Origin of the sequence: Megasphaera hominis, assembly GCF_014269395.1 — a bacterium.
Taxonomy (GTDB): Bacteria; Bacillota; Negativicutes; order Veillonellales; family Megasphaeraceae; genus Megasphaera; species Megasphaera hominis.
In genome coordinates this window covers 1-46,533 of record NZ_JACOGK010000023.1, presented here as the reverse complement: position 1 = coordinate 46,533, position 46,533 = coordinate 1, and the positions used below count along the sequence as shown (strand labels likewise).

Genomic DNA, 46,533 nt, shown 5'->3' with positions numbered 1-46,533 from the left:
TACTTCTCCAAGTTGATTCCCTCCATGAATCTGTTGAAAACCAACACCGGATCGCAAATATCCAGAAAATCTGAAATATATAGTGGCAAAATTGCCTGTTTTGGTTTAGAATAATTAGTGGTTGAATTTTTCATTGGTTATGTAAATTTTACCACAAAAGGAGGTCCGCTGACTCGAAAGAGTCGGTGGACCTCCTTTGTTATTTGGGTCTGTGTTATTTCACAGCCCCTTTTTATGTTTTAGTGATTACTCAGTTGTTTAGAAAAATCTGTCATAATTTCTTCAATATAAGGCCGCGGATCGGTTTGGGCCGGGAAATCACGGACAATATTTTCCAGCATGGAACGCAGCATGATGTTGACGCCCTGGGCATAGACGTAGTAATAGTAGCGCAGGTGATCACTGCCTTTTAAAATGAGCGGGGCCAGGTCGTCGTTGACGGCAAAGGCCGTTTCATAGAAATCGAGGATGTTTTCCTTAAAGCGGTGCATATCGATCGTTGCCTTTTCGTAATCCGCTGTCAGGTCTTCGCCTATGTGTGCCAAAAGGGGCGGCAGAGAAGCCACTTTTTCTGGGACCTCCAGCTTTTCATCTTCCATGAGATGAACCAGCGTGTGCAGTGCGGAAACGATAGATTCACAAAAGAAGTTAAAGGTAAAATAACCGTCCGAACCGGTCAGGTCCGTAATGATATAAGTATCCATGGAAAATCTCCTTCCTATTAATTTCCTCATTATATCATAATATGAGCAAAAATATTTGAGTAAGGGGAAATTATATGATACCATTTAGAAGAAACAATTTGCAAACCGTTTTTATCTACTTATCCATGTTGGAGGAAATTGGTATGGCTCATAATAAAAAGATGAAACTGCAAAAGCGGTCCCGTCAGTCCGCCCGTATCCACCGGGGCTTTGAAATGCCCGTTGGTATGGGCTCTGAAGACAGTATCCTGGGCTTTCGTACGTCGAAGGAATTAAAAGAAAAATATTTTTATTTTCACGGCCGTGTGGCCCGCCGTCCTTTTCTCATGCGGACGATTTTGCTGATGATCGCGCAATTTATGTTTACCTTTATTTTGTATCTCAAACTGGCAGAAGCGATTACCATTGGCCGCTCGGATTTTGCTGCCCTCTTTGGCCTGCTTCTCGTCGTCCTGACCATTCCGACGGTCTGGTCAGAGCTTTCTCTGGGCTGGCGCCGTTGCCACGATATTAATAAGAGCGGGGCTCTTTTCATCATCCCGTATCTTTGCTATTTGGGCAGCTTTCTCGGACCGATTCTGGGCCTTGACTCCACGGTAGCCATGGCTGTGCAATCGATTATGGCAGTGACCTATTTGGGTCTCTTTTATGTCCGCGGGACAGAAGGAGACAACGCCTATGGTCCGGCCCGGTCCCGTTAGGAGGCAGTATAGATGACATTAGCGCAAGGTGAAGAAGGGAAGACCTATCTCGTTGAGAAGCTATCCCTGGCACAAAAGACAGAAAAACGGCTGCAGGCCTTAGGCATGACGTGCGGCACGAAGATAGAAGTAATGAAAAATAAAAATGGTGGTACCATGATCATTAAAATGCGCAATACCCGTCTGGCCATTGGCAGAGGCATTTCCACGCATATTGAAGTGAGGAGCTGAGACGATGCCCGATTTAGGAAAGGCGGAACGTGAAAAACATATTCCTCAGGGGATAGAAGATAGTAATGCCGTACCTACAGAGGGGATGACCGTAGCCTTTATCGGTAACCCTAACTGTGGCAAGACGACACTGTTTAATGCTTATACAGGGGCGAATCTGAAGGTAGCTAACTGGCCCGGTGTTACTGTAGAAAAAGTAGAAGGGGCTATCGACAGCCACGGTGTACATATTCACCTCGTCGATCTGCCGGGGACGTACAGCCTGACGTCGTATACGATGGAAGAACAGGTTTCCCGCAATTTTATCCTCAGTGACGATGTCGATGTCATCATCGATGTTGTCGATGCGTCAGCCTTGGAACGGAACCTGTATTTGACTTTACAGCTATTGGAACTGGGCCGTCCTGTCGTCGTCGCCCTGAATATGATGGATATTGTAGAAAAACGCGGTATGGAAATCGATTTGCACCGTCTGCCGGAAATGCTCGGCGTACCTGTCGTCCCCGTATCGGCTTTGAAGCGCCGCGGTCTGAGTGTACTCCTGCACGCAGCTATTCATCATAAGGATCGCACCCATCCGGATCAGCTGATTCACGATCATCCGGAAATCACCCATCACAAGCATAATCATCATCATGATTTTGCCATGGTGTATAGTGATGTCCTGGAAGATAAGATCGATCAGCTGCGCGTCCTGTTGCAGGCCCAGTATCCGGATTTGCAGAATTATCGCTGGCATGCCCTGAAGCTTCTGGAAATGGACCAGGAAATTACGGCCAAGTATCCCCTTCAAGGCATAGAAGCCGTCGTTGACCGCAGCTATGAAACGGATATTATCAATGAAAAGTATGCGTTTATTGAGGAAATTATTCAGGAAGTCGTCGTCAACCGGGAAGAACGGGTCGCAGCGACAGACTATGCCGACCGTCTGCTGACCAACCGCTGGCTGGGCATTCCCATTTTTCTGGCTGTCATGGCTGTCGTCTTTTTCCTGACCTTTTTTATTGGCGATATGCTGCGCGATTACTTCGAGTCGGCTATCGATTCGTTTTCCGCTTTGGCAACGAGCGGCCTTACGGCTGTGGGCGCCGGAGAGATGCTCATTTCCCTCATTTGTGACGGCATTATTGCCGGTGTTGGCGGCATTCTGACCTTCTTGCCCAATATTTGTATCCTCTTCCTGACCCTGGCTGTCCTTGAAGACAGTGGCTACATGTCACGCGTGGCTTATATCATGAACGATGTCATGAACCGGCTGGGCCTGTCAGGACGGGCGTTTATTCCTATGATTCTCGGCTTTGGCTGTTCCGTACCGGCTATCATGGCCTCACGGGCCCTGGAAAATAAGACGGACCGTTACCGGACTATGCTGGTTACGCCTTTTATGTCGTGCAGTGCCCGCCTGCCTATTTATATTCTCTTTTCCGGCATGTTCTTTCCGGAAAATGCCATGATCGTCGCCTATTCCATGTATCTCATCGGTATCGTCGTCGCCCTGGTCTGTCTCCTCGTCCTGCATCTGTTTCAGCGGCAGGAAACGGAGAATATACTCCTCATTGAACTGCCGGAATATAAGCAGCCCAGCCTGCGGACGGTCTGGATTTCCGTTTGGAATAAGGTCAAGGATTATTTGAACCGTGCCGGCACGATTATCTTTGCGGCTTCTATTCTCATGTGGTTTATTCTGAATTTTGGCCCATCCGGCTACGGTGCTATGAACGATAGCTTTGGTGCCATGCTGGGCAAGATTCTCGTACCTTTCTTTGCGCCTCTGGGACTTGGCTATTGGCAGATCTCCCTGTCTCTCCTGGCCGGGATCTCAGCGAAGGAAGTTGTCGTTTCGAGCTTTGCCGTTCTCTTTGACGGAGTCAATATTAATTCTGCAGCAGCTTTGGCTACCCTGGCTGCCAGTATGGGGCAAATGGGGTTTACGCAGCTCAATGCCTATTGCATGATGCTCTTTTCTCTCTTGTACGTTCCCTGTGCGGCTACGATTGCTACGATTCACACTGAATCGCACAGCTGGAAGTGGACGGCCTTTTCTGTCGTGTTCCAGATTTCTGTTGCCTGGGTGATCACCTGTGCGGTTTACCAGATTGGCAGCCGCCTGTTTTAAGTAAGTACTAGCTATGTATGCCGGCAAGGGGCCCTCGCAGAGGGCCTCTCTGTGCATCTGAACTTTTTATTTTACAAGGTATGGCAAAACCTGTATAATAGTTGCGAATCTATTCACGTGTAAGGAGACGCGCATGAGTACACCTATGATAAAATTGGAGCATATGAGTCATGCCTATACAGATGAAAATGGCAAGACCGTATATGCTGTAAAAGATATATCTCTGGAAATACAGCCAGGGGAATTTGTAGCCATTATCGGCACTAATGGTTCGGGAAAGTCGACGCTGGCCAAGCATTTCAACGTCCTTCTCGTACCGACAGAAGGCACGTGTGAAGTTTGTGGCCTGCGGACCGATGACCCCCAGCATGTCTGGGATATCCGCCAACAGGTGGGCATGGTCTTCCAAAATCCCGATAACCAAATCGTTGCAGCCGTCGTAGAAGAGGACGTGGCCTTTGGTCCGGAGAATCTCGGCGTGCCGCCGGAAGAAATCCGTCAACGCGTAGCCGATGCCCTGGAACGGGTACAGATGACGATTTATGCTAAACACGGACCGCACCTTTTAAGCGGCGGCCAGAAGCAGCGTATTGCTATTGCCGGCATCCTGGCCATGCAGTCCCGCTGTATCGTCCTGGACGAACCGACGGCTATGCTCGATCCGAAAGGGCGGCAGGAAGTGATGGAAACGCTGCATCAGCTGCACCGCGAAGGGATCACGGTCATCCTCATTACTCATTTCATGGAAGAAGCTGTTCAGGCTGACCGGGTTATGGTCGTACATCACGGCGAACTGAAGATGGATGGTACGCCCCGGTCGGTCTTTACGCACGTCGACGAGCTGAAGCAAATGGGCCTCGACGTGCCCGTACCGGCAGAGCTGGCTGTACGCTTGCGCGAAAAAGGCGTACCCCTGCCGGAAGGAATTATTACGAAAGAAGAACTGGGAGACGCGTTATGTCAATAAAACTGGAACATGTTACGTATACGTACGGTACAGGCTCACCCTTTGAAAAGACAGCCCTGCAGGATGTCAGCTTGGAAATCAAAGAAGGGGAGTTCATCGGTATTATCGGCCATACGGGCTCTGGCAAGTCGACGCTGGTCCAGCTGCTCAATGGCCTTCTGCAGCCGACGAGCGGTACGGTTACCGTCAATGGCCAGGATATCAGCCAGAAATCAAAAGCGGCCATGGAAATGCGCCATGCTGTAGGCATGGTATTCCAATATCCGGAATACCAGCTCTTTGAAGAAACCATTGCCAAGGATATTGCCTTTGGGCCGCGTAATTTTGGCCTGAATGCAGAGGACGTGGCAAAACGGGTGCGGGAGGCCATGGAATTTGTAGGCCTCGATTACGATACGTATGCTGATCGTTCACCTTTTCGCCTCAGCGGCGGCCAGATGCGCCGTGTCGCTATTGCCGGCGTGATTGCCATTCATCCGCAATACTTGATTCTCGATGAACCTTCGGCCGGTCTGGACCCTGTCGGGCGCCGTGAAATTTTTGCGGAAATTCAGCGCTGGCATAAGGAAAAGAATATTACGGTCATCCTCGTGTCCCATAATATGGACGATATTTCCCGTATGGCAAACCGTCTCATCGTCCTTTCGGAGGGGCAGATTCTCATTGACGGCGAACCGCTTGATGTCTTTGCTACGCAGCAGGATAAACTCCACAGTGCCGGCGTAGCCGTGCCGCCTGTGACGGAGGTATTGCAATACTTAAAAGGCCGGGGCCTGGCCGTAGAAGACCGGGTGCATACAGTGGATGAAGCCGTTGCTTCTATTTATCACAGTCTGGGAGGAAACAAACATGCTTAAAGATATTACGCTTGGACAGTATTTTCCTGGCGAATCTTTTCTGCACCGCCTGGATCCCCGCTGCAAGATCATAGCGACACTGATCGTCATCGTGGCTATCTTTTTGGCTGAATCCCTGACGGCCTATGGCCTGCTGACTGTCTTTGTGGCTTTTTGTTTTGGTATTTCTCATTTGCCCATGAAGCTGGTTCTGAAATCGATCAAGCCTTTATGGGTCATTATTGTCCTCACCATGGGAATTCATATCTTTACGACGCCTGGCGAGGCAATCTGGCAGTGGGGGTTTCTCCATATTACCTGGGAAGGGCTGCGTCAAGGGGCACTCATGACGGCTCGTCTGGTGTATTTGATCGTCTTTTCTTCCCTTTTGACGTATACGACGTCGCCGATCTTGCTGACTGATGGGATTGAGCACCTGCTCAATCCGTTCCGCCGCATCGGCGTACCGGCCCATGAGCTGGCTATGATGATGACCATTGCTTTACGCTTTATTCCGACACTGCTCGAAGAAACAGACCGCATTATGAAGGCCCAGACTGCACGGGGCGCCAATTTTACAAGTGGCAGCCTCATACAGCGTGGCAAGAATATGATTCCCCTTTTAGTGCCTCTTTTTGTCAGTGCCTTTCGTCGCGCTGATGATCTGGCCGTGGCTATGGAATCGCGCTGCTACCGCGGCGGCATGGGCCGTACGCGCATGCACGAGCTGGCCTACACCTTCCGTGACAGTATTGCCATGACAGTTGTCATCCTCTTCACAGTGATCCTGGGCGTGATGCGGTGGCTGGTATGAGCATAAAAAAGAATATCTGTCTGACCGTGGCCTATGACGGCACGGATTTTCACGGCTTTCAGAAACAGAAAAATGCGCCGTCTGTTCAGCAGTTTTTGGAAGAAGGACTGGCTAAGATTTTTGCCAGTCCGATTACGATTTATGGTGCTGCCAGGACGGATGCAGGTGTACATGCCCGCGGCCAGGTCGTCAACTTCTATGGCGCCGGGACGATTCCAACGGAAAAGATTCCCTATGCCATGAAGGGCTATCTGCCCTTGGAAATTGCCGTCCTCTCGGCCCGGGAAATGCCGGAGCATTTTAGTGTGCGCCACGATAATAAGGGCAAGCACTATCGGTATACGATAGTCAACAGCCGGATTCACGATCCGTTCCGCCTGCGCTACGCCTGGTTTATCCGTCACCCCCTCGATATTGAGGCTATGCGGGACGCTGCCGGGCGTCTGTTGGGGACACATGATTTCTCGGCCTTTGAAGGGCAGAATACGACACCTATGAATCCTGTAAAGACCATGTATCATATAGGCGTTCATACAGCAGGACCGATTGTGACGATCGATGTCGTAGGCGATGGCTTTTTGTACCACATGGTGCGTAATATTGCCGGTGGTCTCGTCGATGCGGGCTTGCACCGCGTCACACCGGTCCGTTTAGAGGCTGTATTGGCCAGCCGTGACCGGAAACAGTTAGGTGCGACGGCACCGGCCCAAGGCCTGTGTCTGGAAGAAGTCTTTTACGAGGACGTACGGCTGCAAGAAAGACTCTTGCAGCTGCAGCAACAATGACAAACAAAAAGTTATAGGGCGCTCTCTATCTCAAACGGTAAAATTATGGTATAATATTGGACAAACTGTATTCACATATGGACTTACACACGGTATTTCTGCCCCCTGTCATATATGTATACAGCAACAGGGCTGGTCTATAAGCCCTGTACAGGTGGTATTTTTGTATTATCGCAGTGGCGAAAGAGGATATTATCCATATGACTGATAAGACATTAGGCTGGACTGTGCGGCTAGGCGGCGTACTTGCTGTATTGCTGTTCCTCTGGTCTATCCAATGGTTTCTGCCGGATTTCTATTCGACCATGTGGCACCTTACTGTAGAAGGAGATATAGATGGGCTGACAGACTATATTGCATCCTTTGGCTATGCAGCTATTCTGGTCAGTGTATTTATGATTATCTTTGCCAATGCTATCGGCATTCCCTCCATCCCGTTTCTTACGGTAAATGGTGTGATCTTTGGCCTGGTACCGGGGATTATTATTTCCTGGGCCGGGGAAGTAATCGGGATTGAAATTAGTTTTCGCCTGACGCGGACACTCTTACGAAATCAGGCAAAAAAAGTTATCCAGCGTAGTAATATGCTGGAAAAGCTGGACTCGTACAGCTGTATTCGTACGATTATGATGGGGCGGGCTATTCCCTATTCTCCCAATGTCGTAGTTACGGCCTTTAGTGCGTTAAGCCATATTTCGTATAAGGATCATTTTATTGCCAATGCGCTTGGTAAGATCCCTGCCGTTGTCGTAGAAGTATGGTTTGGCCATGATTTATTACGGATTAATGAGCATTGGGAACGGCTTCTCGGCTTGACCATTCTGGTAGTAGCAATTTACGGTTTTTTATGGTGGCGTAAAAAACAAACACAACGAAATAAATCCTGATATCTGCGGGAGAAATGAGTTCGCTCTTTGGGCGGACTTATTTTTTTTCTTCTTTGCATGCAAAAACCCCGGTACCAGAGGAGGGTACCGGGGTGCAGAGGATTGTATTATTTTGCGAAGTAACGAGCGAGCAAGCCGTCGAAGACACGGCCATGGCGGGCTTCGTCTTTGCACATTTCATGAACCGTGTCATGAATAGCGTCGAGGTTCAGCTGTTTAGCGAGGGTGGCCAGTTCTTTTTTACCAGCGCAGGCACCCTGTTCAGCAGCAGCGCGCATTTCGAGGTTTTTCTTTGTATCGTCTGTTACTACTTCACCAAGCAGTTCAGCGAATTTTGCGGCATGTTCCGATTCTTCGTAAGCAATACGTTTGTATGCTTCGGCTACTTCCGGATAGCCTTGGCGGTCGGCCACACGGCTCATAGCCAGATACATACCAACTTCAGAGCATTCCCCAGTGAAGTTCTGGCGCAGGCCTTCGATGATTCGTTCATCAACGCCTTTGGCAACGCCGACGCGATGTTCGTCAGCATATTCTTTTACGCCTTCAACGAGTTCCGAGAATTTTTCTTTCGGAGCACCGCACTGGGGACACTTTTCAGGAGCTTCATTGCCTTCAAATACAAAACCGCAAATACCGCAAACAAATTTTTTCATGATTGTTACCTCCCAAGAGTATGTACTAATATTGATTTCTATAATTTGTATTAACAAATAACGTGTATTTGTTATGCTGTTATTATAGCAGGGCATATTGAGAATTGCAAGGCCTTTTTCTAAAAAAATAGCAGAATTTTTTTCTTTTGTACAGGTTCCCAGGTGTTGTGATGCAGGGCAGGTTTTGCCCGTTCAGAATCGGCATGGCGTATGAGTTGCTTTTTAAGCATGAAATCGATATAATTAAATAGTATGGAAATATAATGGAAAGTATAACCTGATGACCGGCTTATAGCATATAACGAACAGATATGGAGGGATGCAACATGTGGAAAGGAAAAGTTGCCTGCGTTCTGGCGGTGATTGCCCTGTGCGGGGCTATGACGGCTGGCGCAGCGGACTATACAATTCTGGAGAAAGCAGAAAAAGTAGAAACGACTGTATATGGAGCACCGCAGAGCGGTTCATTGAATACCCGTATTGATGCACTGGATCGGACCTTAAACGGTCAGGAACTGTTAACGGGGAGTATTCAAAATCAGACGGACGCCTTATATACAGATGTATATGGCAACTCCGGTTCTGATTTGTCCCTGCTGGCAGCTGTGAATATGATGCAGTGGCAGTATTCCGGTAAAATCACAGATGCGCCTTTGCTCGATCGCGTAGCTGCCTTAGAAGAAGGCATAAACGGCAAGGCAGCCACAGGATCTCTCATCGGCCGCGTGCGCTCCTTGCGTACGGCGATGCTGGGCAATACGGCGTTTACGTCGCAAGATGTAGTCATCCCGGCCGGTACGATTGTCACTATGAAAAATCTGGATCCCCTTGACTCGGAAACGCTTCAGAAAGGGGATATAGTCCGCTTCAGCGTTGCTGAAGTCGTCATGGTAGGTAATGTGATTGCCATTCCCCGGGGCATGGAAGCTGATGGCACGGCAACGACGGTCCGCAAGGCCGGACGCTTTGGCCGTGATGGTAAGATCGAAATTACGTACAGCACCGTACGGGCTGCTGACGGGACGCCTGTACCTTTGACAGTCGGCGAAAAGACGAAGGAACAATATAAGCGGACAGCCGGAGCCGTAGGTGCTTCTGCAGCGGGTGCTATTATTCTCGGCCCGGTAGGGCTTGTAGGCGGCCTTTTTGTAAAAGGCAATGACGTCAATATTCCGGCCGGGACTACCATGTACGCGGAAGTAAAGATGGCAACAGAAGTGATCGGCTTTATTGAAAAACAACAGCCTGTTTCAACGATGGCCTCTGCCAATATGGCTGCCAGCGGCGTAGCCGTGCCGGCTTCGGAACCGGTCGTAGCGGCGGCTACGACGACTGCAACGGTCACGCCGGACACAGGTGATGGAGGAAACGTAACAATCCCTGAACAGGACAAGACAGAACACGTGACGCCCGTCTCTCTGGATACGACAGGCGTGCCCGCTCATGACGATGTTCAGGCAACGGTGACGATTACGCCAGCGAATAACAATTAATTGACAGGTGACGATAATGAATAAAAAAATGACAGCTGCCGTTTTGGCCGCCGTCCTGCCCCTTTCCCTGCAGATTTATGCACAGGATACGGCAGCTGACAAGGAAAAGCTTGTACAAGTGCATACAGAAGAAACGCTGCCTGTCCCAGCGGCACAGGATACGGGGCTGACACCGGTAAATCTGGATCAGGCTGCAGCCAGTTATGATGTCGTACTGCCCCAGCAGCCCGTTAAGATGACAGCCGATAAGCTGCTCATGCGTAATTCCGACAATTATGTCGCTGCCCGGGGAAATGTCGATATTGCCCAGGGAATGGATGAAATGCATGCGAACGTCGTAGAGGGCAACGCCAAATCGCAGGTATATCATGCGACAGGGCCGGTCATATATATGAATAGTACGACGGCCCTCGATGGTACAGATGTGACGTACAATGCAGCTAATCAGAGTGCACTCATGGGAACTATGAGCGGCTTCATGGATGCGACGACGTACGTTCGTGGTACAGATGCAGAAATGTATAATGGCCAGGGCTATATCAAGCACGGTCTGATTACGACACCTCATGCAGTAGCTAAGACGCCGGACTATTATTTGACCGGCGATGATATCCGTATTTATCCCGGTGAAAAATTTACGGCTGAAAATACGAAGCTGTGGTTTAAGCACGTCTGCCTCTTTACGTATGGCCATTATGAAGGAAAATTAGGCGATAAAAAGGAAAAACCTTGGATTTTTACGCTGCTGCCACGGCCGACGTATAATAACGACAATGGTATCGGCCTGCGCGGGGATGGCAAATTCCCGCTGAATCAAGCGGGCGATCTCTCTTTAAATCTGAGCTATTATATCTATTCGAAGGAAGGCTTCAAGCCTTCGGCGACGATCGCGAAGAACACCCGCGTCGGTACCTTCTCCTTCGGTTACAGCAAGGAAGAAAGTACGGATAATGATGATCATATCTGGGCGACACGCTGGCCGGAGCTGCGGTACTATATGCCGCGTATATACGTCGGTGATTCCGGTATTTACGTAGATGGCAGTGCCAGCTGGGGACGCTGGGAAGAAGGCGACAAGAAAGGGGAACACAAAGGCTATCGTACAGAAGTGTCCCACCGGCCGATTCCCTTGTGGACCCGGGCTAATCTGCGCTTCTTTACGGGCTACCGTAAGGACCTGTATGCCTACCACGATGCCGAACGGAGCGATCCGTACTGGGGCGCAATCCTCAATCAGGGCATCAATAATCGTCTTTGGACCAGCTTCTGGTACAAGAAGCACAACGTCAGCGGCTATACACCGTATCGCTTCGATAATATCGATGACCCGCGTCAGAAAGGCTTCTCTGTAGGCTATGTCCTGACGCCGCTGGATACGATTATTTTCTCTATGAATAAAAACCTCGACAATGGCAACATTGACGATCGTAATTTCACATGGGTCCGTGACCTGCATTCCTTTATTGCGACTATTACGTATAAACAGGTCGATAAAGAATGGGATATTCAGCTCATTTCCAAGGACCTTGATTTCTAAAATAAAAACAGCCGTGTTCGTCACGGCTGTTTTTTTACCGATTTTTTACGGGTTTCATATTTATTTGTCGGAGAATCGCATGTTATACTAGTACTAAGTATAGGTAAAATTGATACTGTAGGCACATACAAGAGAGGATGAATTATAGTGGCTTTAATTTATTGTGTAGAAGATGACGCTAGTATCCGCGAGTTAATAGGCTATGCCTTGGAAAGTCAGCATTTTGCTGTTAAGACCATGGCCGACGGCAAGGAATTCTGGCAGGCCTTAGAAGAAGAAAAGCCGGACCTGCTCTTGCTGGATATCATGCTTCCCGGTGAAAGCGGTATGGATATTTTACAGAAATTACGCAGTCAGACAGCTTATAAATCCTTGCCCATCATTATTCTCACGGCAAAAACCAGTGAATTTGATATTGCCAAGGGACTCAATAAGGGGGCCGATGATTATGTCAAAAAGCCTTTTGGGATTGTTGAACTGACATCGCGTATTCACGCCGTATTGCGGCGCTGCGGCCAACAGGAGGAAGAGGAAGATACGCTCAATTGCGGCCCGATCAGCTTAAATGAAAAACGCCATGAAGTAACGGTCGACGGAGAACCGTGCCAGCTTACAGTGAAAGAATTTGAACTGTTGCGCTATATGCTGATTAATCAGAATATCGTCCTCACGCGGGAACGCATTATGGAAGCCGTCTGGGGCTTTTCCTATGAAGGGGAAACGCGGACCATCGATATGCATATCCGCAGCTTGCGGCAGAAATTAGGTGATGCCAGCCGCTTCATCCTCACTGTCCGCGGCCTGGGCTATGTCATGAAGGGCGAATAGGTATGAAACGACGTATTTATCTCAGCCTGCTGGCTATGGGCTTTGCCTGTATGGCCGTGACGATTTTGATTTACAGCTGGGTCGTCTGGCATTCGGCACAAGAACAGGCAATGACAGAGCTGAACAATGCCGTTACGATCATGACGACCAGCATCAAGCAGGTAGATGATCCGCTCCGTTATTTGCAGCAAACGGGTCAGAATGAAAAGGGCAATATGCGCATTACCTGGATTGGCTCGACGGGACATATTTTGTATGAATCGGACTATGACCAGGAGGCCATGGAAAATCATTTGGAACGGCCGGAAGTGCAGGAAGCCATCAAAGAAGGGAAGGGCTCTTCTGTGCGTATGTCCAGCACGCTGGAAAAGACACTGTACTACAAGGCTGTCCGTTTGGATAACGGCACGATTTTGCGCCTCAGTCTGGAACGGCGCTCGTTGTATATGCACTTCCTTTCCCTCTTGCCGCTCTTGCTCTTGCTGCTGGCATTAACCTCCCTGGCTTGTATCAAAGCATCGCGGATGTTGACGACCAGCCTTTTGGCACCCTTGCGCCGGACGGCACTGATCATGGAAAATATCGGCTCGCCTGAAGATATACGCGGCAAAGTACCGCCTGTCTATTCGGAGCTGCGGCCGCTCGTGCAAAAGATTCTCGATCAAAGTGAAGTCATCAACCATACGATCCAGACCCTGGAACAGCAGCGGAATGTAATCCGCCTGATGATGGAAAATTTGCAGGAAGGTGTCATTCTGACCGATCCGTCCTATAAAATTCTCGTCATTAACCAGTGTGCCAAGTCCGTCCTTGATCTGCGTCAAAATCTGACTGTATCGGGCCTCGATTTGCCGTCCCTATTTACGGCAATTGACTGGGAGCTGATCCGGCAGGCCGGTACGTCTGAGGCGGCATCGGAGCAGCGCTTTGCCCTGGAAGATTCCCTTTATCAGCTGACCGTACAGCCGGTCTATAAAGATCATACCTTTTATGGCGTGCTCTTTATCTTGGATGATATTACGGAACGGGAACGGCGGGAACAGCTGCGCCGGGAATTTACATCCAATGTGTCTCACGAGCTGAAAACACCCCTTACGTCTATCCGGGGCTTTGCCGAAGTGCTGGCGGCGGGGATGTTCAAAAGTCATGAAGATGCACAGCATTTCGGAACGCGGATTTATGAACAGGCTAACCGTCTCCTGGGAATGATTGAAGAAATTTTGCATCTCACGCGGATTGAAGAAAAAAAACAAAGCAAACCTATGGAAGCGGTTCATTTGAAACCCATCGTCCAGGATGTAGCCAGCTTTATGGAGCCGGTCTTATTGGAGAAACAGATTACTGTACACTGCACCTTAGCAGATGTCACCGTATGGGGAGATGAAGGACGTTTGCGGGAAGTCGTCGTCAATCTCGTTGACAACGCCGTGAAATATAATCGTCCCGGCGGCCATGTGTACGTATCCCTGCGCGAAGAAGAGCAGCGCGTGTTGCTCCAGGTAACCGACACGGGAATCGGCATTCCTGAAGACAAGCAAAAACGCGTGTTTGAACGGTTCTACCGTGCCGACGTGAGCCATTCGGACAAAATCGAAGGCAGTGGTCTGGGACTTTCTATTGTCAAACACATTGTCGATCAGCATCAAGGCCGGATTTCCTTAACCAGCAAGGAAAATTCAGGCACCCGGATTACCGTGTCCTTCCCGGCTTACCGCGAGCAGAACGGGTAAAAAAGCAGCAAGGGGGAGAGAAAGTTGAAGACCTATACATTTCCATATGGCACGACAAACCAACATCTCAGCCTGGACGAGGAGCATGTGCTCTTGTATCTCGATAGTCCCCAGGCGAAGGCCGTGCGCGATGAAGAGGAAGCCATCCGCAAGTCCCTGTATAAGCCTGTATCCGGCCGGCCCTTACGGGAATGCGTGAAGACAGGTGGTACAGTGGTCATCGTCGTCAGTGATATTACGCGGCCTGTCCATACAGACCGCATGCTGCGTATTCTCGTAGGAGAACTGAATCTCATGGGCGTACAGGATGAACAGATTACGGTGCTCATCGCGTTAGGCACCCACCGGCAGCAAACACGGGAAGAAACGGAAGCAGTCTGTGGCGCCGATATGGTACGGCGTCTCTATATTGTGCAGCATGATTGTCATGACGAGTCACAGCTCCTTAGCGTAGGGGTCACGTCCAGGGGAAACCAGGTACGCATTAACCGGCTGGCTGTCGAAGCAGATACGCTCATTGTTACGGGCGGTATTTCCTTTCATGATATGGCCGGCTTTGGCGGCGGCCGCAAGGCAATCCTGCCGGGCATTGCCGGCTATGATACGATTATGGCTAACCATGCCCTGGCCTTGAGCGATGATGAGGCCGATGGTATGAACCATAACTGCGATGCCGGCAAATTGCAAGGCAATCCCATCCATGAGGATATGATGGAAGGCGCTGCCTTCGTACCGCCTCATTTTCTGCTCAATCTGGTTTTTACAGCATCGGGCAGCTTATATGATGTCGTCAGCGGCACCTGGGATACGGCCTGGCAGAAAGGCTGTGAAAAGCTCTTAGCCCTCGATGGCGTGCCCATACCCACGCAGGCCGATGTGGTCATCGGTTCAGCTGGCGGCTATCCTAAGGATATCAATATGTACCAGGCGACGAAGGCTCATATGAATGCCGTCTTTGCCGTTAAACCCGGCGGTATCATGATTCTGGCTATGGCCTGCGAAGATATGTATGAACCGGCGTCCTTTGCGGATTGGTTTTTCCGCGACGACCTGTCCCAGGTTTTGACAGAAGTGAAGCAGCATTTTACGATTCCTGCCTTTTCTGCTTACAAGACACGCTGCATTATCAGGCAGCTGAAGGCCGTCATTATCGTTACGGAACCGCAGTACTTCCACGTTATCCGCAAGAGCGGACAGATTCCGGCCCTCAGTATGGACGAGGCCTGGGGAATCGCCAGAGGGCTGCTTACGGAAGACGGAAAAGAAGCCTCCTATACGGTTACAGTCATGCCCTATGCGGCGTCGACACTGCCCTTGTATACGGGCAAATAAGGCGGCACGGCTGAAATAGCCTTTGGGAGGAATAGCACCCGGTAGCGGTTTTAGGCACGATCGCTATTTCCGTAGCGGAGAGAATAGCGGTGGATTTTGCTTGCAGTAAGTATTGCTAATCTATAGATTTCTGTGTACTTTGGCAAAAACAGCCTGTATATGGGGATGCAACCAGGATTAAACCTGGCTGCATCCTCTTTTTTTTGACGCAATCTTTACTTTGGCCACATAGACTCCTTACATTGCCTTGTTACGATAGGTATGCAATTAAACATACACATACGATTCCACTAAAGGAAAAGGAGACGATTTACGATGAATTTGAAGAAATTAGTTTTGATGGGTCTGGCTGCCATGATGGTATTTGGTGCTGCCGGTTGTGGCAGTTCCAACGATGCAAACAAGTCTGATGCCAAGACGCAGGCCGTATCCGGCAGCATTACCGGTTCCGGTTCATCGGCTCTGCTGCCCTTAGTGAAAGATGCAGCAGAAAAATATAAAGCTGAACATAAAGACGTATCGATCAGCCTCAATGCCGGCGGTTCCGGCACAGGCCTGAAACAGGTATCTGACGGCTCTGTCGATATGGGTAACTCCGATGTACCGGCTGATACGAAGCTGAGCAAAGATCAGGCTGATAAACTGGAAGACCACAAGGTCTGCGTTATGACCGTTGCTACGATTGCTAACAAAGACGTTGCCGGCCAGGTCAAATCCCTGACCCGTCAGCAGCTGACAGATATCTTCACCGGCAAGATCACCAACTGGAAAGAAGTTGGCGGCCCGGATGAAAAGGTTGTCCTCGTAACCCGTCCGAAAACGTCCGGTACGCGTGCCCTCTTCAAACAGTATGCCCTTAACGGTGCCGAAGAAGCCTCTAACCAGTCCTTGGAAACAGATAACTCCGGTATCCTCGTTCAGAGCGTTGCCCAGAATCCGGGTGCTATCGGCTACGTAGCCCTGCCGTACCTGATCAACGATTCGACGGTTGGTTCTATCGCCATCGACGGCGTAGCTCCGACACTGGAAAATACATATAACGGCACATACTCCGTCTGGGGCTATGAACACATTTACACCAGCAAGGATCCGAAACCGGCTGTTAAATCGTTCATCGACTACATCCTCTCCGACAAATATGGCCAGCGCATTGAAGAACTTGGCTATGGCGTCAGCAGCAAGATGCAGACTAAAGAAGTTCACTAAGAGTGAAACAATCGGATAAACGCTAAATACATATGGCGTGCAGCAGATTGTTTTCCGGGAAGACACGGTCTCACGGGGCTCTCCCTGCGGGGCCGTGTACTTTATATGGAGGTTCGAATAAATAATGATAAACGCACTCGCATTAGCTGTCCGCCGGGCCCACAGGAATGAGAAAACAGCACGTATTCTCATCACCCTGTGCGGCATAGGCACGGCCTTGGTACCTTTTCTCATCGGTGCCTTCCTGCTCCTCAAGGGCACGGATACCTTTTTTGTTTTTCACCACAGTCTGGGAGAATTCCTCTTCTCCGGCGTCTGGAACCCGAGCGATACGGCAGAAGGCGGCGGTCACGTAGGGGCGGCCATGTTCCTTTCCGGTTCTCTCGTCACCTGTGCCCTGGCTCTCGTTTTATCCCTGCCTTTATGTATTTCTACTGCTATTTTTATGACAGAGATCGCCACGCCGCGCACGCGCCGCTTGATTCAGCCGGCTGTCGAACTCTTCACAGGGATTCCTTCTGTTGTCTACGGCTGGATTGGCCTGACCGTTCTCGTGCCGTTCCTGCGTCTCATTTTCCCCATGCCCTTCGGCTTCTCTGTCCTGGCTGCCGGTTGTGTCCTGGCGGTCATGATTTTCCCGACCATTACGACGATGGCAGCGGACGCCATGGCAGCTGTGCCGAAAACGTGGCGTGAGGCCTCGTACGGACTGGGTGCTACCCGCTGGGAAACCATTGCCCATATCGTTCTGCCTGCTGCCAAAGGCGGCATTTTTACGGGGATCATCTTAGGCCTGGCTCGTGCCCTTGGGGAAGCCCTGGCAGTCGCCATGGTTATCGGCCAGATGAAAGTCTTTCCGACGTCCCTCTTCCTGCCGGCCAGTACGCTTACGACGGCCATTGCCTCGGATATGGGTGGTGCCATGGAAGGCGGCGAATACAGCGCAGCTCTCTGGACGATGGCGCTGACCTTATTCCTCTTGTCCTTCTTGTTTATCTTCCTGATCCATCGCCTCAACCGCGCATCGGATTTGAAGGGAGGAAAATAAATTGACCAGCTTAGCACAAAAGAAACGTTCTGATTCCATTATGACCGCCCTGTTTGTCGGCGGTGCCGGTTTTGCCGTCGTCCTGCTCGTCGCCTTTGTCGGCTTCGTTATCATACAGGGTGTTGAAGGCATGACACCGGAAATGCTCTCCTTTGGCCCCCATGGCTTGGGCGATATGTTCTTTAACACGGTGTACCTCGTCGTTCTGGCTCTCGTCGGCAGTATGATTACAGGGATTCCTGCCGGGATTTTCCTGGCTGAATATGCCGGCAACGGCAAAGTGACCCATTGGGTACGTATGGCTATTGAAACCCTGGCGTCCCTGCCATCTATCGTCGTCGGCCTCTTTGGCTACCTGGCCTTTATCGTCATGACCGGTTCCCAGTGGAACCTCTTTGCCGGCGCCTTGGCCGTATCCATCCTGACCTTGCCGTTAGTTACGTCTGTTACGGAAGATGCCCTGCGCAACCTGCCGGACAGCTACCGTCAAGGGAGCCTGGGTCTCGGTGCTTCCCATTGGCAGACGATCTGGAATATTTTGCTGCCGGCTTGTTTTCCCCGTATTATGACGGGTCTCATCATGGCCGCCGGCCGTGGCTTCGGTGAAGCTGCTGCCCTCATGTTTACAGCCGGTATGTCGACGGATATCGATTGGACGAACTGGGATATTACATCGAGCTCGTGCCCGCTCAACCCGTTCCGTCCGGGCGAAACGCTGGCCCTGCACATTTGGGCCCTGCGTACAGAAGCCCTGCATCCCGATGCCGTACAGATGGCCAGTGCCTCGTCGGCAATCCTCATGATAATGGTTGTTTCGTTCAGCTTGGCTGCACGCTGGCTCAGCTGGAGAATTGATAAGAAAATGGGAGGAAGTAAATAATGACTGAAATGACAACAACGCTGATTGGCTCCGGTGCTGCTAAAGCTACTGAACAGGAAGCCGTACGCGTTTCTCAGGAAGCCGCCGGTGATGCAGAATATACCTTTTCTGTAGAGGGTCTGGACCTCTTTTATGACCAGACGCAGGCGCTGAAAAATATTAATATGAATATTGAAAAGAACCATATTACGGCTCTCATCGGCCCTTCCGGCTGCGGTAAATCTACGTTTCTTAAAACACTGAACCGCATGAACGACTGGGTAGAAGGCTGCCGTGTTACCGGTAAAATCCAGTTCGAAGGAAAGGATATCTTCAAGGAAGTCGATCCTCTGGCCCTGCGCTATCGTGTAGGCATGGTCTTCCAGCAGCCGACGCCGTTCCCGAAGAGTATTTTTGAAAACGTTGCCTATGGCCCGCGTATTCAGGGTATTTCCAATAAAAAGGAATTGGCTGAAATCGTCGAACAAAGCCTGCGTCAGGCCGTCATTTGGGACGAACTGAAAGACCGGCTGAACGAAAGTGCCTTAGGTCTTTCCGGCGGCCAGCAGCAGCGTCTCTGCATTGCCCGTACCCTGGCTGCACGCCCGTCGGTTATCCTCATGGATGAACCGACATCGGCACTGGATCCGATTTCCACACAGAAAATCGAAGACCTGGCCCTGGAATTGAAAAAAGATTACACCATCGTCATCGTCACACACAGCATGCAACAGGCCCGCCGTATTTCTGATAAGACAGCCTTCTTCCTGCTTGGTGAGCTGATTGAATTCAACGATACAGTGGACATGTTTACCCAGCCGTCTAATGCGCAGACGGAAGCATATATTACCGGCCGGTTCGGCTGATCACAGGGAGGTACCATTTTGGAATCATACGATATTGCAATAAGCGAGCTCAAGAGCCGCTTGGATAACTTAGGTCTGGCTGTAGAACAGGCAGTCGGTGAAACGGCTAAGGCTTTGGCGACGATGGACGTAGAACTGGCGAAGAAAATCTATGAAGGCGACGATGAAATCGATGCCCTCGTACGGGAATGTATGAAAAAGGATATGACCATTGATATGCTGCAAAATCCGGTGGCTACAGATTGGCGTAACCTCATGGCAACGCTGAAGATCCTTTCTGATATGGAACGCATTGCCGATCACTGTGCCGATATCAGCCACTATATTCTTCATTTGAAGGAATATGGTGATCCTGTTGACCAGCCTACAGGCCTCATGGAAATGTACGCCGTCATGTCGTCTATGGTGAGTGATGTGCTCGATTTCTACAAGGGGAAAAACAGCTCACAGGCTGATCTCATGAAGGACAAGGATGATATCGTAGACGAAGCCTTTAACCGGCTGATCGCGCAGATTTCGGAAAAGGTGAAGAGCGATCCTGACCATTCGCGGCAGTACATTGCCTACGTCCTTATCGTCAAGTATATTGAACGCATGGCCGATCATGCCAACAATATTGCCGAATGGGTCATTTATCGGGAAAAGAATCAATTATAAGCAGAAAAAAGAGCAGCTCCGCTGGGGCTGCTCTTGGCGATTTTGGCATGGATTAATATTCCGGTGGCAACGTATTTTTCGTATGGGGCATGGACATGGATGAATTCGGCGGCAGGCCCTGCTTGGCGGCCGGACGGGTAAAGCCCTGGCCGACGACTTCAGAGGCATCGCTAAAGGTCATAAAGGCCAAGGGATCCAATTTGTTGACCAGCTGCTTGACACGGGCTACTTCCGTCAGTTTGATAATGGCGTAGATAATCTGTTTGTCCTGCATGGTATAAGCACCCTGGCCGTGGAGATAGGTGGCACCGTGGCCGATATAGCGCATGAGTACCGGAGCGATGACGTCGGCCCGGTTGGAAATGATAATGACCGTTTTGCGCTGTTTTAGGCCGACGACGACTTTGTTGGTTACAAAGGCGGAAATATAGACGCCGACGAAGGTGAGGACGGCCAGTTCCAAGCTAAAGAGGTAGGCGGCAAAAATGAGGATGACCATATTGAGGACCATGACGACGTTGCCCATTTCCATAGAGTAAAATTTCTTTACAATAGCACCGACGACGTCCAGGCCGCCGCTGTTGCCGTTGTACTTGTAAATAATACCCATGCCCAGGCCGTTTACGGCACCGCCGGTAATGGAAGAAATCATAGGATCCTTGATAATCGTCATGTCCGATAAGAAGGCTGTTGCATCAAAGGAGATGGACATGATGATGGTACCGACGATACTTAAAATCGTATATTGCCGGCCCATAAATTTGTAGCAGGCAATCATGATCGGGATATTCAGAATGAACATGCCCAGGCCGATAGGGAGCCCCGTCAGGTAGTAAACTAAAATAGAAATACCACTGATACCGCCGCTTAATAAATGATGGGGAACAAAAAACGCCGTTACACCAATGGCAGCGATGATACTGCCTATGAGCGTAGCAACGTACGGAATCAAAAACTCTTTGAGATTAAATTCTTCCTGGGCTTTCATGATTACCCTCCGTGGTTTACAGGTGAAAGATTGTAAAAACCAAAAAAAAACATTATAATGAAAGTTATAATATCTATGTACAGTTGTTGGCTGAAGGGGCCTCTAAAGGGTTTTCCATAAGAAAACAGCCTGAACTGTCTCACCATTATAGCATAGGTATGTTTTAATTCAATACAAAAATATTTAAATCAGAAAAATGCAGGCAAAAGCTGAGGGGACTTTTTTCTGACCATGGATTTGCACGGAAAAACCATATATTTTTATGTGTGTGTGACGTGCTTTTACAGGAGTGTAAACTGAGAATGATAGAAGAAAAAGGATACGGAAAAATCAACCTGGCCCTGTGCATTACAGGACGCCGTCCCGACGGATATCATGATATTGACACCGTATTTCAGTCCATTGCTCTCTGCGATACGATCCGCTTGGAACGGGCTGATGACGTACAGCTGACCTGTTCAGAACCGGCTCTGCCTTGCGACAGGTCGAACCTGGCCTACAAGGCCTATGAAGCCATGCGCCCGTATTGTAAAGGCTCGTCCGGGGTTCATATCCATATTGAGAAACATATCCCCATTGCTGCCGGATTAGCCGGTGGCAGCACGGATTGTGCAGCCGTACTCCGCGGACTGAACCGGTTGTGGCAGCTGCACTTTTCCGACAGCCGTTTATGCGAAATCGGGGCGGCTCTGGGGGCAGACGTTCCCTTTTGCATCCGTGGCGGTACAGCCCGTGGTACCGGCGTAGGCGAAGTGCTGAAACGGCTGCCGTCACTGCCTGATTGGCCGGTTCTCATTATTCATCCCCACGTGGCCGTGCACACTGGCGAAGCGTACGAACTCTTTGACCGGCAGACGATACAGTCGCCGGTGGACATTAACGCCCAGGAAGCGGCTGTACGCACGGGTGTTCTGGAACGGGTCATGGATTCGTTGGGCAATACCTTTGAAGAGCTGGTCATTCCCATCGTACCGGAAATCCGGCACTTAAAACAGATGCTGCATCGCGAAGGACTGCGGCCGCTCATGTCAGGCAGCGGGCCCACCCTTTTTGCACTCATTCCGCCACAGCATAAACATCACGAAATTGCTGCCCGGCTGCGTGCTGTACTGCAGGATGCGGATATTTTCACAAGTACCTTAGTAACAGGGGAGTAAGAGGAATGGAAACAGGCGATACAAAACATAAAAAATTAGAACCTATTAAACTGGATGCCTACCGTCCGTTACGGGAAGTCGTCAGTGAGGCCTTGCGCAAGGCGATTAAGGATGGGGTCCTTAAACCGGGAGAACGGCTCATGGAAATCCGCCTGGCTGACGAACTGGGCGTAAGCCGGACACCGATACGCGAAGCAATCCGCAAGCTCGAACTTGAAGGCTTCGTCGTCATGGTACCGCGCCGGGGAACCTATGTGGCCGATATTTCCTTGAAGGACATCGTACAGGTTTTTGAAATCCGCAGTGCCCTGGAAGAACTTTCGGCCGGTTTGGCAGCCGAACGGATTACGGCCGACGAGCTGGAACATTTGGAACGGATTCTCGTAGAAATTAATGAGTATATAGAAAACGATGACTTTGATAAGATCGTCGACGCCGACGTGCGCTTTCATGATATTTTGTATCATGCCAGCCGCAATAACCGTCTCGTCGATATCCTGAATAACCTGCGGGAGCAAATGTTGCGCTTCCGGTCTATTTCCATGCATTATCCCGGCCGCCTGGCCGCTACGTGGGAAGAGCACCGGCAAATGGTGGAATATATTGCCGATCATAATAGTGCGCAGGCCCGTAAAATTGCCAAAAAACATATGGAAAATTCGGAACGGACTCTGCTCAAGGGAATCAATAAGGATGAAGAGTCGGCCCGCTGGGTGCAGGAACTCTTTCCGCATCATGAGGAAGAAGCGCACGAATAACAGGAGAAGCGATCATGATACACAACATGACACATCATTTAAAGGACTTTCGCAAGAAATTTGAACGGGATGATGATTTTGAAGAGTTTCTTTTTATCCTCACGTTCAGTCTTTTTTGTCTTCTCTTCATACGCGTCCTGGTAGCGATCTACATGGGACACTGGGGACTTTTTGAATAGTTGTGATAGCATAAGAAAAGAGGGGAATCGTATGCCAACTTTTTCTTTGCCCTTTGGTAAGGGGACAGAGACCATTACACTGCCTGAAGAGCACCTGTTATACGATTTGCGGGGCCGTGAAACCCAGGCCGTCGCAGACGAAGAGGCTGCCGTACAGGCCGCGCTTGAGCATCCGATTGGCAGTGCGCCTTTATCTGAAATCGTACAGGCCGGTGATACCGTAACCATTGTTGTCAGCGATGTCACACGGCTGGTACATACGGACCGCATGCTGCCGGTCATCGTAGGGGAACTAAACCGCATTGGCGTAGCAGATGAGCAGATTACGGTCCTCATCGCACCGGGAACGCACAGGGCCCACACGCAGGCCGAGGATGAACTCGTTTGCGGTAAGGACATGGTCCGGCGTCTGCGTATTGTCCAGCATGATTGCCATGATGCGGCCCAGCTGACCTGCGTTGGCCGGACCAGCTATGGGAATGACATTTATATCAACACGGCGGCCGTTCAAGCAGACAAATTGATCCTCACCGGGGCTGTATCGTTTCATCCGATGGCCGGGTATGGTGGTGGCCGTAAGGCTGTCGTTCCGGGCATTGCTGGCTTTGATACGATCATGCGTAACCATGCCCTGGCCTTGGCAGAAACGCCGGGCGCAGGCTGTAATCCTGCCTGTGATGCCGGCCTCCTGGCTGGGAATCCCTTTCACGAAGATATGCAGGAAGCGTGCGCTCTCGTAGCACCTGATTTCCTGGTCAATACGGTCTTTACTACCGATGGGGACCTCTACGAAGTCGTAGCCGGCCACTGGCTGGAAGCCTGGAAAAAGGGCTGCCATGATTTGCTGTCTATCGGCAGCGTGCCCATTACGGAACGTGCCGACGTAACCATTGCCTCTGCCGGAGGCTATCCTAAGGATATGAACCTCTACCAGTCGATAAAAGCCCATATGAATGCTGCCTTTGCAACGAAACCGGGCGGCATTATGATCTTTACCCTCGATTGTCCGGATATTCAGGAACCGGCTATTTTTACAGACTGGTTTTTCCGCAACGATCTGGATCAATGTGAGGCCGATTTACGCGACCATTTTCTCATGCCCGGCTTTGTCGCTTTTAAAGGTCGTTGTATAATCCGCTCTATGAAACGCGTGTACGTTGTCACGCGGCCGGAAAATTTTGCGATCATCCGGCAGAGCGGACAGATACCGGCAGCTTCGCTGGCAGAAGCCTGGCAGATGGCCCAGGCAGAGCTGGCTGAATTAGACCATCCTTATACCTATACTATTATGAGCCACGCATCGGGGACCTTGCCGGTACTGCAACAGTGATACCTGATTTTGGCAAAAACTATCTGCAAGGATGCGGAAAGGACGAATAAGATGAACTATAATCCTGTAACAAATGAAGTAATTCAGGCCTTAGAACAAATCGTAGGTGCGCGCAACGTCAAGACCGCACCGGAAGTGCTGGAAGCGTATCAGTCCGATGAAAGTCTGACACCGGATTTGTGGCACTTACCGGAAGTCGTCGTTTCGCCGGGCAGTACAGAAGAAGTGGCAGCTATTATGAAAGTGGCCAACCAATATAAAGTTCCTGTCACGCCGCGCAGTGCCGGTACGAGCGTCAGTGCCGGTGCCGTTCCTGTATACGGCGGTATTGTCCTGCTCATGGAACGGATGAACCGGATCCTGGAAATCAATACGGAAGGTATGTATCTCGTAGCCGAAGCCGGTGCCAGAACGGCTGATATCCAGGCAGCAGCCAAGGAAAAGGGACTGATGTATGCCGGCGATCCCTGTAGTGCAGACAGTTGTCTCATCGGTGGCAACCTGGCTACCAACGCCGGTGGCAACAAGGCCGTCCGCTATGGCACGACACGTCACCAAGTGTATGCCATTGAAGCCGTTCTGCCTAATGGAAAAATTGCTCACCTCGGCGCACCGCTCAAAAAGTGTTCTACCGGCTACTGTCTGGACCAGCTGATCATCGGCTCGGAAGGAACGCTGGGGATCATTACACAGGCAACGCTCAAGCTCGTTCCCTTAGCGCCGTATAAGCTGGATGTACTGGCCGTCTTTACGGATTTGAAAAAGGCGACGGCCTTAGTGCCGCAACTGATCAAAGCCGGCCTCAATCCGACATCGGTCGAATTTATGGACAATAATTTCGTTCGTAGTGCCAGCGACTATAGCGAGCTGCGCCTGCCACACTATGAAGACGGCATTTATGATATCGTTTCCATTGAGACGTTCAGCGAACACGAGCTCGATGAAAAGATGGAAAAACTGGCAGAGGTTTGTGAAGCCTGTGGTGCTACGGATGTGGTAGAAGCCGATGACCGGGTGTGGAAGGTACGGCGTAATTGCCTGGAAAGCACGCGTGTTTTCTCCCGTGTGGCAACCTCGGAAGATTTGGTTGTACCGGTAACAAAAATTGCCGAATGTATTCAGACCCTTGTAGAAGAAAGCAAGAAATACGATTTCCTTATTTTCTGTCTGGCCCATGCCGGCGATGGCAATCTGCACTTTCAAATCATGAAGCGCGACATGCCCGACGATGAATGGGAACGGCAGCTGGCCCAGTTCCGTGCCTTTGCCTATCCCTACGTCTATCAGCTGGGCGGCCGTCTTTCCGGCGAACACGGCATTGGCTATAAGCGCCTGTCCTATATGGAACAATACACAGATCCTGTCGAATTGGAACTCATGAAAACGATTAAAAAAGCAATGGACCCTAATGGGATCCTGAACCCGGATAAAATTATTCACGTAGAATAAAGAGGGTACCAAGAGGCGGAGCAAAAATGAATACTCGTTTTTGCTCCGCCTCTTGGCTTTTCACTGTGTAGTGAACCCTTTATACAAAAACGGCAACAACAGAAGCGGTCGCTTTGTTGTTGCCGTTTTTTGGATGTACGAAATAACCTGGTACATCAATAGCCCTAAAATCAATCAGTATGGGGGAATCAGCAAATTGCTGTAAGTTATGGTGGAGATGAGGAGAGTCGAACTCCTGTCCGTAAATGCTGCCCCATGAACTTCTCCGAGCGCAGACCTTGTTAGTTATCTCGAGCAGTTGTCGTACAAGGACAAACTAGACTGACTCCAGCCTGTGAGATTCCCGTACCGGCTTCCAGGTAAGGCCGGCAGGTATCCTGCTATATGACGCCCCATTCCGCCCGCAGGAATGGAGAAACGGGACGTTAGCTGCACTTAGGCAGCTAAAGCAAAGTTTTCTTCTTTAGCGTTTAATTTAACGTTTTCACCGATTTACGGGCAGATGACACCCCGGCTCGCTATTCATGATACAACCATCCACGTCGAAACCTTTACATCCCCATGTAAAGGATACACACTGTATTAGTGTGTATTACAGTGTAACACAGAAATAGTAAAATTGCAAATAAGAATGAATAAGAAGTTTTGCCTAAAAAATGACCGGCTCTGTTCTGTATATTTTTGAGGGATATGCTATAATAAAAGGTACTATATTGGTATTCTTTACGAGGGGTGAGGGGAATATGAAGGAATTACCACTTTTTAAAGTAGGCAATTATTATGGATATAATCAGGAATTATTTACAGACCGCTGGATGAATATCGGCGGCTGCGGGGCTGTAACGGCTTGTGACGTCAGCATTTATCTGGCTTTGAACCGGGGACAGGCCCGCTTGTATCCGTATGACGCCCGCCATCTGACGGCTCAGGATTACATTACCTTTTCACAGATTATGAAGCCGTATTTGCGGCCCCGTGAGCACGGCATCGATACGCTCGAGCTCTGGATGGATGGCTATCAGGCATACCTTGATTCTGTCGGCGAAAAGAATCTTTTTATGAAAGGCCTCTATAGCGACTGTCCGTTAGCTGAATTGGAGCAGGCTGTCAAAGAGGAAATCGATGCCAATTTGCCTGTGCCTTACTTAAACCTGCGCCATCGTAACCCCGATTTGGCAGACTACGTCTGGCATTGGTTTTGGCTCGCCGGGTATGTGTCGTTTGAAAACACCTTTATGGTCAAACTCGTTACGTATGGCAGCTTTCGCTGGTTTCCTTTAGATGAACTCTGGGACAGCGGGTATAGCCGGAAAGGCGGCATTATCCTGTTGAATCTGAAAGAAGAGGAGTGACTGGAAGCTATGCTTTTTGTCATTAAATGGCTGTATCAATGGATTCTTCCCATAGGCGGGTTCTTTACCCTGCTTGTGGGACTCTTATTTTATATGTTTCGTAAGAAAGCGGCAGGCCGCTGGTGTTTGCTGTGCCTGACACTGGCTTTATACGCCTTGTCTATTGCGCCTGTGAGCCGTCTCCTCCTGCAGCCCTTAGAGCTGGCCTATGTGCAGCCCGCTGCAGCCGGCCTGCCTGGCGATGTCGTCGTGCTGCTTGGCGGCGGCGCCCGCGCCGGCGTACGCGATGTCGATGGCACGGGCCAGACCGGCTCTGCCGCGGCAAACCGTCTGCTGACAGCTGTACGCGTGCAAAAGGCCAAGGCAGTACCGATCATTCTTTCCGGCGGCGCTGTATTTCCCGGTGACGCCGATGAAGCGGCCATTGAAAAGCGTGTGCTCCTATCCTTAGGCGTGGCGGAAAAGGATATTTACGTGGATGAAAAAAGCCGTAACACTGCTGAAAATGCCCAATACACCAGCGCCTTTTGCCGGGACCATGGCTGGCAGCATCCTGTAGTCGTTACCAGTGCCTTTCATATGCCCAGGGCCATACGCTTTTTTGAACGGGAAGGGCTCGCACCGATTCCCTATCCGTGTGACTACCGCTCTAATATAGAGACTGTAGTAACGGCCTTCTCCTTTATTCCGCAGTCGTACGTTTTATATCAGTCGTGCCTGGCCATAAAAGAATACGTCGGCCTGGGAGCTGCTTATGCGGGCCTGCAGTAAGGCTTTTGTATAGGTTCTGTCAAAATTGGGACAAAATACGTCCATGGTATTGCAAAATTGTTCCCGATGTGGCATAATAACAGTGTAAGAACGACGCAGATGGTTTCGTTCCACACATCAGATTGTCGATGGATAAGATTGTGTACATGAGAAAAGGAGTGTCTCTTATGATTAACGTAGGGATTAATGGTTTCGGTCGTATTGGTCGTTTGGTTTTCCGGGCAGCGATGAAACGTGATGATATCAATATTGTAGCAATTAATGATTTGTGTGATGTCGATTACATGGCATACCTCTTGAAATACGATACCATGCATGGCCGTTTCCGTGGCGATGTAGCTGCTGACGTAGAAAAAAGCGAATTGATCGTCAACGGCAAACACATCCGGATTACGAAAGAAAAAGATCCGGCTAACCTCAAATGGGACGAAGTAGGCGCTGAATACGTCATCGAATCGACAGGCCGCTTCCTGACACCGGAATTGTCGGAAAAACATTTGCAGGCCGGCGCTAAATACGTCGTCATTTCGGCACCGTCGAAAAAAGGCAAGGATGGCACACAGGCTGACATGTTCGTTTGCGGCGTTAATACGAAAGACTATGCAGGCCAGAAGATTGTTTCCAATGCATCGTGCACGACGAACTGCCTGGCACCGCTGGCCAAGGTTATCAACGATGCTTTTGGTATTGAATCGGGCCTCATGACAACCGTTCATTCCGTAACGGCTACACAGGAACCGGTTGACGGACCGTCTGCCAAGGATTGGCGCGGTGGCCGTGCAGCAACAGGCAACATCATTCCTTCGACGACAGGTGCTGCCAAAGCAGTCGGCAAGGTTATTCCGGAACTCGACGGCAAATTGACTGGTATGTCCATGCGCGTACCGACACTGGACGTTTCCGTTGTCGACCTCACAGTCAATCTGAAAAAGCCGGCTTCGTATGATGAAATTTGCGCTGCTGTCAAGAAAGCATCTGAAGGCGAACTGAAAGGCATCCTTGGCTATACGGACGAACCGCTCGTATCCTCCGACTTCCTCGGCTGCACGCTGACTTCCGTATTTGATGCGAAAGCAGGGATTGCCCTGACCGATACGTTTGTTAAACTCGTTTCGTGGTATGATAATGAAATCGGCTACTCCAACAAAGTGCTGGACCTGATTGAAACCATGAACGCATACAATACAACACACTAATCACATATTACGAATATGCTGATGCCTGCCTCGGAGATAGGGCAGAGAAGAAGAAATCACCGAAAGGGCAGAATATGATTTTCTGCCCTTTTATTTTTTAGGAGACAAAGATGACGAAAAAAAAGACTGTAATGCTGGTTATTATGGATGGCTTTGGCTGCAGTGACGTAAGGGCAAACAATGCCGTTGCCCAGGCGTCTCTGAAGGTCTTGCCAAAGCTCTGGCAAACCTATCCTCATTCGTATTTGGAAGCTTCTGGCGAGGCTGTCGGCCTGCCACAGGGACAAATTGGCAATTCAGAAGTAGGCCATTTAAATATCGGTGCCGGCCGTATTGTTTACCAGGCACTGACCAAGATCACCAAAGACATTGAAAGCGGCGCGTTCTTTAAAAAAGAGGCCCTCGCAGGTGCTATGGAAAATGCCAAACAACACGGAACGGCCTTGCATCTCATGGGCCTTGTTTCCCCCGGTGGTGTGCACAGCAGTGAAAAGCACCTCTATGGGTTACTGGAAATGGCCAAGCAGTATGGCCTTCAGGATGTATACATTCACGCCTTTTTAGATGGCCGTGACGTATTGCCCCGCAGTGCCGGCGCGTATTTGCAGGAACTGGAAGACGAATGCCACCGCCTCGGCGTAGGCCGCATTGCCACGATCAGTGGCCGCTATTATGCCATGGACCGTGATAAACGCTGGGACCGCGTGGAAAAGGCGTATAAGGCCGTAGCCCTGGGCGAAGGGGAAACGGCAAGCGATGCCCAAACGTGCCTGGAAAACTCATATAGTGCCGGCGTATCCGACGAATTTGTCGTACCGACCGTGCTTTGCCACAAACCTATTGCAGACGGCGACAGTGTCGTCTTCTTCAATTTCCGTCCCGACCGGGCCCGGCAGCTGACGGAAGCCTTTGTCAGCCCCGATTTTACAGGCTTTACGCGGCCGCAGAAGCTGAATTTGTACTTTGCTACGATGACCCGCTACGAAGACAGCCTGCCTGTCCATGTGGTATATGATAAAGAAACAATCGTCAATACACTGGGAGAAGTGCTCAGCAAGGCTGGCAAGAAACAGCTGCGTATTGCAGAAACAGAAAAATACGCGCATGTGACGTATTTCTTTAACGGCGGTAACGAAACACCCTATGCCGGTGAAGATCGTATTCTCGTACCGTCGCCGAAGGTAGCAACCTATGATTTGCAGCCGGAAATGAATGCGCCCATCGTAACGGATAAGGTCGTCGACCAAATCCAGGCCGGCACGTACGATTTGATCGTACTCAACTTTGCCAACGCCGATATGGTAGGTCATACAGGCGTTTTTGAGGCAGCCGTGAAAGCTGTTGAAACAGTCGATACGTGTGTAGGCCGCATTGTCGAAGCCTTACAAACCGTACAGGGACAGCTTCTGATCATTGCCGATCATGGCAATGCCGAACGCATGGCAGATCCGGAAACAGGGTCGCCTTATACAGCGCATACGACGAATCACGTGCCGTGCATTCTCGTGAGCCGCGAGCACCAGCACGATCATCTCCACGATGGCGTCCTGGCCGATGTGGCACCGACGCTGCTGCACCTGTTGGGCATGAGCCAGCCGGCAGAAATGACCGGTACGGATTTGCTGGATTAAGCCTATCAATAAAGCTAATGGTATAGAACAAAAATAAATATAGTATACTGAATAAATTGCAAAAAGAACTATTATACACGATATTACAGACTTCTTACTTACAACAGCCCATACTAGAGAAAAAATAATTTACAAATTTCCCATTGTAGTATACACTATAGCTGTAGATGTTAATGAACAGGTGTAGTCTGTCCTGCCTGGGACAGGCTACGCCTGGGTTATGTTGTAAGGAGGAGACATAATGACAGTAAAAGTAGGTATCAGTGGCTTTGGCAGAATCGGCCGCTGCACGCTGCGCACATCCCTGTTGCAGCCGGAAATTGAAATCACCGCAATCAACAATCGTTCCGTAGGTCCCATCATGGCGGATTTATTGAAGTTCGATACCGTCCATGGCACGTGGGATCATGATGTATCCTACGATGAAGCCAATGATTACCTCATCATTGACGGCCGTCGCATTCCCGTTACGAACCATACGGATCCGGCGGATATTCCTTGGCAAACACTGGGCGTTGATGTCGTAGTAGAATCGACGGGCAAATTCAAGGATCGCGAATCGGCGTCGAAGCATCTGGCTGGTGGCGCCAAGCGGGTCATCATTACGGCACCGGGCAAGAACCCGGACGCAACGATTGTCATGGGCGTTAACGAAGAAACGTACGATCCGGACTCGCATTTTATTATTTCTAATGGCTCGTGCACGACGAACTGCCTGGCACCGGTAGCGAAGGTATTGTCCCGGGAATTTGGCATTGTCCGCGGGATGATGACGACTGTCCACGCATATACGAATGACCAGCTGCTCGTCGATGGTGTTCATAAGGATATGCGGCGTGCCCGTTGTGCCACGCAGTCGATTATCCCGACGTCCACAGGTGCAGCAAAGGCTGTGGCCTTGGTCCTGCCGGAATTGAAAGGGAAATTCGTGGGCATGGCTTTGCGTGTACCTACACCCAATGTCTCCATGACCGATTTGTGTGCGGTACTGGAGAAAAAAGTTACTGTCGAAGAAGTAAATGCAGCCTTGAAGAAGTGGGCAGAAGGCCCGTTGCAGGGAATTCTTGCCTATTCAGAAGATGCTACCGTTTCCTCTGATTACATCAGCGATCCGCACAGTTCTATTGTTGATGCGCTGGATACACAGGTAGTGGAAGGCGATATGATTAAAGTCGTTGCCTGGTATGATAATGAATGGGGCTACTCGCTCCGCGTCAACGATTTGGCGGCTTACATGGCCTCTAAAGGAGTTTGACCGTTACCGGAATCATGACAGGCAGCAGTGAGGGAGAACATATGAAGGAAAAAACTCTCGATATTTTCCGTAAAATAGCTCCGGACGTAATGGGAACTATTCGCGAAAGATATCTGTTGCTACGTCAGATTTCGGATGCGGAACCGGTAGGGCGGAGAACGCTTGCCACCTTATCGGGTTTGTCTGAACGAGTAGTACGAGCACATGTGGATGTACTCAGACGTAGTGGCTTAGTACGCTTTACGGCCATGGGCATTACGCTGGAACCGGAAGGAAAGCGGCTCATGCCGGAACTATTGGAATGCTTTCTGCGTCTCAATAATTTGGAAGATATGCAGCAACGTATTTGTACAGCGTTACAGCTGGAAGATGTGTATGTCGTGCCCGGCGATTGCGATAGCGATGAAACGGCACGGGAAGAAATGGGCCGTCAGGCAGCGTTACTTTTAAACGATCTCCTGACGCCGGACCGGATTGTCGCCATCAGCGGCGGTTCTACAATGGCAGAGGTGGCCCATTGTCTGCCTGAAAGCAATACAGGCAGCGTCGTCGTACCGGCCCGTGGCGGCATCGGCAATCACGTAGAATTCCAGGCAAATTACATTGCTGCCAATGTGGCAGAGAAAATCCATGGAACCTATCGCATGGTCCATATTCCCGACGGCATGAGCCCGTCAGCCCTGAAGCTCATGCTTCAGTCTGATGAACAGGCCCGGGAAAACGTGGCCCTGGCACAAAAAGCACACATTGTCGTCTTTGGCATCGGCCGGGCTGACGTCATGGCTAAGCGCCGTGGCCTCAGTGCATCAGAATGTCAGACCTTGCTCTCAAAGCAGGCCTGTGGCGAATCACTAGGGTGTTATTGTAGTCTCCCCGGTGAAATCGTCCACGTGACGAACAATGTTGGCATTTCTCTCAAAGATATCAAACAGCATCCACATGTCATTGCCGTATCAGGCGGGGCAGCAAAGGCGGAAGCGATTCTTGCCGTCATGCGGGCCTGCCATACAGGTATCCTCGTTACAGATGAAGGAGCAGCAAAAAAAATCCTAACAATGCTATGATAATGAGGAAAGGGTGCATATAGTATGGTAAAAGTTGGTATAAATGGATTTGGACGAATTGGCCGTAGCTTCTTTAAGATTGCCCAGCGCTATCAGTCCGAAATCGAAATCGTAGGTATTAATGATATTGGTTCGCCTAAGCAGATGGCACACTTGCTGAAGTATGACAGCATTTATGGTACCCTGCCCAATAAGGTAACCTATGATGACAGCCATATCATCGTCGATGGCAAAGCGTATCCTCTGTTTCAGCAGCGGGACGTAAAGAATGTAGACTGGGATGGACTGGGTGCAGAAATTATTATTGAGTCGTCCGGTAAATATGCAGGACGTCGCGAATCGAGCTCCCAAGATCGTCTGCCCCTCGGCGGCCATGTAAAAAAAGTCATTATTACAGCCCCTTCGACGATTGACGACATTACCATTGTTCTCGGCGTCAATGAAGACCAGTATGATCCGAAGAAGCACCATGTCATTTCCGGCGCTTCTATGACCACCTGCGGTCTGGCCGCCATCTTAAAGCTGATGAACGATACATACGGTGTAGAACGCGGTATGACTATGTCCGTCCATTCGTATACAACAGACCAAAAGATTCTCGACGTATCACATAAAGATTTCCGTCGTGCCCGCGCTGCCGGCATGTCGATTATTCCGACGACGACCGGGGCTGCAGAAGCCATTACGAAAGTATTACCGGCTGTAGAAGGAAAATTGAGCTGCCATGCTGTCCGGGTACCGACGCCGGACGTATCGATTATCGATATTGTCCTCGAATTGGAAAAGAAAGATATTACCCTTGACGATTTGAACAGTACCTTTAAAAAAGCCGCTGCCTGGAAGTACAGAGGCATTATCGATACGAACGATGATGAACTCGTATCGGTTGACTTCCGGGGCAATGAAAATACGACGACCATTGATTTGCCTTTGAACATGGTCCTTGATGAAGGGATGGTTAAAATCGTGGCTTGGTACGACAACGAATGGGGCTATGCCCGCCGGGTCATTGAACTCGTGAAGTACCTGGCTTCTCAAGGCTTACATTGATAAACAGCGCCACCTAGGCGTATTGAGGAGGTTTTCTTATGAAAAAAGTCATTACCGACGTAACGGTAGATCACAAAAAGGTGTTTGTACGTGCAGATTTCAATGTGCCTCTTGATGAAAACGGCCACATTACGGATGATACGCGTATCCAAAAAACCTTGCCGACGATTCGCTATTTACTGGATCATCATGCTGCCGTTATTCTCGCCAGCCATTTAGGCCGGCCAAAAGGAAAAGTAGTACCGGCGTATTCATTGAAACCGGTCGCTGCCCGCCTTACGGAATTATTGGGGCAGCCCGTACAGATGGCTCCTGACTGCGTAGGCGCAGAAACGGAAAAAATGGCTGCCGGCCTTAAAGACGGTGATGTACTGCTCTTAGAAAACCTCCGTTTCCATGCAGAAGAAGAAAAGAACGATCCCGAATTTTCCCGCCAGCTCGCTTCTCTGGCTGATGTAGGTATCGATGATGCCTTTGGCTGCTGCCACCGTGCCCATGCTTCGGTTGCGGGCATTGCCGAATACTTGCCGCTGGCTGCCGGTTTCTTACTGGAAAAAGAAATTCGTTTCCTCGGTGACGCCGTAGAAAACCCGGCTCATCCCTTTGCGGCCATCATTGGCGGGGCAAAAGTTTCCGATAAGATCGAAGTTATTTCCAACCTCCTGCCGAAAGTTGATGTCATGATTATCGGCGGCGGTATGGCCAATACCTTCCTGGCTGCCCAGAACCATGGTATTGGCAAATCCCTGGTGGAAGCCGATAAAATAGATCTGGCCCGCCAGCTCATCGACCAGGCTGTTGCCCAGGGTAAAAAGCTGCTCCTGCCTATTGACGTACGCGTAGCCGCTGCCTTCGATAATGACGCTGAAAATAAGGTTGTCGATGTCGGTCAGGTACCGGACGATTGGATGATCCTCGATATTGGTCCTAAGAGCGCAGAACTCTTTGCTAAAGAATTGGCAGCTATGAAGCTTATCGTTTGGAATGGTCCTATGGGCGTGTTTGAAATGGAAAACTTCGCCAAGGGGACAGAAGCCGTAGCTCATGCCGTCGCTGCTTCGGCAGCCGTTTCGATTGTCGGTGGCGGTGATTCCGTCGCAGCCGTCAATAAGACCGGTTTGGCCGATTCTATCAGTCATATTTCTACTGGCGGCGGTGCCTCCCTGGAATATTTAGAAGGTAAAAAATTACCGGGCATCGAATCGCTCAGTGATAAATAAAAAGAACCCAGAGGAGGAGTCTGAAAGATGAGAAAAACCATTATTGCAGGAAACTGGAAAATGAACCACACAGGCAAGGACATGCGCGAAACAATTACCGCCTTGGCACAGAGCCTGACAGCATCTGTTAAAACCGAAATCGTCGTTGCACCGGTATTTCCGTATTTGGCAGAAGCCGTAACCCTTGCTAAAGGAACACCTATCCACATTGCTGCCCAGAACATGCACTGGCTTGATAACGGGGCTTATACGGGTGAAGTAGCACCGGCCATGCTCGTCGACATCGGGGTAACACATGTCATTATCGGCCACTCCGAACGGCGCGAATACAACAATGAAACGGACGAAACAGTCCGTCTCAAGGTAAAATCTGCTCTAGATCACGGCCTGACACCTATCCTTTGCTGCGGCGAAACGCTGGAACAGCGTGACGCCGGCATCATGCAGTCCTGGGTAGAAGGACAGATTGAAAAAGCACTGGCTGGCCTTACGGCAGAGGAAATGTTGCACGTCGTCATTGCGTATGAACCAATCTGGGCTATCGGCACAGGACGTACGGCTACAGCAGCCCAGGCAGAAGAAGTATGCGCCATTATCCGGCATAAGATTGCAGCCCTCTATGATGCGGCAACTGCTGATGCCGTATCTATCCTCTATGGTGGCAGCGTCAAAGGCAAGAACGTAGCTGAACTCACGGCTTCTCCTGATATCGATGGCGGTCTCGTCGGTGGTGCCAGCCTGAAGGCACCGGATTTCCTGGAAATCATTCAAAACGCCGTCGTAAAATAAAAAAGTTGCGTATAACGTATAAGTAATGATAGTAAATAATAAAGAAAACAGCCCGTAAACTTTAAAATATTAAAAGTATGCGGGCTGTTATTATTTTTTATATTCATAGCAGTTGAATTAAATTGAAAATATAACGTTCCTTCAGTGAAAAGAAAAATGGTCCAATCATATAGAATATTAATAGGCCCTATGATATAATTTACGTTAGGCCATTGTAAAGATTCTGTTACTTTTATGTAATAGATATGTAAAATGTGAGGCCCGTAGATAATTACGTATGTAAGGAGATTGGATCATCATGGCATTTCACTTGAAGCCCAAGGAAGAAAAGTTCTTTTCGTTACTTGACGAACATGCGAGCCTCAGCTTCGAAGCCGCAGACCTGCTGAAACAGGCAATGAATCAGGAAATTCCTACGGAAGAAGCGATGAACAAGATTTTTGATTTAAAAGAAAAAGCGAATGCTTTGGTTATCGAAACGATGAAGCGTCTGCAAAAGACCTTCATTACCCCTATGGACCGAGAAGATATCCAGCAGCTGATTGACCAGCTGGATGCTACGGTCGACAGTATTAACGATATTATGGATAAAATGTGGATGTATAAGGTAGGCGAGGCGACAGAGGGTACGAAGCAAATGACCATTATTACTGCCAAGGCTATGAAAGAAATCCGCAAATCCATTGGCTACATGAAAGACTTGAAAAAGAATTACCTGAAAGTGGAAGCGCGCAGCAAAAAAGTGTTAAAGCTGGAACAGGAATGCGATGATTTGTATCACGAAGAAATGGCAAAGCTCTTTGCGGAATGCAAGGATCCTATTGAAATCATAAAATGGAAGGAAATACTCCAGTCTGTCGAAGACGTAACAGACGATTGCGAAGACCTGGTGGTTACCTTCAGAAGGGTCGTATTGAAGTATGCCTGAGCATTGGTTATTAATATGGGCAGTCGTCTTGCTGGCCGTCCTGTTTGATTATGTCAATGGTTTCCACGATACGGCTAATGCTATTGCCACCAGCGTTTCTACGCGGGCCATTTCGCCACGTAAGGCCATTATCATGGCGGCGACGCTGAATTTTGCCGGTGCCATGATTAGTACCGGTGTTGCCAAGACCATTGGTGGTGACCTGGTCCTGAACCCGTCGCAGATCAACCTAGAGGTCATTGTAGCGGCACTGATCGGCTCCATTATTTGGAATATTACAACCTGGTATTATCGTATCCCCAGCAGTTCGTCCCACTCCCTCGTAGGCGGCGTTATTGGTGCCGTATCGATCAGCGTCGGGCCGGCTGCTCTCGATGCCTACGGTATCGGTAAAATCGTTCTCTCCTTAATCCTTTCGCCAATCGTAGCCCTGGCTACAGGGTACTTTGTCATGATTGGCCTGCTTTGGATTTTCCGCAATTTTTCTCCCCTCTATCTGAACCGCCGTTTTCGGAAAATGCAGCTCATCTCGGCCAGCCTGATGGCCTTTTCCCACGGCTCTAATGATGCGCAGAAGGCCATGGGGATTATCGCTTTGGCACTGCTCTCCGGGGGGTACATTGATACGATGGAAATTCCTATTTGGGTTAAGATCGCCTGCGCCACGTCTATGGCACTCGGCACATCTGCCGGCGGCTGGCGGATCATTTCAACGATGGGGTCTAAGATTTTTAAAATGGAATCCATCAATGGCTTTGCTGCCGATCTTAATTCGTCTATCGTCATCTTCACGGCAACGTTCCTCCATCTGCCGGTCAGTACGACGCATGTCGTGTCCGGTTCGATTATGGGGATTGGTTCTGCCGAACGCGTACGGGCTGTACATTGGGGTGTAGCCCGCAGCATGCTCGTAGCCTGGGTGATTACGATTCCTATCAGCGCTGCTATGGCAGCTGTCATATATTTGATTATTAATGCCCTGTAAGAGGGCCTTTCGATGCTGTCCGGCTTGCCGGGCAGTATCTTTTTTTTGAAAAAACTATACGAATTTAGTAAATTATTGTATAATCAATGGTGAACTAGTGTATTGCCCCGATTTTCCGGCAGTATTTCCTAAGGAGGTTAGGCAAATGAGATTAAATCAGGCTACGGATTATGCATTCCGCATGGTGCTGTATTTGGCTTCGTTGCCGGCAGGTACGAAGATGACCGGCGCGGCCTTGGCGGAAAAGCAGAATATTCCCGAACGCTTTCTTTTAAAAATTATGCGCAGTTTGACTGCTGCTCACATTATGAAATCGTACCGCGGCGTAGAAGGCGGCTTTGCCTTGCAGCGTGAACCTAAAGATATTACCTTGTTCGATGTGATTGAAGCCGTAGAAGGACAGACAGAATTACAACGCTGCCTGCACGATATGGGCTCGTGCTCTAAGGGTTGCAGTGGTATGTGTTCTATTTATGCAGCGTTTGCCGGTATTCAGCGTAATCTGGCTGAACAGCTGCAATCCTTTAATTTTGAGGATTTGGCAAAACAGGAAAAAAATATGAAAGACGCTGAAGCCGCTGCCACAAAGGCAATGGCGCAAAAAGACAGTGCAGCCGGCGTATCGGAAATGGATACGTGTGAGGCATAAAAGGGAGCCGCAAGGCTCCTTTTTTTTGCCTGGACGAAGGCAGATTCCAGGGGAAACAGCGCCTTTCCCTTTTCATGCGGCCTGAAATATTGTAAAATAAACGTATTGCATTTGCAATGTTGTGCAGAGATTACGTGTTTTTTCAGGGAGTCGAATGATATGGATTTTCCAATTCAAGGATTTATCAGCAGCTTTCGCTTGCTTGACGTAGTTGATATTTTACTCGTCGCCTTTTTCTTATATAAGTTACTCATATTAATTCGCAATACAAGGGCTGTGGCGCTGATCAAGGGGTTAATCTTCTTAGGCGCCGTAACCCTCATCAGCAGCAGCCGGTTCCTGAACTTGCACGTCATCAACTGGATGCTGCAGCAGGGCATGATGGTCATCATGGTCGCACTGCCTGTTGTCTTTCAGCCGGAATTGCGGCGGGCCTTGGAACAGATTGGCCGGGGCCGTCTGTTCCGTTCAGGCCAGGTCATCGATATGGAAGAGCTGGACCGCCTGCTCGATGAAATCGTCGCGATCACAGAGTCCTTATCCAAAACACATACAGGCGCGCTCATCGTTTTTGAACGGGAAGTTGGCCTTAATGACTACATCGATACGGGGATTCAAATCGATGGCATCGTGTCACGGGAGCTCTTGGGGAATATTTTTATTCCCAATACGCCGTTGCACGATGGGGCCGTCATAATTCGGCAAAACCGGATCATGGCAGCTGGTTGTCTGCTGCCACTGACGAGTGACCGGTCCCTGTCGACAGAGCTGGGGACGCGCCATCGTGCGGCCATTGGTATCAGTGAAATGGCCGATGCCGTCGTCGTTGTTGTCAGTGAAGAAACAGGATCTATTTCCTACACCTATGGGGGACATATTTATCGCCGTCTTGATGGGCCGACCTTGCGTAACGTATTGACTACCTTTTTGAAGCAGCAGCCTCAGGGGCTGGCAAATATCCTGAAATGGAGGCCGTCTAAATAATGATCAAACTCAATCAAAAGTGGCAGTTGCGTATTATTTGCCTGCTCCTGGCCATTGTCCTGTGGTTTGTCATTATCAACGAGCAGAACCCTACCAGTGAAGGCAGTTTTACCGTTCCTGTTACAGTAGAAAATTTAAATTCCCAATACGTAGCGACTAACGTACCTAAAAGTATTTATGTCCGTCTTTCCGGGCCGCGCAATACGATCATCAATATGGGTGCTTCTGATATTAAAGCCTATGTAGATCTGGCTAATGCCCAGGAAGGGGAAATGGAAGTTCCCATTCAGGTTACCATTCCTAAAGGGACGGAGCTGAAAAAGCAGACCCTTACATCGGCCAAGATTTATGTCGATTTGTATGCAGTTCAGGAAATTCCGCTGACGCCTCACTTGGCAGGCAAACTGCCGGATAATATTTCCATCAGCAGTTTGAAGATGACGCCTGATAAGGTCGTTGTCAGCGGTGCCCGCCGCCTGATTAAGAAAGTTGACCGGGCCATCATCGATATTCCGATTAACAATAATGATCAGGATTTCTCCGTTATGGCACCTATTCATTTGGTAGCTGCCGATGGTACGCCTGTAGAAGGACTGGAAATGACTCCGTGGCAGAGTAAGGTCAACGTGACACTTATGGCTAATGCCGTGTCCAAACGGGGGCCTGTCTTTGTAACGACACATGGCACGCCGGGCAGCGGCCTCGTTGTCAAACGGGTGGCTGCTATTCCCGATACTGTAGAAGTACGGGGCCGGGCGGATATTGTAGGTACCATTTCCGGTATCAATTTGGCGCCGGTCAACGTAGAAGGTATTACCCGTTCGCAGGAATGGGAATTGTCTGCGCCTGCCATAGACGGGGCATTCTTCTCGCCCGATACGATTAAAGTGTCTGTCGAAGTAGGAGATCCACAATAAAGGAGAGGTTTAATTGCTCAGAGTATTAAATATACGGACTGCTGTACCGATGACGAAACCTTTAGAACAGGTAGTAGCAAAGAAGTTGCATTGTCGGCAGCAGGAAATTAAAGAACTCGTCATCGTACGCCGTTCCATCGATGCGCGGCGTAAGCCCCATATCTATTTTGTCTTTACTGTCGATGTCAAGCTGGCTGATGAAAATAAGGTTTGGCCCTATTGCCAGGGGAATAAGGATGTACGGCGCCTGGAAGAAAAGACCTGGCCGCCTGTTCAGACCGGAATAAGACCGCTGGCCCATCGGCCCGTCGTTGTCGGCACAGGGCCTTCCGGCCTGGCCGCTGCGCTGGAATTGGCCCGGCATGGCTATCAGCCGGTTGTCTATGAACGGGGCTGTGATGTTGATACGCGTGCGGCTCATGTAGAAGAGTTTTGGCAAACAGGTCATTTCCGTCCTGAATCGAATGTACAATTTGGTGAAGGTGGTGCCGGTACCTTTTCAGACGGAAAGCTGACGACCCGCGTGAATCACCCCTTGCTGCCACGCATTTTACAGGCTTTTGTCGATGCCGGGGCGCCGGAAGAAATCCGCTATGCCTATAATCCGCACGTCGGTACAGATGTATTGCGCCGGGTCGTACGCAATATGCGCCAGACCATAGAAAAGCTGGGCGGCACCATTCACTTCAACAGCTGTGTAACCAGTATTACCAGAGCGGCTGACGGGCATGTTACAGCCGTGACCATTAATGGAACGGAAACGGTAGAAACGGATGTAGTCATTATGGGCATTGGCCATAGTGCGCGGGATACCTATTATATGCTGTACGATCAGGGGGTTACGCTGGAACGCAAGGACTTTGCTGTGGGCGTGCGTATTGAACATGATCAGGATGTTATTGACCGTTCCCAGTATGGCTGTTCCGCTGCCGACCTGGGCCTTGATGCGGCTGATTATTCCCTTGTCTATCACGATAAGGCCAGCGGCCGTTCGTGCTATTCCTTTTGCATGTGCCCTGGCGGCGTCGTCGTGGCGGCTGCTTCAGAAGCAGGAGGTGTCGTAACCAACGGCATGAGCCTGTACAAACGGGACAGTGGTATTGCCAACAGTGCTCTCGTCGTCAATGTGACGGCCGACGACGTCGGCGGTGATTCCCCTCTGGCCGGAATCGAATTTCAAAGGAAGTATGAACGGCTGGCATATAAAGCCGGCAGCGGTACCTATAAGGCACCGGCAGAAACAGTAGGGCATTTTTTGGGACGTCCTGAGCCTGGCCGGCTGCCGCAGCTTACGTCGTACCGGCCGGGCGTCGTCTGGACCGACTTACGTACGGTCCTACCGTCTTTTGTGACGGATACGCTGGCAGAGGCCTTGCCTTATTTTGGCCGTCGTATTCATGGCTTTGACGATAATAATGCCGTTATGACAGGCGTAGAAACGCGGACCAGCGCGCCCGTACGCATTGTCCGCGGCGAAGATCGTGCTGCTGTACAGGCGGCCGGTCTGTATCCTGTAGGCGAAGGCGCCGGGTATGCTGGTGGCATTATGAGCGCCTTTCTCGATGGCCTGGAAACGGCCTTGGCAATTATTACTATATATCAACCGTTGGAGGAGAAGTAAAATGGCAAGATTGTTTGGAACTGATGGAGTACGAGGAATTGCAAATGATACGCTTACGCCAGAGCTGACGTATCACCTGGGCCGGGCTGCGGCGTATGTGCTGGGCCGGGACAAAGAACATCCGACATTTCTCATTGGACGGGATACCCGTCTTTCCGGCACAATGCTGGAAAGCATTCTCGCAGCAGGGATTACTTCTGCCGGCGGTCGTTGTTATATGGTAGGCGTCATTCCGACGCCGGCCATTGCCTACTTGACGCGGACGCACCACATGGATGCAGGCGTCATGATTTCGGCATCGCATAATCCGTTTGAGTATAATGGCATTAAATTTTTTGATCAGTATGGCTATAAACTGCCAGATGAAACTGAAGACCGGATTGAGGAATATATGCTCAAAGATGAACGGGCAGGTATTCAGAGCCGTCCTGTAGGTGCTGATATCGGTACTATTTCTAACTGGACAAATTTGCAGGAAGAATATGAAGAATTCATCCTTAACTCGACCGATGTCGATTTGAGTGGAATTAAAGTCGTTCATGATGCGGCCAATGGGTCTGCTTCTGAATTAGGTCCGGATATTTTGCGCCGCCTCGGTGCGGAAGTCATTGCTATTCACCATGAACCAAACGGTGTCAATATTAATGATCACTGTGGCTCTACCCATCTGGACAGCCTGAAAGAAGCGGTTCTTCAATATGGTGCCAATCTGGGCATTGCCAACGATGGCGATGCCGACCGCTGCCTGGCTGTCGATGAAAAAGGCCAGGAAATCGATGGCGACCAGATTATGCTTCTTTGCGCCTTGAAACTGAAAGAAGAAGGCCGGCTCAAACAGGATACAGTTGTCGGTACGGTCATGAGCAATATCGGTTTCCATAAGGCCCTGAAGAAGATGGGCTGTCAGAGTGTAATTACAGCTGTAGGTGACCGCTATGTTCTCGAACGGATGCGTAAGGACGGGTATAGCCTGGGCGGCGAACAGTCCGGTCATATTATTTTCCTCGATTATAATACGACGGGCGACGGCTTATTGACAGCTGTTCAGCTCCTTTCCATTTTAAAGACGCGCCAGCAGCCTCTGTCTGAATTAGCCGGCCTCATGACCCGCTATCCGCAGATCTTGAAAAATGTTACGGTTCAGACTAAGTCGGGGTGGGAAGAAAACAGCCTGATCATGGCTTCTATTGCGGCCGGGGAAGAAGAACTGGGGGATGAAGGCCGTATTCTCGTGCGTCCTTCCGGCACAGAACCGCTTATTCGCGTTATGGCTGAAGGGCCCGATCTCGAACAGCTGCAGCATATTGTCGACGATATTGCCCTCGTTGTGGAACACGAAATGGGCCCTTCTGTCTGAACGGGTTTTGAGAGCAAGTATTGACCAGATTCGATGAATATAATAAAATAGGGAGATGGAGCGCAGGGCTCCATCTCCTTGTTTTTTTGTTTGGAAATCCGTTCGTAAATGGATAGCGCTAGTACCTGCGTGAGGAACAGGTAGACGAGGTAGAGAAGAATCGAACATTCAGCGGATGTCTCTCGGCAGCTCCGGCCGTTACGTGGCGGCAAAGAATACTGGTAACAGTGTGGACAAAAACGTCACATGGGGCAACGGGGAGATATGCGCCTTTTTGGCGTATTGCCCCCAGATCATAGGAGGATATATATATGTGTGGTATTGTTGGATATGTAGGTGATCGTCAGGCTGCTGATTTCCTGTTGGAAGGCTTGGCAAAACTCGAATACAGAGGCTATGACTCGGCAGGTATTGCCGTGTATCATGATGGCGCCCTTGATGTACAGAAAAAAATGGGCCGCCTGGTTAACCTGCGTCAGGCTGTAGAAGCTGATAGAGGCCTTACGGGTCACATCGGTATTGGTCATACCCGCTGGGCAACTCACGGCGGTCCGTCGGATCTGAATGCCCATCCCCATTTGAGCGAGCATGGTGATTTTGCCATTGTACACAATGGGATTATCGAAAACTATATGCCATTGAAGGAAGAATTACTGGCAAAGGGTTATCATTTTAAATCGGAAACGGACTCGGAAGTTGTCGCACATCTTTGTGAAGAAATGTATGACGGCGATTTTGCCAGCACGGTCCGCAAGGTATTAAAACGTTTGCGCGGTTCCTATTCCTTGGTATTCATGACGGTGCATCAGCCGGATACCATTATTTGCTGCAAAAAGGATAATCCCCTCATCGTTGGTCTCGGCGAAGGTGAAAATTATATCGCATCGGATATCCCGGCTATTTTAGGTTACACGCGTAAGACGTATATTATGAACGACGGCGAAATGGCAATCGTAAAGAAAGACAATGTCTGGGTAACTGACCTTGAAGGCAACCCCATTTCGAAGAAAGTATTCCTGGTGAACTGGGATGCCGAAGCAGCCGAAAAAGGCGGCTTCGATCATTTCATGATCAAAGAAATTTTCGAACAGCCAAAGGCTATTCGTGACACTATGAGCTGCCGTATTACGGAAGATGGCAAGGCCGTTCACTTTGATGAATTAAACTGGTCCCCGGAAGATGTCAAATCCATCAATAAAATTATGATCACTGCCTGCGGGACGGCGTACCATGCCGGGCTTTTGGCCAAGTATTTCATTGAAAAACTGGCCCATATTCCTGTAGAAGTCGATATTGCCTCGGAATATCGTTACCGCGATCCCTTGACGGATAATAAGACGCTTTGTATTATTATCAGCCAGTCCGGTGAAACCATCGATACGCTGGCTGCACTGAAGGAAGCCAAACGCCGCGGTGCCCGTTCACTGGCAATTACCAACGTAGTCGGTTCTTCTATTTCCCGTGAAGCCGATCAGGTCGTCTATACATGGGCCGGCCCGGAAATTGCCGTGGCTTCGACAAAAGCGTATACGACACAGCTCGTTGCTTTGCTGCTCCTGGCACTTTACATGGGCCGTCTTAATGGCAACCTTCCGGCAGAAAAGGAAGAACAAATTTTAGCTGATCTCCAGCGCGTACCTGACCAATGCGAGGCTATTTTTAAGCACGCTGATTTTATTAAAGGCTTAGCCGAATCGTTTAAGGATAAGAGAGATGTCTTTTTTATCGGCCGCTCTATGGATTATGGTTTGGCCATGGAAGGTGCTCTTAAGCTGAAGGAAATCTCCTATATTCACGCAGAAGCCTACGCCGGTGGCGAATTGAAGCATGGCACACTGGCTTTGATTATCGATGGTGTGCCGGTCATTGCCTTGGCAACGCAGCGTGACGTAGAAGAAAAGATGATCAGCAATATAAAAGAAGTAAAGGCCCGTAATGCCGAAGTCGTCGGCGTCGTACAGGACGACGATACGGAAGTTGCAAAGACGGTAGATCATATCATTACGATCCCGAAATCGGATAATTTTGTCATGCCCATCATGACAGTTATTCCTTTGCAGCTCCTGGCTTACTATACGGCCATTGCTCGCGGTAATGACGTTGATAAGCCCCGTAATCTGGCTAAGAGCGTTACTGTAGAATAAGAACCAGGCAAGAGCAGGAGAAGCACTTCTCCTGCTCTTTTTACGTGTTTTTTACTTTTTCATAAAACGGTATTGACACCAGTGTGTTTTGGTACTATAATAAACAAGCTGTTGAACGAGAGGGAAACGAAATGAAACGTTTCAGCTTTCCTCATTCAAAAGTTCTTCAAAAAAGTTCTTGACAAACTCTTATGAGTTTGATAAGATATACAAGTCGCCGCAAGACGACATGATGACCTTTGAAAACTGAACAATGTAAACATATGAACGCCATAAGTAGAGAACCACGTTTGAAGGAGCCGCAAGGCGACGCGCAAACGTGTGTGAATCACTTATACCGAGAATAAACTCGGTAGTGCGAGGTTCTATATTTTATAGAACGTCAATCAATAGTAAGACAAACAATAAGTAAGACAGAGCTAGATGGCTCTTCACATATCATGGAGAGTTTGATCCTGGCTCAGGACGAACGCTGGCGGCGTGCTTAACACATGCAAGTCGAACGA

43 protein-coding genes, 1 rRNA gene and 1 other RNA gene are annotated in these 46,533 nt (G+C 49.7%); 41 read left to right on the top strand and 4 right to left on the bottom strand.

What is annotated here, in order from left to right:
• Positions 1-239: 239 nt before the first annotated feature.
• Entirely contained in the window at positions 240-704 is a 465-nt protein-coding gene (locus H8J70_RS08585; RefSeq protein ID WP_186503577.1) for a hypothetical protein, read from the bottom strand.
• Between the two features lie 143 nt (positions 705-847).
• On the opposite strand from H8J70_RS08585, the gene H8J70_RS08580 reads away from it, so the two are divergent.
• From H8J70_RS08580 to H8J70_RS08545, 8 genes are all read left to right on the top strand, one after another.
• Positions 848-1,405 (top strand): DUF805 domain-containing protein, encoded by a 558-nt coding sequence (locus H8J70_RS08580; protein WP_186503576.1) that lies wholly within the window; start codon positions 848-850, stop codon positions 1,403-1,405.
• Positions 1,406-1,417: 12 nt separating this feature from the next.
• Positions 1,418-1,636, top strand: a complete 219-nt coding sequence (locus H8J70_RS08575; protein ID WP_186503575.1) for a FeoA family protein — start codon at positions 1,418-1,420, stop codon at positions 1,634-1,636.
• Positions 1,637-1,640: 4 nt separating this feature from the next.
• Positions 1,641-3,752: a ferrous iron transport protein B gene (gene feoB / locus H8J70_RS08570; protein WP_246415322.1), complete on the top strand. Its 2,112-nt coding sequence runs from the start codon at positions 1,641-1,643 to the stop codon at positions 3,750-3,752.
• A gap of 133 nt (positions 3,753-3,885) precedes the next feature.
• On the top strand, positions 3,886-4,719 hold the full coding sequence (locus tag H8J70_RS08565; RefSeq protein ID WP_186503574.1) for an energy-coupling factor transporter ATPase: 834 nt from the start codon (positions 3,886-3,888) through the stop codon (positions 4,717-4,719).
• Positions 4,710-5,576, top strand: a complete 867-nt coding sequence (locus H8J70_RS08560; protein WP_186503573.1) for an energy-coupling factor transporter ATPase — start codon at positions 4,710-4,712, stop codon at positions 5,574-5,576. The genes H8J70_RS08565 and H8J70_RS08560 overlap by 10 nt, the downstream gene beginning before the upstream one ends.
• On the top strand, positions 5,569-6,369 hold the full coding sequence (locus H8J70_RS08555) for an energy-coupling factor transporter transmembrane component T family protein (RefSeq protein WP_186503572.1): 801 nt from the start codon (positions 5,569-5,571) through the stop codon (positions 6,367-6,369). Before H8J70_RS08560 ends, H8J70_RS08555 begins: the two co-directional genes overlap by 8 nt.
• On the top strand, positions 6,366-7,154 hold the full coding sequence (truA, locus tag H8J70_RS08550; RefSeq protein WP_186503571.1) for a tRNA pseudouridine(38-40) synthase TruA: 789 nt from the start codon (positions 6,366-6,368) through the stop codon (positions 7,152-7,154). The genes H8J70_RS08555 and truA overlap by 4 nt, the downstream gene beginning before the upstream one ends.
• 200 nt (positions 7,155-7,354) lie before the next feature.
• On the top strand, positions 7,355-8,041 hold the full coding sequence (locus tag H8J70_RS08545) for a TVP38/TMEM64 family protein (RefSeq protein ID WP_186503570.1): 687 nt from the start codon (positions 7,355-7,357) through the stop codon (positions 8,039-8,041).
• Positions 8,042-8,148: 107 nt separating this feature from the next.
• On the opposite strand, the gene H8J70_RS08540 is transcribed toward H8J70_RS08545, so the two are convergent.
• Entirely contained in the window at positions 8,149-8,697 is a 549-nt protein-coding gene (locus tag H8J70_RS08540) for an NADH peroxidase (RefSeq protein WP_186503569.1), read from the bottom strand.
• A 326-nt stretch (positions 8,698-9,023) separates the two neighbouring features.
• Between H8J70_RS08540 and H8J70_RS08535 the strand changes: the two genes are divergently transcribed.
• The 10 genes from H8J70_RS08535 (at position 9,024) to phoU (ending at position 20,253) form a co-directional block, all read left to right on the top strand.
• Positions 9,024-10,190 (top strand): hypothetical protein, encoded by a 1,167-nt coding sequence (locus tag H8J70_RS08535; RefSeq protein WP_186503568.1) that lies wholly within the window; start codon positions 9,024-9,026, stop codon positions 10,188-10,190.
• Between the two features lie 16 nt (positions 10,191-10,206).
• The gene (locus H8J70_RS08530; RefSeq protein WP_186503567.1) at positions 10,207-11,727 is read left to right on the top strand and encodes an LPS-assembly protein LptD; all 1,521 of its coding nucleotides are present in this window, start codon (positions 10,207-10,209) and stop codon (positions 11,725-11,727) included.
• Positions 11,728-11,874: 147 nt separating this feature from the next.
• Entirely contained in the window at positions 11,875-12,555 is a 681-nt protein-coding gene (locus tag H8J70_RS08525) for a response regulator transcription factor (RefSeq protein WP_186503566.1), read from the top strand.
• Positions 12,556-12,557: 2 nt separating this feature from the next.
• Positions 12,558-14,285 carry a sensor histidine kinase gene (locus H8J70_RS08520; RefSeq protein ID WP_186503565.1) on the top strand — a complete coding sequence of 576 codons (1,728 nt, stop codon included), beginning with the start codon at positions 12,558-12,560 and terminating at the stop codon, positions 14,283-14,285.
• 24 nt (positions 14,286-14,309) lie between these two features.
• Complete coding sequence (gene larAH10 / locus H8J70_RS08515; protein ID WP_186503564.1) at positions 14,310-15,617, top strand: NPN-dependent 2-hydroxyacid racemase, LarAH10 family; 1,308 nt, start codon at positions 14,310-14,312, stop codon at positions 15,615-15,617.
• Positions 15,618-15,932: 315 nt separating this feature from the next.
• The gene (locus tag H8J70_RS08510; protein ID WP_186503562.1) at positions 15,933-16,823 is read left to right on the top strand and encodes a phosphate ABC transporter substrate-binding protein; all 891 of its coding nucleotides are present in this window, start codon (positions 15,933-15,935) and stop codon (positions 16,821-16,823) included.
• A gap of 124 nt (positions 16,824-16,947) precedes the next feature.
• The gene (gene pstC, locus H8J70_RS08505) at positions 16,948-17,871 is read left to right on the top strand and encodes a phosphate ABC transporter permease subunit PstC (protein WP_186503561.1); all 924 of its coding nucleotides are present in this window, start codon (positions 16,948-16,950) and stop codon (positions 17,869-17,871) included.
• Between the two features lies 1 nt (position 17,872).
• The gene (pstA, locus tag H8J70_RS08500) at positions 17,873-18,751 is read left to right on the top strand and encodes a phosphate ABC transporter permease PstA (protein ID WP_222433648.1); all 879 of its coding nucleotides are present in this window, start codon (positions 17,873-17,875) and stop codon (positions 18,749-18,751) included.
• On the top strand, positions 18,751-19,596 hold the full coding sequence (gene pstB, locus H8J70_RS08495; RefSeq protein WP_186503560.1) for a phosphate ABC transporter ATP-binding protein PstB: 846 nt from the start codon (positions 18,751-18,753) through the stop codon (positions 19,594-19,596). Before pstA ends, pstB begins: the two co-directional genes overlap by 1 nt.
• 18 nt (positions 19,597-19,614) lie before the next feature.
• Complete coding sequence (gene phoU, locus H8J70_RS08490; protein WP_222433647.1) at positions 19,615-20,253, top strand: phosphate signaling complex protein PhoU; 639 nt, start codon at positions 19,615-19,617, stop codon at positions 20,251-20,253.
• A 52-nt stretch (positions 20,254-20,305) separates the two neighbouring features.
• Here the strand turns inward: phoU and H8J70_RS08485 are convergent, their stop codons facing one another.
• Complete coding sequence (locus tag H8J70_RS08485; protein WP_186503559.1) at positions 20,306-21,241, bottom strand: YitT family protein; 936 nt, start codon at positions 21,239-21,241, stop codon at positions 20,306-20,308.
• Between the two features lie 302 nt (positions 21,242-21,543).
• On the opposite strand from H8J70_RS08485, the gene ispE reads away from it, so the two are divergent.
• The 5 genes from ispE to H8J70_RS08460 are packed head-to-tail and all read left to right on the top strand — an operon-like array spanning position 21,544 to position 26,114.
• Positions 21,544-22,398: a 4-(cytidine 5'-diphospho)-2-C-methyl-D-erythritol kinase gene (gene ispE / locus H8J70_RS08480; protein WP_186503558.1), complete on the top strand. Its 855-nt coding sequence runs from the start codon at positions 21,544-21,546 to the stop codon at positions 22,396-22,398.
• A gap of 5 nt (positions 22,399-22,403) precedes the next feature.
• Positions 22,404-23,156 carry a GntR family transcriptional regulator gene (locus H8J70_RS08475; RefSeq protein WP_186503557.1) on the top strand — a complete coding sequence of 251 codons (753 nt, stop codon included), beginning with the start codon at positions 22,404-22,406 and terminating at the stop codon, positions 23,154-23,156.
• A 14-nt stretch (positions 23,157-23,170) separates the two neighbouring features.
• Positions 23,171-23,335, top strand: a complete 165-nt coding sequence (locus H8J70_RS08470; RefSeq protein WP_186503556.1) for a hypothetical protein — start codon at positions 23,171-23,173, stop codon at positions 23,333-23,335.
• Positions 23,336-23,366: 31 nt separating this feature from the next.
• On the top strand, positions 23,367-24,665 hold the full coding sequence (gene larAH10 / locus H8J70_RS08465) for an NPN-dependent 2-hydroxyacid racemase, LarAH10 family (RefSeq protein ID WP_186503554.1): 1,299 nt from the start codon (positions 23,367-23,369) through the stop codon (positions 24,663-24,665).
• Positions 24,666-24,716: 51 nt separating this feature from the next.
• Positions 24,717-26,114: an FAD-binding oxidoreductase gene (locus H8J70_RS08460; RefSeq protein WP_186503578.1), complete on the top strand. Its 1,398-nt coding sequence runs from the start codon at positions 24,717-24,719 to the stop codon at positions 26,112-26,114.
• A 209-nt stretch (positions 26,115-26,323) separates the two neighbouring features.
• Here the strand turns inward: H8J70_RS08460 and ssrA are convergent.
• Positions 26,324-26,675, bottom strand: a transfer-messenger RNA (tmRNA) gene (ssrA, locus tag H8J70_RS08455).
• A gap of 182 nt (positions 26,676-26,857) precedes the next feature.
• Between ssrA and H8J70_RS08450 the strand changes: the two genes are divergently transcribed.
• The 18 genes from H8J70_RS08450 to H8J70_RS08365 all read left to right on the top strand — a co-directional run.
• Complete coding sequence (locus H8J70_RS08450) at positions 26,858-27,466, top strand: hypothetical protein (RefSeq protein ID WP_186503552.1); 609 nt, start codon at positions 26,858-26,860, stop codon at positions 27,464-27,466.
• A gap of 93 nt (positions 27,467-27,559) precedes the next feature.
• A complete protein-coding gene (locus H8J70_RS08445) occupies positions 27,560-28,237 on the top strand; it encodes a YdcF family protein (RefSeq protein ID WP_246415321.1) in 678 nt (225 codons plus the stop codon).
• A gap of 167 nt (positions 28,238-28,404) precedes the next feature.
• Positions 28,405-29,433, top strand: coding sequence for a type I glyceraldehyde-3-phosphate dehydrogenase (gene gap / locus H8J70_RS08440; protein ID WP_186503548.1), 1,029 nt, complete (start codon positions 28,405-28,407; stop codon positions 29,431-29,433).
• A gap of 110 nt (positions 29,434-29,543) precedes the next feature.
• Positions 29,544-31,064 (top strand): 2,3-bisphosphoglycerate-independent phosphoglycerate mutase, encoded by a 1,521-nt coding sequence (gene gpmI, locus H8J70_RS08435; RefSeq protein ID WP_186503547.1) that lies wholly within the window; start codon positions 29,544-29,546, stop codon positions 31,062-31,064.
• Positions 31,065-31,305: 241 nt separating this feature from the next.
• Complete coding sequence (gap, locus tag H8J70_RS08430) at positions 31,306-32,319, top strand: type I glyceraldehyde-3-phosphate dehydrogenase (RefSeq protein ID WP_186503546.1); 1,014 nt, start codon at positions 31,306-31,308, stop codon at positions 32,317-32,319.
• Between the two features lie 14 nt (positions 32,320-32,333).
• The gene (locus H8J70_RS08425) at positions 32,334-33,383 is read left to right on the top strand and encodes a sugar-binding transcriptional regulator (RefSeq protein ID WP_343068704.1); all 1,050 of its coding nucleotides are present in this window, start codon (positions 32,334-32,336) and stop codon (positions 33,381-33,383) included.
• 24 nt (positions 33,384-33,407) lie between these two features.
• Positions 33,408-34,433: a type I glyceraldehyde-3-phosphate dehydrogenase gene (locus H8J70_RS08420; protein WP_186503544.1), complete on the top strand. Its 1,026-nt coding sequence runs from the start codon at positions 33,408-33,410 to the stop codon at positions 34,431-34,433.
• Positions 34,434-34,471: 38 nt separating this feature from the next.
• Complete coding sequence (locus tag H8J70_RS08415) at positions 34,472-35,653, top strand: phosphoglycerate kinase (protein ID WP_186503543.1); 1,182 nt, start codon at positions 34,472-34,474, stop codon at positions 35,651-35,653.
• 27 nt (positions 35,654-35,680) lie between these two features.
• Positions 35,681-36,442 carry a triose-phosphate isomerase gene (gene tpiA / locus H8J70_RS08410; protein ID WP_186503542.1) on the top strand — a complete coding sequence of 254 codons (762 nt, stop codon included), beginning with the start codon at positions 35,681-35,683 and terminating at the stop codon, positions 36,440-36,442.
• A gap of 298 nt (positions 36,443-36,740) precedes the next feature.
• Complete coding sequence (locus H8J70_RS08405) at positions 36,741-37,370, top strand: DUF47 domain-containing protein (RefSeq protein ID WP_186503540.1); 630 nt, start codon at positions 36,741-36,743, stop codon at positions 37,368-37,370.
• Positions 37,363-38,355, top strand: coding sequence for an inorganic phosphate transporter (locus tag H8J70_RS08400; protein WP_186503538.1), 993 nt, complete (start codon positions 37,363-37,365; stop codon positions 38,353-38,355). The genes H8J70_RS08405 and H8J70_RS08400 overlap by 8 nt, the downstream gene beginning before the upstream one ends.
• Positions 38,356-38,500: 145 nt before the next feature.
• Positions 38,501-39,004, top strand: a complete 504-nt coding sequence (locus H8J70_RS08395) for an RrF2 family transcriptional regulator (protein WP_186503536.1) — start codon at positions 38,501-38,503, stop codon at positions 39,002-39,004.
• A gap of 159 nt (positions 39,005-39,163) precedes the next feature.
• Positions 39,164-39,988, top strand: coding sequence for a diadenylate cyclase CdaA (gene cdaA, locus H8J70_RS08390; protein ID WP_186503534.1), 825 nt, complete (start codon positions 39,164-39,166; stop codon positions 39,986-39,988).
• Positions 39,988-40,905 carry a CdaR family protein gene (locus H8J70_RS08385; protein ID WP_186503533.1) on the top strand — a complete coding sequence of 306 codons (918 nt, stop codon included), beginning with the start codon at positions 39,988-39,990 and terminating at the stop codon, positions 40,903-40,905. Before cdaA ends, H8J70_RS08385 begins: the two co-directional genes overlap by 1 nt.
• 13 nt (positions 40,906-40,918) lie before the next feature.
• Positions 40,919-42,526 (top strand): NAD(P)/FAD-dependent oxidoreductase, encoded by a 1,608-nt coding sequence (locus H8J70_RS08380; RefSeq protein ID WP_186503531.1) that lies wholly within the window; start codon positions 40,919-40,921, stop codon positions 42,524-42,526.
• 1 nt (position 42,527) lies between these two features.
• Positions 42,528-43,883 carry a phosphoglucosamine mutase gene (glmM, locus tag H8J70_RS08375; protein ID WP_186503530.1) on the top strand — a complete coding sequence of 452 codons (1,356 nt, stop codon included), beginning with the start codon at positions 42,528-42,530 and terminating at the stop codon, positions 43,881-43,883.
• 311 nt (positions 43,884-44,194) lie between these two features.
• Positions 44,195-46,027, top strand: coding sequence for a glutamine--fructose-6-phosphate transaminase (isomerizing) (gene glmS / locus H8J70_RS08370; RefSeq protein ID WP_186503529.1), 1,833 nt, complete (start codon positions 44,195-44,197; stop codon positions 46,025-46,027).
• A 437-nt stretch (positions 46,028-46,464) separates the two neighbouring features.
• Positions 46,465-46,533 (top strand): 16S ribosomal RNA (locus H8J70_RS08365); the annotation flags it as partial.

Excerpts from the sequence above, each read along its gene's own strand:
- H8J70_RS08585 (WP_186503577.1), bottom strand. The coding sequence starts at position 704 with ATGGATACTTATATCATTACGGACCTGACCGGTTCGGACGGTTATTTT.
- H8J70_RS08580 (WP_186503576.1), top strand. The coding sequence starts at position 848 with ATGGCTCATAATAAAAAGATGAAACTGCAAAAGCGGTCCCGTCAGTCC.
- H8J70_RS08575 (WP_186503575.1), top strand. The coding sequence starts at position 1,418 with ATGACATTAGCGCAAGGTGAAGAAGGGAAGACCTATCTCGTTGAGAAG.
- feoB (WP_246415322.1), top strand. The coding sequence starts at position 1,641 with ATGCCCGATTTAGGAAAGGCGGAACGTGAAAAACATATTCCTCAGGGG.
- H8J70_RS08565 (WP_186503574.1), top strand. The coding sequence starts at position 3,886 with ATGAGTACACCTATGATAAAATTGGAGCATATGAGTCATGCCTATACA.
- H8J70_RS08560 (WP_186503573.1), top strand. The coding sequence starts at position 4,710 with ATGTCAATAAAACTGGAACATGTTACGTATACGTACGGTACAGGCTCA.
- H8J70_RS08555 (WP_186503572.1), top strand. The coding sequence starts at position 5,569 with ATGCTTAAAGATATTACGCTTGGACAGTATTTTCCTGGCGAATCTTTT.
- truA (WP_186503571.1), top strand. The coding sequence starts at position 6,366 with ATGAGCATAAAAAAGAATATCTGTCTGACCGTGGCCTATGACGGCACG.
- H8J70_RS08545 (WP_186503570.1), top strand. The coding sequence starts at position 7,355 with ATGACTGATAAGACATTAGGCTGGACTGTGCGGCTAGGCGGCGTACTT.
- H8J70_RS08540 (WP_186503569.1), bottom strand. The coding sequence starts at position 8,697 with ATGAAAAAATTTGTTTGCGGTATTTGCGGTTTTGTATTTGAAGGCAAT.
- H8J70_RS08535 (WP_186503568.1), top strand. The coding sequence starts at position 9,024 with ATGTGGAAAGGAAAAGTTGCCTGCGTTCTGGCGGTGATTGCCCTGTGC.
- H8J70_RS08530 (WP_186503567.1), top strand. The coding sequence starts at position 10,207 with ATGAATAAAAAAATGACAGCTGCCGTTTTGGCCGCCGTCCTGCCCCTT.
- H8J70_RS08520 (WP_186503565.1), top strand. The coding sequence starts at position 12,558 with ATGAAACGACGTATTTATCTCAGCCTGCTGGCTATGGGCTTTGCCTGT.
- H8J70_RS08510 (WP_186503562.1), top strand. The coding sequence starts at position 15,933 with ATGAATTTGAAGAAATTAGTTTTGATGGGTCTGGCTGCCATGATGGTA.
- pstC (WP_186503561.1), top strand. The coding sequence starts at position 16,948 with ATGATAAACGCACTCGCATTAGCTGTCCGCCGGGCCCACAGGAATGAG.
- pstB (WP_186503560.1), top strand. The coding sequence starts at position 18,751 with ATGACTGAAATGACAACAACGCTGATTGGCTCCGGTGCTGCTAAAGCT.
- H8J70_RS08485 (WP_186503559.1), bottom strand. The coding sequence starts at position 21,241 with ATGAAAGCCCAGGAAGAATTTAATCTCAAAGAGTTTTTGATTCCGTAC.
- ispE (WP_186503558.1), top strand. The coding sequence starts at position 21,544 with ATGATAGAAGAAAAAGGATACGGAAAAATCAACCTGGCCCTGTGCATT.
- H8J70_RS08475 (WP_186503557.1), top strand. The coding sequence starts at position 22,404 with ATGGAAACAGGCGATACAAAACATAAAAAATTAGAACCTATTAAACTG.
- H8J70_RS08470 (WP_186503556.1), top strand. The coding sequence starts at position 23,171 with ATGATACACAACATGACACATCATTTAAAGGACTTTCGCAAGAAATTT.
- larAH10 (WP_186503554.1), top strand. The coding sequence starts at position 23,367 with ATGCCAACTTTTTCTTTGCCCTTTGGTAAGGGGACAGAGACCATTACA.
- H8J70_RS08460 (WP_186503578.1), top strand. The coding sequence starts at position 24,717 with ATGAACTATAATCCTGTAACAAATGAAGTAATTCAGGCCTTAGAACAA.
- H8J70_RS08450 (WP_186503552.1), top strand. The coding sequence starts at position 26,858 with ATGAAGGAATTACCACTTTTTAAAGTAGGCAATTATTATGGATATAAT.
- H8J70_RS08445 (WP_246415321.1), top strand. The coding sequence starts at position 27,560 with ATGTTTCGTAAGAAAGCGGCAGGCCGCTGGTGTTTGCTGTGCCTGACA.
- gap (WP_186503548.1), top strand. The coding sequence starts at position 28,405 with ATGATTAACGTAGGGATTAATGGTTTCGGTCGTATTGGTCGTTTGGTT.
- gpmI (WP_186503547.1), top strand. The coding sequence starts at position 29,544 with ATGACGAAAAAAAAGACTGTAATGCTGGTTATTATGGATGGCTTTGGC.
- gap (WP_186503546.1), top strand. The coding sequence starts at position 31,306 with ATGACAGTAAAAGTAGGTATCAGTGGCTTTGGCAGAATCGGCCGCTGC.
- H8J70_RS08425 (WP_343068704.1), top strand. The coding sequence starts at position 32,334 with ATGACAGGCAGCAGTGAGGGAGAACATATGAAGGAAAAAACTCTCGAT.
- H8J70_RS08420 (WP_186503544.1), top strand. The coding sequence starts at position 33,408 with ATGGTAAAAGTTGGTATAAATGGATTTGGACGAATTGGCCGTAGCTTC.
- H8J70_RS08415 (WP_186503543.1), top strand. The coding sequence starts at position 34,472 with ATGAAAAAAGTCATTACCGACGTAACGGTAGATCACAAAAAGGTGTTT.
- tpiA (WP_186503542.1), top strand. The coding sequence starts at position 35,681 with ATGAGAAAAACCATTATTGCAGGAAACTGGAAAATGAACCACACAGGC.
- H8J70_RS08405 (WP_186503540.1), top strand. The coding sequence starts at position 36,741 with ATGGCATTTCACTTGAAGCCCAAGGAAGAAAAGTTCTTTTCGTTACTT.
- H8J70_RS08400 (WP_186503538.1), top strand. The coding sequence starts at position 37,363 with ATGCCTGAGCATTGGTTATTAATATGGGCAGTCGTCTTGCTGGCCGTC.
- H8J70_RS08395 (WP_186503536.1), top strand. The coding sequence starts at position 38,501 with ATGAGATTAAATCAGGCTACGGATTATGCATTCCGCATGGTGCTGTAT.
- cdaA (WP_186503534.1), top strand. The coding sequence starts at position 39,164 with ATGGATTTTCCAATTCAAGGATTTATCAGCAGCTTTCGCTTGCTTGAC.
- H8J70_RS08385 (WP_186503533.1), top strand. The coding sequence starts at position 39,988 with ATGATCAAACTCAATCAAAAGTGGCAGTTGCGTATTATTTGCCTGCTC.
- glmM (WP_186503530.1), top strand. The coding sequence starts at position 42,528 with ATGGCAAGATTGTTTGGAACTGATGGAGTACGAGGAATTGCAAATGAT.
- glmS (WP_186503529.1), top strand. The coding sequence starts at position 44,195 with ATGTGTGGTATTGTTGGATATGTAGGTGATCGTCAGGCTGCTGATTTC.